Genomic DNA, 57,671 nt, shown 5'->3' on the forward strand with positions numbered 1-57,671 from the left:
ATTGATCTGCCCAAATCGGTGGAAGGGTATTATCAGGAAACCGGGCGGGCAGGGCGCGATGGGGAAGCGGCAACCGCCTGGCTGGCGTATGGCCTGCAAGACGTGGTGCAACTGCATCGCATGATCAACCAGTCACAGGGCGATGCAGCCCACCGCCGCCAGCAAGGGCAGGCGCTCGATGCCATGCTCGGTCTGTGCGAAACCATTTCCTGCCGCCGCCAGCGCTTACTGGCTTATTTTGATCAGCACATCGAGCCTTGCGGCAATTGCGACACATGCCTGGAAGCGCCGCAGGCCTGGGACGGCACCGTGGCGGCTCAGAAAATGTTGTCCACGATCTACAGGCTGTGGCGCGAGCGAGGTCAGCGTTTCGGCGCAGGGCATTTGATCGATATTTTGCTGGGCAAGCTGACCGATCGGGTCAAGGAGCACGAGCATGACAAGCTGACGGTCTTCGGGGTGGGCAAAGACCTGACCGATCAGGCCTGGCGAGGCGTGTTGCGTCAGCTGCTGGCCCACAGTCTGGTCACGGTTGATCCGGAAGGTTATGGCACTTTGCTGCTGACCGAAGCCAGCCGCGAGGTGCTCAAGGGGGAACGCACCCTGATGCTGCGGCGCGAAACCGTAACACGGGGACCGGCGGCGCATCGAGTCAAGGGCCAGGCACCTGCCGGTCCGGCGCTGGACCCGGATCAACAAAGGCGTTTCGAGGCTTTGCGTACCTGGCGGGCTGCCATCGCGCGCGAGCATGGGGTGCCGGCTTACGTTATTTTCCACGATGCGACCTTGCGAGAGGTGGCGATCCGCTGCCCAGGCTCAGAAGCTGATCTGGAGCCGATTACAGGCATCGGGGTGCGCAAAAGAGAGGCCTATGGCGAGGCCTTGCTGCGCTGCGTCCAAGAGTTCCAAACGCAGTAAAATTTGTTAATCGCGCAAAGTTTGGTTGCATGTTCCTGCCCCAAAATCTGCCGTGCGATGATAAAACCACTATTCGCTCAATCCGCTATATGTAGTAGAATGGCGGCAATATCACACTATATATGGTGTGCATCACATGACGCTGGCGGCTGCAAAAGCCGCGTCTTGCGTCACTCACCATCGATTTTCGAGACTGAAATGCAATCAACCGAACAGTTAATGGTCACCAAGCGAGATGGCCGTACCGAACCTATTAACCTCGACAAGATTCACCGGGTGGTTGATTGGGCCGCTGAAGGTTTGAACAATGTGTCAGTCTCTCAAGTGGAACTACGTTCCCATATCCAGTTCTACAATGGTATTCGCACCAGCGATATCCACGAAACCATCATCAAGTCGGCTGCGGATCTGATTTCTGAAGAAACGCCCGACTATCAGTACCTGGCTGCGCGCCTGGCGATCTTTCACCTGCGCAAGATCGCTTTTGGCCAGTTCGAGCCACCAAGCCTGTTTGATCACGTCACCCTTCAAACCAAGGAAGGTCGCTACGATCCGCATCTGCTGCAAGATTACACGCGTGCCGAATTCGACGAGCTGGACGCTCATCTGGATCACTGGCGTGACATGAATTTCTCGTACGGTGCCGTCAAGCAACTGGAAGGCAAGTACCTGATCCAGAACCGCGTGACCAAGCGCATCTACGAAAGCCCCCAGTTTCTTTACATGCTGGTGGCCATGTGCCTGTTTGCCCGCTATCCCGCTGAAACCCGCCTGAGCTATATCAAGCGTTTTTACGATGCGGTATCGCAGTTCAAAATTTCCCTGCCCACGCCCATTATGGCGGGGGTGCGCACCCCCACCCGTCAGTTCAGCTCCTGCGTGCTGATCGAGTGTGATGACAGTCTGGACAGCATCAATGCCACGACCAGCGCCATTGTGCGCTACGTTTCCCAGCGTGCCGGCATTGGTATCAACGGCGGCCGCATTCGTGCCGTAGGCAGTGAGATTCGGGGGGGCGAAGCCCAGCACACGGGCTGCCTGCCTTTCTTCAAAATGTTCCAGGCTGCCGTGAAGTCCTGCTCGCAGGGCGGCGTGCGTGGTGGCGCGGCAACCTTGTTCTACCCCATGTGGCACCTGGAAGTGGAAACCCTGCTGGTCCTGAAGAACAACCGGGGTGTGGAAGAAAATCGCATCCGCCATCTGGATTACGGCGTGCAGATCAACCGTCTGCTGTATCAGCGCCTGATCAAGGGCAGCCACATTACGCTGTTCTCGCCTCATGATGTTCCCGGGCTGTATGACGCCTTTTTTGCCGATCAGGACGAGTTCGAGCGTCTGTACGAAAAGTACGAGCAGGACCCCGCCATCCGTAAGCGCAGTTTACCGGCCATCGAGTTGTTCTCCCTGCTGATGCAAGAGCGGGCCAGCACCGGCCGCATCTACATTCAGAACGTAGACCACTGCAATACCCACAGCCCGTTCCAGGCAGATCGCGCACCGGTGCGCCAGTCCAACCTGTGCATGGAAATCGCGCTGCCGACCAAGCCCTTGAACGATCTGAACGATCCCGAGGGTGAGATCGCGCTGTGTACCCTGTCTGCGTTTAACCTGGGCGCCCTGGAGTCGCTGGACGAGCTCGATGGTCTGTCCGAGCTGATCGTGCGCGCGCTCGATGCGCTGCTGGACTACCAGGATTACCCGGTCAAGGCAGCCCTCAATGCGACCAACAAGCGCCGCTCCCTGGGAGTTGGCGTGATCAACTACGCCTACTACCTGGCCAAGAACGGGACTCGCTATTCTGATCCCGCCGCGCTGGGTCTGACCCATCGCACTTTCGAAGCCATCCAGTACTACCTGTTGAAGGCTTCGGTACAGTTGTCGCGTGAGTATGGTCCTTGCGCGGCCTTTGATGAAACGACGTACGCCGCCGGTTTGCTGCCAACCGATACCTACAAGAAAGATGTGGATGGTATCTGCAACGAGCCGCTGCACTTGGATTGGGAAGCCTTGCGTGCGGACATCGTCAAGCATGGCCTGCGCAACTCGACCCTGACCGCCTTGATGCCGTCGGAAACTTCCAGCCAGATTGCCAATGCCACCAACGGTATTGAGCCTCCACGTGGTCTGGTCTCGGTCAAGCAGTCCAAGGACGGGATCTTGCGCCAGGTCGTGCCCGAGTTTGAAAAATATAAGGATCAGTATGAGTTGCTGTGGCAAATGCCCGGTAACGAGGACTATCTGAAGTTGGTTGGCGTGATGCAGAAGTTTGTCGACCAGTCGATCTCTGCGAACACCAACTATGACCCACAGCGGTTCGAGGGTGGCCGTGTGCCGATGAAGCAACTGCTCAAGGACTTGCTGCTGGCCTACAAATATGGTGTGAAGACCTTGTACTACCACAACACGCGCGACGGTGCCGATGATTCGCATGGCGAAGTCGAGGACGACGGTTGCGCAGGTGGTGCGTGCAAGATCTAAGCAAGGGTAAAGAGCATCATGACTACCTATAGTACTTTTTCGAAAACGGATAACGATCAGCTCAAGGAACCCATGTTCTTTGGGCAGCCGGTGAACGTGGCTCGCTACGACCAGCAAAAGTATCCGATTTTTGAAAAGCTGATTGAAAAACAGCTGTCCTTCTTCTGGCGTCCAGAGGAAGTGGACATCACTCAGGACCGGATCGACTACCAGAACCTGCCCGACCACGAAAAGCACATTTTCATCAGCAATCTGAAGTACCAGACCTTGCTGGACTCCATCCAGGGCCGCAGTCCCAACGTGGCGTTTCTGCCGCTGGTCTCGATTCCTGAGCTGGAAACCTGGATTGAAACCTGGGCTTTTTCCGAGACCATCCACTCGCGCTCGTACACGCACATCATTCGCAATATTGCCAATGACCCGTCTGTTATTTTTGATGACATCGTGCGCAACGAGAACATTCAGCTGCGTGCCGCCGATATTTCCTCGTACTACGACGATTTGATCAGCGACACCATGCTGTATGCCCAGTTGGGTGAGGGTGAACACCAGATTAACGGTCAAACCCGCAAGCTGAGCGTTTACGAGCTGAAGAAGAAGCTGTATCTGTGCATGATGAGCGTCAATATTCTTGAGGCCATCCGTTTTTACGTCAGCTTTGCCTGCTCATTTGCTTTTGCCGAGCGCAAGCTGATGGAAGGCAATGCCAAGATCATTCGTCTGATTGCGCGTGATGAAGCGCTGCACCTGACAGGTACACAGCACATCATCAATATCATGCGTTCGGGCAGTGATGATCCTGAGTTTGCGCAGATCGCCCGTGAGCTGGAGCCAGTTTGCTTTGCCATGTTCAAGGATGCGGCCGAGCAAGAGAAGCAGTGGGCGGACTATCTGTTTCGCGACGGCTCCATGATTGGCCTGAACAAGGATATTTTGGGGCAGTACGTGGAGTACATCACCAATATCCGCATGGGTGCAGTGGGCCTGAAGCCTGCGTTTGAGTCCGTCAAGCACAACCCCATTCCATGGATCAACACCTGGCTGTCCTCGGACACCGTGCAGGTGGCACCTCAAGAGGTGGAATTGAGCTCGTACCTGGTCGGCCAGATCGATTCGGCCGTGTCGGCTGGCGATTTCGACGGTATCGAGTTATGAGTCAAGTCCGGACAACTGATCATGACTTTCAGTTGCGGGACGGCGAAACTTTGTTGGAAGGTTTGGAACGAACCGGCCATCAGGTTGAGTACCAATGCAGGAGCGGCTATTGCGGCTCCTGCCGTATTCCTCTTGTGTATGGAAAGGTTGCTTATAAAGAGCAGCCCTTGGCGTATGTCGGCCCAGGCGAGGTTCTGCCGTGTTGTTGCACGGTACTTGAACCGATCATGGTCGACTGTCAGCGCATTGCCCGGGTTGAGGAGGAACCAGAAGATCAGTTCGGTTTTACCGGGCTGAATCCCTGATTCCACTGTCTCCCTTTAGCTGGCCAAGCGCTTTTCTTCCAGCTTTTCCCAACGCTCAAATAACTGCTCCAGGTCAGTGTTGAGCTGATCCAGTTGCTGGTTGATCTCGTCGGCTCGGGCAGAGCCATCTTTATACAGATCCGGTGCGCTCAGTTGCTCCGCTAGTTCGGCTTGCTGGCTTTCTATAGCCGCAATCTTCTCGGGCAAAGCTTCCAGTTCCTTTTCTTCCCATGGGGCCAGACGGCCAGGCTTGTTAGCCTTGTTGTTGCGCTCAGCAGCAGGCTTTTCTGCAGCGGCAGGAGTTGACGCGCTGGCTGCGGGTGTTTCGGCTTTGGCTTGCGGACGTTGTGCCAGCCACTCGTCGTAACCACCCACATACTCGCCCCAATGGCCGTCGCCTTCGGCCGCAATCACCTGGGTGACCACGTTGTCCAGAAAGGTACGGTCGTGGCTGACCAGCAGCACGGTGCCCGTGTAATCCTGAATCAGGTCTTCCAGCAGCTCCAGGGTTTCGATGTCCAGATCGTTGGTCGGTTCGTCCAGTACTAATACATTAGTAGGCTGGGCAAACATGCGGGCCAAAGCCAGGCGGGCGCGCTCGCCACCGGACAGGCTGCGCACGGGGGAGTGCGCGCGGGCAGCCGGGAACAGGAAATCTTCCAGATAGCTCATGATGTGCTTGCGCTGATTGCCGATTTCCACCCATTCACTGCCTGGGCTGATGGTATCGGCCAGCGTGGCATTTTCGTCCAGGTTGCTGCGCATCTGATCGAAATAGCCGATATTGAGCTTGGTGCCGTGGCGCACGGTGCCCGAATTGGGCTCTTGCAGCCCCAGCATGATGCGTAGCAAGGTGGTTTTTCCCGCGCCATTGTGGCCGATCAGGCCTATGCGGTCACCGCGCATCAGTACGGTCGAGAAGTTCTTGATCAGGATGCGGTCATCGTAGCCGTGTGTGACGTCCTGCAACTCGGCAACCAGCTTGCCCGAGCGCTGGCCTTCAGATATGGCGAACTTGACGTCTCCCGAGCGCTCACGTCGCTCGGCCCGGTCGCGACGCAGTTGTTCCAGGCGTCGTACCCGGCCTTCGTCGCGGGTGCGGCGTGCTTGCACACCTTTGCGTATCCAGACTTCTTCCTGAGCCAGAAATTTGTCGAACTTGGCATTTTGTTGCTTTTCTGCTTCCAGGTACTCGGCCTTGCGTTCCTGCCATTGGCTGAAGTTACCGGGAAAGCTAAACAGCTTGCCACGATCCAGTTCGACAATACGTGTCGCCACCACGTCCAGAAAACGACGATCGTGGGTAATGATGACGGCGCTGCCGCGAAAGTCCAGCAGCAGTTGTTCCAGCCAAAGAATGCCGTCAAAGTCCAGATGGTTGGTGGGTTCGTCCAGCAAGAGCAGATCGGGTTCATTGACCAAAGCATTGGCCAGGGCCACGCGTTTGCGCTGCCCGCCCGACAGGCTGCCGGCGAGCGCATCCGGGTTCAAGCCCAGCTTGTCGATCAGGGCGTTGACACGCGCCGGGCGTTGCCAGTCCTCGGTTTCGGTGAAATCTCCGCACAGTAAATCGTAAATGCTGAGAGTGGGGTCCAGCTCGGGCTCTTGCTCGACTGTTGCCACTTTCAAACCGCCCAGGCGTTTGACTTGCCCATCATCGGGAGCCTGACGTTGGTCCAGAATTTTCAACAGCGATGATTTGCCAGCACCATTGCGTCCGATCAGGCCGATACGTTCGTTGCTTTGAATGACCAGATCGGCGTGGTCCAGCAAAGCATGGTGGCCGAATGCCAGCTGGGCATCGGTCAGGGAAATCAGATTGGTGGACATGAGACTCCAGATAAAACAGCGCGTCCTGCGAATTTCTCTATTGTCGCAGGTTACAATGCATCTGTGAGGCAGGCTGGGCAGTCGCGGTGCGCAAGCATCGAGGAAGGTCCGGACTCCATAGAGCAGGGTAGCGGCTAACAGCCGTCCGGCAAGTGTGGCGCCACGCCAGATGAGCCGAGGAACAGGGCCACAGAGACGAGACCACAGCAAGGGCTTGCGCAAGCAGGCACAGATACGGCGACTTCCGTGTTTTCTTGCACTCCGGTGCAAAGTGCTGTGGGGTGAAACGCGGTAACCTCTACCCGGAGCAATACCAAATAGGCATACGCAGGCTTTTAGCCCGAGAGGCGGCTCGTCTCAGTATGCGGGTAGGTAGCTAGAACCGGCCAGCAATGGTCGGTCCAGAGGAATGATTGCCGGCCAGTGGAATCCCGCTGGCATACAGAATCCGGCCTATAGGCCTGTCTCACACTTCTTACGGCCTGCGCTGCCAATTGCTCCGATTTCGCACATTTGAAAGCAATTGTTAAGGACGATGAATCCTTGGCAAGAGTCGCTCGTGCGCGTTTTTATAACAATTCACTTTTAATGCGCCCTGCAATTTCTTGATTTCACTCAGTATTTTTTTTTAGCCACTTCTTGGATAGTGCGCTAAGTGCTTGTTGTGATTGAAAAAATTGCAACCACTGCCTTGACCGCAAAGGCTTTCCCCCGTAGAGTGGGGAAAAGTAGGAAATAGTGTAAAAAAGTGGGGGGAAAAAGTGTTCCAAGGCAGCAGCGCACTCACACTGGATGCAAAGGGGCGGATGTCTATTCCGACCCGGCACCGTGACGCGCTTTTGCAGCAGGAACAAGGCCGCTTGACCCTCACTCGCCATCCCGACGGCTGTTTGCTGGTGTATCCGCGCAGTGTGTGGGAAGAAAAGCGCGAACAGATTGCCCGCTTTCCCATGAGTGCCCGTTTCTTGCAACGCCTGCTGCTGGGCAGTGCTCAGGACGTTGATCTGGACTCCGCTGGTCGGATATTGATCGCTCCCGAACTGCGCGCGGCAGTTGGTCTGGAGCGCGACGCCATGTTGCTGGGTATGGCCACCCATTTTGAGTTGTGGAATGCGCAGGAACTGGAACGCCGACAGGCCCAGGATCTGGCAGAGAACTCCACAGACGTATTCGACACTTTTTCTTTCTGAGTAAGTCATGACGCTGGTACATCGATCCGTGCTGCTGGAGCCTACGGTGGCGGCCCTCGTGGATCCGTCCTTTGAGGCTCGGCGCTGGGCGCAGAACCCCATACTGCACGGGCAGGTCGATGGTGTGTACGTAGATTGCACGTTTGGTCGGGGTGGGCACAGCCGCTTGTTGCTGTCGCACCTAAGTCCTCAGGGGCGCCTGATTGTGATCGACAAGGACCCGCAGGCCATTGCCGTGGCCCAGGAGCTGGCCGCACAAGATAGCCGCGTGACGGTGGTGCATAGTGGTTTTGGTGATCTGGCCCAGGCGCTGGATGAACTGGATGCAGGTCCATTGCAGGGCGTCATGATGGATCTGGGCATTTCATCGCCTCAGATCGATGACGCGCAACGAGGTTTTTCTTTCATGCGTGAAGGTCCTTTGGACATGCGCATGGATACCAGCGGCGGTTTGACCGCTGAACAGTGGCTGGCCGACGTCAGCGTGGAAGATTTAAAGGAGGTCATTGCAGAATATGGCGAAGAACGGTTTGCTTTCCAGATTGCAAAGGCGATTGTTGATCGCCGCCAATCCCGCCCGCTACATACAACGCGTGATCTCGCCGAGCTCGTCGCCAGTGTCGTCCGCACGCGCGAAAAGGGTCAACATCCGGCAACCAGGACCTTCCAGGCTATACGGATTTACCTCAATCGTGAGCTCGAAGAGCTCGCGCACGCGCTTCCGTCAATTCTGAGTCGATTGGCGACGGGTGGCAGGCTTGCGGTGATTGCATTTCATTCGCTGGAGGACCGTATGGTCAAACAGTTCATGAACGCGGCTGCGCGCCCTGCGCAGGAACAGTCACGTCTACCCATTCTTGAAAAAGACTTGCCCCAACCGTTGGTGCAGTCGCTGGGCAGAATCCTGCCCACGGATGAGGAGTCCAGCGACAATCCCCGAGCCCGCTCGGCGGTACTACGCGTGGTGCAACGCACCGCTACCCCCATTCCCCAGGACTGGATGCGCAGCGCCAGTGATCGTCTGCTGCAACAGGCCGCCTACCGCCGTCAGCCTGCTGGCAAGCGAGGCCGCCGATGATGCGCCTGGTCATCACCCTTTCTTTGGTGTTGATGCTGTCGGCCATCTCCCTGGTGACGGCGCGCTATCAGGCGCGCGAGCTGTTCGTGCAAACCGATCGTTTGGTCACCAAGGCCCGTGAGCTCGATACGGATTGGCGTCGCTTGCAATTGGAGCGTGCCGAACTGGCGCGTAACGCCAGGGTGGATGACATCGGCCGCAACGAGCTGGGTCTGGTGCTTAGCTCCCCGGAGCGTACGCTTTACTTGCAAGGCGGTGAGTTGAGTTCGAATCAGGCGCAGCCCGGGGGGCGCCCATGAGACGATTCGGCTATCACGACAATCCCGTCCTGAGCGTGCAGATTCCGTTCTGGCGCTCACGTTTGGTGCTGGTTCTTTTATTTCTGGGCTTTGGGGCATTGATCGTCAAAGCCCTGTACTTACAGGGCCTGTCCACCGAATTTTTGCAGCAGCAGGGTGAGCGCCGTTATGAGCGCACCCAGGTGCTGCCGCCCATGCGTGGCAAGGTTTTTGACCGTAGCGGGTCTGTTGTGCTGGCCTCCAGTGTGCCGGTCAAGGCTATTTGGGCCATTCCCGATGATGCCCGCAATGCCAAGCCCGAGCAGATCGGTCAACTGGCCAAGCTGCTGGGTATGGGCCAGTCCGATATCGAGCGCCGTTTGTCTGTTGAGGACCGCAATTTCGTCTATATCAAGCGGCAAGTGGACGTGGACGTTGCCGCCCAGATTGCGGAACTGAAAATACCGGGCATCCACCAGCAGGAAGAAATGCGGCGCTTCTATCCCGAAGGGGATGTGATGGCGCACATTGTGGGCTTTACCAATATTGAGGACCAAGGCATTGAAGGTATTGAGCTGGCCTTCAACTCCGCCTTGTCGGGCACACCGGGTTCGCGCCGTGTGATTCGGGATCGTCTGGGTCGTGTCGTCGAAGACGTTCGCGCCATCATTCCGCCTACTCACGGCCAGGACCTGCATTTGTCGATTGATGCTGGCCTGCAGTTTGATGCCTACACCGCACTGAAAAAAGGGATGGAGGACGTCAAGGCCAATGCCGCGGCTGCCGTGGTCATGGACGTCAAAACCGGGGAAATTCTGGCCCTGGTGAATCTGCCTACCTACAACCCCAACGACAGGGATGACCGCAAGGGTCCGGCCCTGCGTAACCGTGCCCTGACTGACACCTTTGAGCCCGGCTCGATCATGAAGCCGTTCACCGTCGCCTTGGCGCTGGACATCAACCGCATCACGACCTCCACCCAGTTCAATACAGGCAATGGCCAGTATCGGTATCAGGGCAGCGTGATCAGCGACGTCAGCCGCAATAACGGCATGCTGGATGCGGCCGGCATTTTGCGTCGTTCCAGCAATATTGGCATGACCATGATTTCCGAGCGGCTGACCTCGCAGGAAATGTGGAACAAGTTTACCGAGCTGGGCTTTGGCCGTTCTCCTCAGGCCGATTTTCCGGGCATTGCCAGTGGGCGGCTGCGTCCCTGGGAGCGCTGGCGTCCGATTGAACGCGCCACCATGTCGTATGGCTATGGCCTGTCTGTTTCCCTGCTGCAGATTGCCCACGCCTACACGGCGTTTGCGCGTAATGGCGACATGGTCTCCATGACTTTGCTCAAGCGTGAAGGCAAACCGGCCAGTGTTCAGGTCTACACTCCCAAAGTCGCTGCGGAAGTGCGTGCCATGCTGGAGGCTGCGGCCGGCCCGGCAGGCGCCCGTCTGGCTCAGGTTCAGGGGTATCGCGTAGCCGGCAAGAGCGGTACAGCGCGCAAGATTGTGGACGGACGCTACAGCAAGTCCTTGTATCGCGGCTCTTTTGTCGGTTTTGCGCCTGTCTCCGATCCTCGTATTGTCGTGGCCGTCACCATTGACGAGCCCCATAGTTCCAACTACTACGGCGGGCGTATTGCCGCGCCTGTTTTTTCAGAAATTGTGGCCCGGAGCTTGCGACGCCTAGGTGTCCAGCCTGATGCGCCCATAGATTCGCTGGTGGCTGTTGGCCCCGGTACGGAGAATGTACGATGAACGCCGCAGCAATATTGGAGTGGCTGGCGCAGCATGTCGCGCCCACGGCCAATCTGTGTTTGGATTCCCGCCAGATCAAGGCGGGTGACGCGTTTTTTGCTTGCCGTGGCTACCATGGGGATGGTCGTGAATATGAAGTTCAGGCTGTGCAGCAGGGGGCCGTCGCCATTGTGCGCGAGCAGGGCGATCAGGCTGTCGATCCTGGCGTGCCTGTGTTGCAGGTCCCCAACCTGAGCGCCTTGCTCGGTGAAGTGGCCCACCAATGGTGGGGACGTCCTTCCGAGGCCATGACTGTGGTGGCTGTGACCGGCACCAATGGCAAAACATCGACCGTGCAGTGGGTGGCTTCCGCCCTGAATCACTCTCAAGTGCCTTGCGGCACTATTGGTACGTTGGGCGTGACCTTGCCCGATGGCTCCAATCTGGGGGGTGTCCTGACTACTCCGGATGTATTGACCGTGCACCGTAGCCTGGCCGCTATTCGTGCCCAAGGCGGCAATGCCGTTGCGCTGGAAGCTTCGTCCATCGGTCTGGAGCAGGGTCGTCTGGATGGTGTCCGTATTGATATTGCCGGGTTTACCAACCTGACCCACGATCATCTGGACTATCACCACAGCATGGAAGCCTACAAGCAGGCCAAATTGCGTCTGTTCAGCTGGCCCGGTTTGCGCAGCGCTGTGGTAAATGCTGATGATGCAATGGGCCGTGAGTTGATGCAGGCCGGTCTGGCTGCGCGTGTGATTTCTTACTCCATGAGCCAGCCCGATGTGGATTTGCTGGCACAGGACGTGCATACCGGTGCTGATGGCCAGGTATTCAATCTGGTTACTACTCATGGCACCGCCCAGATTCTCACCCATCTGCTCGGTGAGCATAACGTGGCCAACCTCTTGCTGGTGGCCGGTGTGCTGCAGGAAGTGGGCTGGCCTGTGTCCAAGATCGCTCGTATCATGGACAAGCTGGAGTCGGTTCCCGGCCGCTTGCAGATCGTGACACCCAAGAGCACGGCGGGTCGTTCGCCCTTGCCGCTGGTTGTGGTGGACTATGCCCACACGGCCGATGCCTTGGAGCGCGCCCTGCAAGCCCTGCGCGATGTCGCCCGTGTGCGCGGCGGCAAGCTGATTTGTGTCTTTGGTTGTGGCGGTAATCGCGACACCACTAAGCGTCCCATCATGGGCGAGGTGGCAGCCCGTCTGGCCGACAGCGTGCTGGTGACCACAGACAACCCCCGTTTTGAAGACCCCGCCGAGATCATTCGCCAGATTGTGGCCGGCATGCCAGAGGCGCCAGCGGTACAAATGGATCGCGCCCGTGCCATTCTGTCCTCCATCTGGGCGGCCAGCCCGGAAGATATCGTATTGCTGGCCGGCAAAGGCCATGAAACCTATCAGGAAGTACAAGGCGAGCGCTCGGTGTTTGATGACACCGACTGGGCGAAAGCCGCCTTGCTGTGGTTGCGTGGCGTACGCTTGAGCACGGATTCGCGCAGCCTGAGCAAAGGCGAGGTGTTTCTGGCCCTGAGTGGTGAGCAGTTTGATGGTCACCGCTATCTGGAAAAAGCCAAGGAGCAGGGTGCCGTTGCGGCGATTGTGGCGCAGCGTGATCCTGGTGTGGACCTGCCGCAAATTGTGCTGGGCGATACCCGTCGTGCCTTGATGAGTCTGGCCACCGAGTGGCGTTCGCGTTTTGACATTCCCATGATCGGCGTGACCGGCAGCAATGGCAAGACAACGACCAAGGAAATGATTGCTGCGATTTTGCGTGCCTGGCTGGGCGAGTCGGAAAGCCTGGCCACCCGCGGCAACCTGAATAATGATCTGGGCGTTCCCCTGTCCATCCTGCGCCTGAGTGCCGAGCATAAAGCCGCGGTACTTGAAATGGGCATGAACCACCCCGGTGAGATCGCCGTGCTGGCCGCGATGGTACGGCCCACGATCGCTCTGATTAATAATGCCCAGCGCGAACACCAGGAGTTCATGCACAGCGTGGAAGCGGTGGCGCGTGAAAATGGCGCTGTCATTGATGCGCTGCCTCAGGATGGTGCCTTGGTCATTCCGGATGACGATGCGTTTAGCGCCATGTGGGCTGAACGGGCAGGGGCGCGCGCTGTATTGCGTTTTGGTCTCAGCGGCCAGGAAACCGTTTTTGCGGCGGACATGTTCGTCGAACCTGCTCAAACCCGCTTTGTGCTGCACGTGGCCGGCCAGTCTACGGCCCTGACCCTGCACAGCCCTGGTATTCATAATCTGCGTAATGCCTTGGCCGCAGCGGCATGTGCACATGCCGCCGGTGCTCCCTTGACTGCGATTGTGCAAGGCTTGGAGAGCTTCCGTCCTGTAACGGGCCGCATGCAGCCCAAGCAACTGTCCTCCGGTTATCAACTGATTGACGATACCTACAACGCCAACCCGGATTCGGTACGTGCCGCCATTGATGTGCTGGCCCAACTGAAAGGACGCAAGGTGCTGGTGCTGGGCAATATGGCCGAGATCGGTGACAACAGCTCCGAACTGCATGCCGAAGTGGGTGCCTATGCCAAAGAGCGGGGCATGGATGAGTTGCTGACCCTGGGAGGCGATGCGAGTCATGCCGCCCAAGCCTTTGGCGCGCGTGCGCATCAGTTCGAAACTCTGGAAGACATGGTGTCTTACCTGCTGGCCCTGGAGCCGTCCCATGTGCTGATCAAGGGGTCGCGCAGCGCCCGCATGGAGCGCGTGGTGGCTGCGCTGGAGAGCCACTTCTCCCGTAACGAGGGGGCTACCCATGCTTCTTGAACTGGCACGCTGGCTCTCGGACGATCATATTCGCGCCTTCGCGGTGTTTGAGTACATCACCCTGCGTGCTATTTTGGCCAGCGCAACCGCCCTGGCCATTGGCTTGTTGGCGGGTCCCTGGGTTATTCGCAAGCTGACTGAGCTGAAAATTGGTCAGGCTGTGCGTGCCTATGGCCCCGAGTCGCATTTGCAAAAGAACGGCACCCCCACCATGGGCGGTGTGCTCATTCTCATCTCCATCGGTATCAGCACCCTGTTGTGGGCAGACTGGACCAATCGTTTTGTATGGGTCGTTTTGCTGGTGACCTTTGGTTTTGGCTGGATTGGCTGGGCAGACGACTACAAGAAAGTGGTGAACCGTGACCCCGAGGGCATGTCCTCTCGGCAAAAGTTTTTCTGGCAAGCCTTGATCGGCATGATCGCGGCTGTGTACCTGAGCTTTGCCGTGTCCGTGCCTGCCAACACCGAATTGTGGCCTTTGTTCAAAGAATGGGTCTTGAGCGGTTTCACCATGTCCCTGCCGGCTCAGGCTGACCTGATCGTGCCCTTTTTCAAGTCTGTGAGTTACCCGCTGGGTGTGCTCGGTTTTGTGGTCTTGACCTGGGCGGTGATTGTGGGCTCGAGCAACGCTGTCAATCTGACCGATGGTCTGGATGGGCTGGCCATCATGCCCACCGTGCTGGTGGGTTCCGCCCTGGGTATTTTTGCCTACGTTGTCGGTCGGGTGGACTACTCCAAATATCTGTTGTTTCCCTATATACCCGGCGCGGGCGAACTGCTGGTGATCTGCGCGGCCATCGCTGGTGCGGGTCTGGCTTTTCTGTGGTTCAACGCCTATCCCGCGCAAGTGTTCATGGGTGACGTAGGGGCACTGGCCCTGGGCGGGGCGCTGGGCACGATTGCCGTGATCGTACGCCAGGAAATTGTGCTGTTCATTATGGGTGGCGTGTTTGTGGTCGAAACCTTGTCGGTCATGCTGCAGGTGACCTGGTTCAAATACACCAAGAAGCGCTACGGGCAGGGAAGGCGAATATTCCGGATGGCACCGCTGCATCATCACTTTGAAGTCAGCGGTTGGAAAGAAACCCAGGTGGTGGTCCGCTTCTGGATCATCACCATGATGCTGGTCATGATTGGTCTGTCTACATTGAAATTGCGATGAATGCCCTGAGTTTTCCTTCGATCCGCAAAGACGGTCTCATGCTTATCCTCGGGTTAGGCGAGACCGGCTTTGCTGCGGCTCGCTGGTGCTTGGCCCAGGGAGCCGGTGTCCGTTTGGCGGATACGCGTGAAACGGTGCAGGGTCTGGACATGCTCCAGGCGCTGAGCCGCGAGCCGCTGGATGTGCGTCTGGGCACGCAGGCCTTGCAAACCGAAAGCCTGAAGGATGTACACACGCTGGTGCTCAGTCCCGGTCTGTCGCCGCTGGAGCCCACCCTGGCCGCCTTTTTGGCTCAGGCTCGGGAGCGTGGCATCGAGATCATCGGCGAGATCGAGCTGTTTGCTCGGGCCTTGAAGGACCTGGCCGATCAAGGGCAGGAAAGCCGCGTGCTCGCCGTGACCGGCACCAACGGTAAAACCACCGTTACAGCCATGACACGCCACTTGCTGGAGCAAGCCGGTATCTCTGCGCGGGCCGTGGGCAATATCAGCCCTGCTGCCTTGACTGCCTTGTGCGATGCTCTGGAAAGTCAGGCTTTGCCCCAAGTGTGGGTGCTTGAGTTGTCCAGCTTCCAGCTCGATAGCACGTTCAGTCTGCGGGCCGATGCGGCGGTCGTGTTGAATATTTCCCAGGATCACCTGGATTGGCATGGCGGCATGGACGCCTACGTTCAGTCCAAACAGCGTTTGTATGGCATGTGCGATGTGGCTCTGGTCAACCGTGACGATCCTGTCGTCATGGCGATGATTCCCGATGCCAGTCAGGAATCCGTGCGCAGCTTTGGGCTGGACAAGCCCGTGTTGCTGGGTGATCTGGGCTTGCAGACCGATGGTGGCATGCAATGGCTGGTGGCCAACGAGCCTACCGATTTTGAGCTGCCCGCCACCGGCCTGAAAAAACGTCACGCAGCCGCGGCAGGAACTGTTCGTGGCAAAGGGGGCCTGAAGCGGCTGATGCCGGTTGAGGCCTTGCAGATCAAGGGTCGTCATAACGCCTTGAATGCACAAGCCGCCCTTTTGCTGGCCCGCTGCCTGGGGCTGGGTTGGGCCGAGCTGCTCAATGGCCTGCGCACCTATCAAGGCGAACCTCATCGTGTGGAGCTGGTACGTGTGCTCGATGGCGTTCAGTATCTGGACGACAGCAAAGGCACGAATGTGGGCGCTACTGTTGCTGCCCTGTGTGGCTTTGATCAGCGTGTCTGGCTGATTGCGGGAGGTTTGGGCAAGGGTCAGGACTTTGAACCTTTGGCGATGGCCGCCAAGCATAGCGTGGCAGAGGTGTTCTTGATCGGCCAGGATGCCAGATTGATCGCTGCTGTTTTGCAGGCCCACGATATTCCTCATCGTTTTTGCGAGGGCTTGGAAGCGGCCGTGCAGGCTGCCGCCGGGCAAGCGCGTTCGGGTGATGTGGTGTTGCTGTCGCCTGCCTGCGCCAGCATGGATATGTTCAAGAGCTATCACCATCGTGGTCTGTGCTTTGTGGCGGCAGTCACTGAAATGGCTCTGGATAGAGGAGAGCTGGCATGAGTCTGTTTGCTGAGCTGACCTCGGGTGTCAATGCCGTTCGCCCTGGACGTACGGCATTACCCGTGTTTGATCGCCCCTTGTTGGCGGCCACGCTGATGCTGACCCTGTTCGGGCTGCTGATGGTGTACTCGGCCTCGATCGCTCTGGCAGACGGACCACGCTATGAAAGCTACGGCCGCTACTATTTTGTCATTCGCCACGCTCTGTTCATTGTGGTTGGGGTGGTGCTGGCCATGTTCACGGCCACCGTACCCATGCGGGTCTGGCAGAAGCTGGCCGTCCCCCTGTTTGCATTTTCCATTTTTCTTTTGCTGGTGGTTCTGATTCCCGGCATTGGTCGTGAGGTGAACGGGGCGCGCCGTTGGTTGCCCCTGGGCATCATCAACTTCCAGCCCTCGGAACTGATGAAGGTAGCCATGGTGCTGTACGCCGCCGATTACACGGTGCGCAAGCAGCAGCATTTGCAAACCTTTGTGCGGGGCTTTTTGCCTATGGCTGTGGCCTTGGGCCTGGTGGGGGTTCTGTTGCTGATGGAGCCCGATCTGGGCGCCTTCATGGTGATTGTGGCCATTGCCGTGGGCATTTTGTTTATCGGCGGAATCAATGGCAAGTTGTTCTCGGCGTTGCTGGGCATACTGGTCAGCAGTTTTCTTTTGCTGATCTGGCTCTCTCCCTGGCGTCGGGAGCGGCTTTTCGTTTATCTGGACCCCTGGAATCCTGATAACGCCTATGGCAGTGCTTATCAGCTGTCGCATTCGCTCATTGCGCTGGGTCGTGGCGAATGGTTTGGGGTGGGCCTGGGTTCCAGCGTGGAAAAGCTGCATTACCTGCCTGAAGCGCATACCGACTTTATCGTTGCCGTGATAGGCGAGGAACTGGGTTTTGTGGGTGTTTCCGCCCTGATCCTGACCTTTGGCTTTCTGGTCTGGCGCAGCTTCAATATCGGCCGCCAGGCCAGTGCAATGGATCGTCTTTTTAGCGGCATCGTTGCCCAAGGCGTGGCTTTGTGGTTTGGCGTGCAGGCTTTCATCAACATTGGCGTGGTGCTGGGTCTGTTGCCGACCAAAGGGCTGACCTTGCCTTTGGTCAGTTATGGCGGCTCGGGGATTGTGATGAATCTGATGGCCTTTGCCTTGTTGCTGCGGGTGGATTTTGAGAACCGGCAAATGATGCGAGGTAAGCGCACATGAGCACGCCAACCATTCTGATCATGGCAGGCGGCACGGGCGGGCATATCATGCCTGGTCTGGCCGTGGCACAGGCCATGCAGCAGCGCGGCTGGAACGTGCTGTGGCTGGGGCATCCAGAGCGTATGGAAGGTAGCCTGGTTCCTCAGCATGGGATTAAAATGCTGCCTCTGCGATTTTCCGGATTACGAGGCAAAGGCGTGAAAGCGTTGCTCTCCTTACCCTTTACCTTGCTCAGTGCCTGCTGGCAGGCGCATCGCTGTCTGCAGCAAGCCAAACCGGATGTCGTGCTGGGCATGGGCGGCTATGTCGCCTTTCCGGGGGGGCTGATGTCCTTTGTGTCGCGTCGCCCGCTGGTGGTGCATGAGCAAAATGCGGTGGCGGGAACGGCTAACCGCTATCTGGCCAAAATGGCGACCCGCGTGCTGACCGGTTTTCCCGGCGCCTTGCCCGGTGCGGTGACAGTCGGCAACCCGGTGCGGGACGCCTTCGTGGGTCAAGGCCCTGCCGCTGAACGCTATGCCAAACGTAGCGGTCCCTTGCGCCTGTTGGTGGTGGGTGGCAGCCTGGGGGCCGCCGCGCTGAACCAGGTGGTACCCGAGGCCTTGGCCTTGATCCCGCCCGAGCAGCGCCCGCAGATCACGCATCAGTCCGGCCAGCAGCATCTGGACAGCTTGCAACAACGCTATGCACAGCATCAGGTGCAGGCCGAGTGCACTGCCTTTATTGGTGACATGGCGCAGGCCATGAAAGAGGCTGATGTGCTGATTTGCCGAGCTGGCGCCATGACGGTGGCCGAAGTTGCCGCCATTGGGGTGGCCGCCCTGTTTGTGCCGCTACGTCATGCCATTGACGACCACCAGACAGCCAACGCCCGTTATCTGAGCGACTGTTCGGGCGCGTGGCTCAAGAAACAATCGGAGTTGACGGCCCAGTGGCTTGCACAGTGGTTGCAAGGGCTGGATCGTGAAGAGTTAAGTCGTGTGGCCAGCCACGCGCAAGAACATGCACAGTTGAATGCCACGCAGCAAATTGCCGAAGCATGTCAGCAGGCGGCAAGGAGGGTGAGATGAAACACCGCATTCAACGTATTCATTTTGTAGGGATTGGCGGTTCGGGCATGAGCGGCATTGCCGAGGTCATGCTGAACCTGGGCTTTGCCATCAGTGGGTCCGATATTCAGGAAACGGCGGTCACTCGTCGCCTGGAGCAGCTTGGCGCCCGTATTGTTATCGGCCACAAGGCGGAAAACGTCGCCGGCATGGGCGCGATCGTCACATCGACCGCGATTGCCGGCGATAACCCCGAAGTGCTGGCTGCTCGTGCTGCGCGCATTCCTGTGGTGCCTCGCGCCCTGATGCTGGCTGAACTGATGCGCCTGAAGCGCGGCATTGCGGTGGCCGGTACTCACGGCAAGACCACCACCACCAGTCTGGTGGCCAGTTTGCTGGGGGCCGCCGATCTGGACCCGACTTTTGTGATTGGCGGGCGCCTGAATTCAGCCGGTGCCAACGCCCGACTCGGGCAGGGCGATTACATCGTGGTGGAAGCTGACGAATCCGACGCTTCGTTCCTGAACCTGTTGCCGGTGATGGCCATCATCACCAATATCGACGTGGACCATATGGATACCTATGGTCATGATGTGGCCCGACTGAAAAGCGCCTTTATCGATTTCACACACCGTCTGCCGTTCTACGGTAGTGCCATCGTCTGTAACGACGATGCCAATGTACGCGAAATCATTCCTTTTGTATCGCGCCCTGTCACCACGTATGGCATTGATACGGAGGCTCAGGTACGTGCAGTCAACATTGAAAGCCGTGGTACCACCATGTGTTTTGATGTGCAGCGCAAGGGGGCGAGCGGCGACCTTCCCTTGTTGTCCGTGTGCCTGAACCTGCCCGGAAAACACAATGTACTCAATGCCTTGGCGGCTATCGCCGTGGCCACGGAACTGGGCGTGAGCGACGAGGTCATTGCCCGCGGTCTGAAAGAGTTTACCGGTGTGGGCCGTCGTTTCTCCCTGGTGGGCGACTTCCCGGTTCCCCAGTCGCAAGGCGGCGGCACGTTTACCGTTGTTGACGATTATGGTCACCATCCTGTCGAAATGGCTGCTACCTTGGCGGCCGCACGGGGTGCTTGGCCAGATCGCCGGATCGTGTTGGCGTTCCAGCCGCACCGCTATACGCGTACCCGTGATTGCTTTGAAGATTTCGTGCAGGTGCTCAGCCAGGCCGATGCGGTTCTTCTCGGAGAAGTGTATCCCGCTGGCGAGGCCCCCCTTGTGGCCGCCGATGGCCGAGCCTTGAGTCGCGCAGTGCGTGTGCTCGGCAAGGTCGAACCCATTTTCGTGGCCGAAATCAGCGATATGGCACAAGCCGTACTGGACTTTGTCCGTGACGGCGATGTGGTGTTGGTAATGGGTGCAGGGTCCATCAGCCGGATTCCTGCTCAACTGGGAGAAATGGCATGACTGCGGATTTTGGTCGGGTCGGCGTGTTGTACGGCGGCAAGTCCGCCGAACGGGAAGTGTCCTTGATGTCCGGTCAAGGTGTGCATGAAGCCCTGCGTAGCATGGGTGTGGACGCGCATTTGTTCGATATGGGCGAGAAAGGATTGACCGAACTGGCGCAGGCTGGCTTTGATCGTGTGTTTATCGCTTTGCATGGTCGTTACGGCGAAGATGGCACGTTGCAGGGAGCCTTGGAATGGTTGGGCATCCCTTACACCGGCAGCGGTGTGATGGCCTCCAGCCTGGCCATGGACAAGATCATGACCAAGCATGTGTGGCAGCACCTGGGTCTGCCAACCCCCGGCTTTGCGCAGCTGGATCATGTCAGCCAGGTTGCTGGGGCAGTGGAGCGTCTGGGCGTACCGCTGATCATGAAGCCGCCCCACGAAGGTTCTACGGTCGGTGTCGTGCGTGTGGACCGTGCCGATCAGGCGGTCGCCGCCTTTGAAACCGCCATGCATTACGACACGGTTGTGCTGGCTGAGCAATTCATTCGTGGTCGCGAGCTGACGGTGCCCATTATCGGCCAGGGTGAGCAGGCACGCGCCTTGCCCGTCATCGATATTGTGGCGCCCCAGGGTAACTACGACTTCGAGCACAAGTACTACTCGGACGAAACCCAATACTTCTGCCCGGCGGATTTGTCGCCTGAATTGACGGCCCACATCCAGGATTTGTCGGTCCGCGCCTTTAATGCGCTGGGCTGTGAAGGCTGGGGCCGTGCCGACTTTATGCTGGACGAGCAAAATCGTCCCTGGTTGCTGGAGATGAACACCTCTCCTGGCATGACCAGCCACTCGCTGGTGCCGATGGCAGCCAAAGCGGAGGGCATCAGCTATGCCCAGTTGTGCGTGAACATTTTGGCAACAGCCCGCTGCAAAGTGCAGGCTATTGCCCGCAGCCTATAGAACGGGGAGCCTGATTCATGTTTTCCGATGCACGTCTGACCAACCTGATCGCCAATACGCTGGCTCTGCTAGCAGTATCGGCATTGGTGATCGGTGTTGTGATTTGGGCTGTGCGTCGTCCGTACTTCAATATCGAGCGCATTCAGATCGAGTCCACGCAAGGCGAGCCGCTGGCCTACGTCACGGCAGAAGGGGTGAAAGCCACTATCGCCGGTCGCCTGCAAGGCAACTTCTTCACCGTCGATCTGGACCAATCCCGCGCCTTGATTGAAACGGCCCCCTGGGTACGACGCGCGCAGATCCGGCGCGTCTGGCCCAACAGCCTGTCAGTACGGATTGAAGAGCAGCAGCCGCTGGCCTATTGGAATGAAGACGAAATGATCAACACCTGGGGTGAATCGTTTTCTGCCAATAAGGCCGTGGTGCCCGATGAAATGGATTTGCCCCAGTTAAGCGGCCCTCCGAACTCGGAGCGTCTGGTGGTGCAACGGTATGCCGAGCTGGCTCGCTGGTTCGGACCTCTGGACGTGCAGGTCAGTGAAGTGACCCTGAGCCCGCGCTATGCCTGGGATGTGGTGTTGTCCAACGGAATGCAGCTGAGCCTGGGCCGCGACCCGGCAGCGGATATTGCAGACCCCCACGGTCGTAAAGGGGCTTTGCCCTTTGCGGTTCGTGTTGAACGATTTGTGCAGGCATGGCCTGCCTTGATGCAGCGGCTTGGCGACCGTGCTTTGCAAAGTGCCGACTTACGTTACCCGAATGGCTTTGCGATAACGCTGGCTCCGGTTTCATCTACCCCTGTGAAGTAAAGAACATATGACTCGTGACATCAAAGACCTGATCGTTGCATTGGATATCGGCACCAGCAAAGTGGTTGCGGTGGTAGCCGAAGTGCTGCCGGAAGGCCGGTTTGAAGTGCTTGGTCTGGGCCAGCATGAATCCCAGGGCATGCGCAAAGGGGTAGTCGTCAATATCGAGACGACGGTCAATTCCATTCAGCGTGCGCTGGAAGAGGCCGAGCTGATGGCTGACTGCAAGATCCGCGAAGTCTATACCGGAATTGCGGGCAGCCACATCACCAGCTTCAACTCCAGTGGCATGGTGGCGGTAAAGGATAAGGAAGTGACCGCCACGGATGTGGCGCGTGTGATCGAAACGGCCAAGGCCGTAAATATCCCTACCGATCAGCAGGTGCTGCATGTGCTGACGCAGGAATTCATCGTGGACTCGCAAGAGGACATCCGCGAGCCTATCGGCATGAGCGGGCTGCGTCTGGAAGTGCGGGTACACATTGTGACTGGTGCCGTCAGTGCCGCCCAGAACATTGTCAAGTGCGTGCGCCGTTGCGGCCTGGAAGTGCAGGATCTGATCTTGCAGCCTTTGGCCTCCAGCCTGTCCTGCCTGACGGCCGATGAGAAAGAGCTGGGCGTAGTGCTGGTGGATATTGGCGGCGGTACGACCGATATTGCCATTTACACCGGCGGTGCCATCCGTCACACCGATGTGATCCCGATTGCCGGCGACCAGATCACCAGCGATATCGCTGCCATGCTGCGCACGCCGACGCCAGATGCGGAAGAAATCAAGTTGCGCTTTGGGGTTGCCAAGCAATCGCTGGCTCATCCCGAGGAAATGATCGAAGTGCCCGGTTTGGGCGATCGTCCCAACCGTCAGGTCAAGCGCCAGGCTTTAGGTGCCGTGATTGAGCCACGCGTCGAGGAGTTGTTCACGTTTGTGCAACAAAGCCTGCGCGAGTCGGGCTACGAAGATCTGCTGTCGTCGGGCGTGGTGCTGACTGGTGGCACGGCCATGTTGCCGGGCATTGTGGAACTGGCCGAGGACGTATTCCTGAAACCGGTGCGTATTGCGGTGCCCAGCTACGAAGGCAGCCTGGCGGATGTGATGCGCAACCCGCGCTTTTCGACGGTGATGGGCCTGTTGACTGAAGCCCGCCTGCAAAGTGCGCGTGGTCGCAAGGTGGCACAGCAAAAAGGCAGTGTCAAAGGTCTGGTGGCCCGCATGAAAGAATGGTTTATGAATTAAGGGCGTTGCAAGACGCTCAGGTCGGGCCGCCTGAAAGGGCGGTCCGGGAGGCAGTTCAAACCGGGTGCGAACCCCCTGGTTGGCAGATGTTTTGAGCTGATTCCAAATTTTGGTTGTATCGGGGAAGTACGTAGAAACTTGACTAATTAGTGTTTGAGTGGGAGTCAATCATGATGAACTTTGAAATGTTAGATACCAGCAGCAGCGGCACGGTCATCAAGGTCGTGGGCGTGGGCGGCGCAGGCGGCAACGCAGTGACGCATATGATCAAGTCGGGCGTGCAGGGCGTGGATTTCATTTGCGCCAATACCGACTCGCAAGCGCTGGCCAGCAGCGATGCTCCTATCCAGATCCGTCTGGGACGCAGTGGCCTGGGTGCTGGCGCCAAGCCCGATCAGGGCCGTGCGGCTGCTGAAACCGCTCGTGAAGAAATCCGTGCCGCCCTGAACGGTGCCAACATGGTGTTTATTACGGCCGGTATGGGTGGTGGTACCGGTACCGGTGCCAGCCCCGTTGTGGCTGAAGTGGCCAAGGAGCTGGGCATTTTGACCGTGGGCGTGGTCACCAAGCCTTTCTCTTTTGAAGGCAACCGCCGTCTGCGCATGGCCGAAGAAGGAATCGAGGAGCTGAGCAAGCACGTTCACTCCCTGATCGTGGTACTGAATGAAAACCTGTACGACTTGATGGACGAGGATGCGACTCAGGCCGATTGCTTCAAGGCGGCGGACGACGTGCTGCACAATGCCTGCGCCGGTATTGCCGAGATCATCAATGTTGAAGGGAATGTGAACGTTGACTTTGAAGACGTGAAAACCATCATGGGTGAGCAAGGTCAAGCCATGATGGGTACGGCGGTGGCCTCCGGCTCGAACCGTGCCCGCGAAGCGGCTGAACGTGCAATTGCCTGCCCATTGCTGGAAGGGGTGGACCTGCACGGTGCTCGCGGCATGCTGGTGAACATCACTTCCTCGTCCTCGCTGAAGATGCGCGAAACCCGCGAAATCATGGACACCATCCGTGGTTACGCCGCAGAAGATGCAACCGTCATCTTCGGTACGGCTTACGATGAGTCCATGGGTGACAGCCTGCGCGTGACGGTCGTGGCTACGGGTCTGGGTCGCAAGCAAGCACGTCCACAGTTGGTACAAAACAACGAGGAAGTGTTACGTACTGGTACGGACAATATGCCCGTGATTGGTGCTGATTACGCCAATGCGGATGTGCCTGCGGTTATCCGCAATCCACGCAGCCAGGCCTCGGCTCAGGTGCGTGCTCTGGAGACGGCCGGTATGGATCATTTCGATATTCCGGCGTTCTTGCGCAAGCAGGCTGATTAAAAATCAAGTTCGGCGATTACCCGAGTCGTCAATTTGATTTCTCCCACGACTCCCCCTGAGCGTTCGCGTTCAGGGGGCGTAAGTGTTTCGTAGTGTCGCTATGTTTGACGCTTGACAATTGCGTATGTTTTTAGAAAGCGTATAGTGGATAACCCGTATTACGGTTACAATAGTCTTTGCGAACAACACTTTACAAATACAAGAATAGCCATGCTCCGTCAGCGCACCATCAAAAATGTCATCAGTACCAAAGGGGTTGGCCTGCACTCCGGTCGTCGTGTCGAGCTGACATTACGCCCCGCCGCGCCTGACACCGGTATTGTGTTTCACCGTATTGATCTGCCGGAGATTGTGGATCTGCCTGCGCAGGCCGACAAGGTCGGTGGCACGCGCATGGCCTCGGTGCTCATCAAGGACAATGTTCGTGTCTCAACGGTTGAGCACCTGATGTCTGCCATTGCGGGTTTGGGTATTGATAATCTGCATGTGGACCTGACTGCTGAAGAAGTGCCCATCATGGATGGCAGCGCAGGCACGTTCGTGTATTTGTTGCGCTCGGCCGGCTTGCAAGAGCAGGAAGCGCCCAAGAAATTTTTGCGTGTCCTCAAGCCCGTTGAAGTCTCTGAAGGCGAGGGAAAGGACATTAAATGGGCCCGTCTGGAGCCCTATGAAGGCTTTGCCCTTCAGTTTTCGATTGATTTTCATCACCCGGCAATTGATGCAACGGCCAATTTTGCCGAGGTGGATTTTGCGCATGACTCGTATGTGAAGACGATCTCACGTGCGCGCACCTTTGGCTTTGCCAGCGAGGTCGAGGCGTTGCGTGCGGCCGGTCTGGCCCGTGGTGGCAGTCTGGACAATGCCATCGTCATGGACGAATACCGCGTCCTGAACAGCGACGGTCTGCGTTACGAGGATGAGTTCGTCAAGCACAAAATTCTGGATGCGATTGGCGACTTGTACCTGATTGGCCACCCCTTGATTGCCCGTTATGTAGCGTGCAAATCCGGCCACGGCCTGAACAACCAGTTGGCGCGTGCCCTGCTCGCCGCCCAGGACAGTTGGGAATTGGTCACGTTCGAGTCTGCGGCTAGCGCGCCTCATGCGTTTTCCAGCGAGTGGAAATTCGCTTGATACGTGTGTAAGGGCGCTATCTGCGCGCCCGGTTTAACTGCGATGATGACGCAACAGGCGTTCGATGGCTTGGGCCAGAGGACCTTGCGGTAATGAGTCATGCAGCTTTTCAAATGATTCCAGGGCCCGCTCGTCCAGGACTTGTACCTGGCGTGCGGGCTTTTCTGTCACAGCTGCAAACAAATGGGCTTGCACGTGAACCAGCGTCTCGCTAATGTTCCAGCCAGCGGCATTCATCTGTCGGGTGACGGTGGGCAAAAGCTGACGCAGCTTGGCCGCATGCGCTGCGCTGGGAACTGCCAGCGTCAATTGCTGTCTGTCTATACGTGCAACTTTACAGGCCTTGCCCAAAGCAGGGGGCAGGGCTTTGCTTACATGGGTCTGGGCTGCCATCAGCTGCCGGGCCATTTCCAGTACCTGGGAACCTTGCTGGTCCTTGGCCAGCCAACCCAAAGCGTGGCTTTGCCCGCTACTGCGTTTTGGCGCGGATGAGGAAAAAGGGGGCTTCCAGGTCATGTTCGAGGTTATACAAGAGTGGATCAACATAAAGACTATACGTCCTTAGATGTTAAAGCCAAAGGGGTGCGCCGCACGGTGATCGCCGTGGTGGCCTTGGTATCGCTGGGCGTTTCTGCTGCGGCGGGCGCTCTGGTGCAGTCGCACTGGAGTGAGCGCAACGGCGTTTCGCTGGATACGGAGATGGCCCAGAGCCAGGCCGCCGCGATGCAGGACAACGTCACCCGCCTGGCTGAAAAAGTGGGCGGTTTGCAGGCCAAGCTGATCGAAATGGACGGTGTCAGCAAGCGCGTTGCCAAGGCGGCGGGCATCGAGTACACCGATCCGGAGCTGGCCGGTTCCATGCCGGTTCAGGATCTGGCCGTGATGGACAGCATGGATGGCGCCGACCTGGTGTGGAACGCCGATCGTCTGGGCGAGCAACTGGACAATCTGGCCAAACAGATGTCCGAGCAGCAAGACTGGTTTCAGATGCTAGACAGCGTGCTGACCGAGCGCACCGGCAACGAGGCCCGCCTGCCCAATTATCGCCCGGTGGATTACGATGAGGTCGCGTCTTCCTTTGGCTGGCGGCGTCACCCGATTTCGGGTCGCCATGCTTTGCACGAAGGCCTGGATTTTCCTGCTCCCAAGGGTACGCCCATCTATGCCGCCTCCGGCGGCGTGGTGTCCGAGGCGCGTTACATGACAGGGTATGGCAAGCTGGTGGAAATCAACCATGGCAATGGCATGAGCACGCGATATGCCCATGCTTCCTCGATCGTTGTTAAATTAGGCGACGTAGTGGAAAAAGGGCAGTTGATTGCCCGAGTCGGCTCCACCGGGCAGTCCACAGGTTCGCACCTGCATTTTGAAGTGCGCATGGCCGGACACGCCCTGGACCCCAAGCTTTTTCTGCCGGCGCGTGAGTACGTAGAGCAGCAGATCGCGCAATTGGATTCGGACAAGTAGTTCCGTCTTGCAGCATGTGCGTTAAACTGATCGTTTGCTTGCGCATCCCTTTTAACCAGAGATAGGCTCGAGGCACAGATTCAAGCCCTTGCGGCCTCGCCTACATTGACGACACAAGAATGGTTTCATTGCTGAAAAAGCTTATTGGCAGTCGTAACGACCGACTGCTCAAACAGTACCGTAAGCAGGTCGCCCAGATTAATGCTCTTGAGCCTGCCATGCAGGGACTCAGTGACGAGGCCTTGGCAGCCAAGACGCAGGAGCTGCGCCAGCGTGTTCAGGATGGCGCCTCGCTTAACTCGCTCCTGCCCGAGGCCTTTGCCGTGGTGCGCGAAGCGGGTGTCCGTGTGTTTGGCATGCGTCACTTTGACGTGCAGATGCTCGGCGCCATTGCCTTGCACAATGGCAAGATTGCAGAAATGCGTACGGGCGAAGGCAAGACGCTGACCGCTACCTTGGCCGTGTATTTGAATGCGCTCTCGGGTAAGGGCGTGCATGTGGTGACGGTGAACGATTACCTGGCTCGACGGGATGCCGCCTGGATGGGCCGTCTGTACAACTTCCTGGGTATGAGCGTGGGTGTGGTGGTTCCCCAGCAAGACAACGCTGAGAAGATTGCCGCCTATCAGGCGGACATCACCTACGGTACCAATAACGAATTCGGTTTTGACTACCTGCGCGACAATATGGAATACCGCGCCGAGGATCGCCGCCAGCGCGGCCTGTCCTACGCAATTGTCGACGAAGTTGACTCCATCCTGATCGATGAAGCCCGTACACCGCTGATCATCTCCGGCCAGGCCGAAGACAATACCGAGCTGTACGTGCGCATGAACGTGGTTCCGCCCATGCTGACCCGCATGACGCAAGAGCCTCGTCCACACGAGCCCGAGCCTGAAGGCGACTTCTGGGTCGACGAGAAAGGTCAGCAGGTCCATATTTCCGAAGCCGGTCACGAACGTGCCGAGCAGATTCTGACGGAAATCGGTCTGTTGCCCGAAGGCGAGTCGTTGTACGAGCCACGCCATATTTCCCTGATGCACCACCTGATGGTCGCCTTGCGCGCCCACAACCTGTTCTTCCGCGATCAGCAATACGTGGTTCAGGATGGTGAAGTGGTGATTGTGGATGAATTTACCGGTCGTTTGATGGCGGGTCGCCGCTGGTCCGATGGCTTGCATCAGGCGGTGGAAGCAAAAGAAGGCGTACGCATTCAGAACGAGAATCAGACGCTGGCCTCGATTACTTTCCAGAACTACTTCCGCATGTACGACAAGCTGGCCGGCATGACCGGTACGGCCGATACGGAAGCCTACGAGTTCCAGGAAATCTACAGCCTTGAAACCGTCATCATCCCGCCTAACCGTCCTTTGGCGCGTAAAGATCAGAACGATCAGGTTTTCAAAACCGATGACGAGAAGTTCAATGCCATTCTGAAAGATATTCAGGACTGTCACGAACGCGGTCAGCCTGTACTGGTGGGAACCACCAGCATCGAGAACTCCGAGCTGATTTCCACGCGCCTGAACGCTGCCGGCGTCAAGCACGAGGTTCTGAACGCCAAGCAACATGCTCGCGAGGCCGATATCGTGGCTGAGGCTGGCAAGCCGGGTCACGTCACGATCGCCACCAATATGGCCGGTCGTGGTACCGACATTGTGCTGGGTGGCAGCATCGAGCGTGCCATTTCCGCCGTGCGTGAAGATCAGTCGCTGAGTGCCGAGCAGAAAGAGGCTCGCATTCAGGCTATCCGTGCCGAATGGGAGCCGCTGAACCAGCAGGTTAAACAGGCTGGCGGTTTGCGCATTATTGGCACCGAGCGCCACGAGTCCCGACGTATCGACAATCAGTTGCGTGGTCGTGCCGGTCGTCAGGGCGACCCAGGTTCGTCGCGTTTTTACCTGTCGCTGGAAGATTCCTTGATGCGTATCTTCGCTGGCGATCGCGTCCGCGCCATCATGGAGCGCCTGCGTCTGCCAGAAGGCGAGCCTATCGAAGCCCGCATGGTGACGCGCTCCATCGAGTCGGCCCAGCGCAAGGTCGAGGCGCGTAACTTCGATATTCGTAAACAGCTGCTGCAGTACGATGACGTGGCCAACGATCAGCGCAAGGTGATCTACGCCCAGCGTAATGAGGTGCTGGAGTCGGGCGATATTACGGAAACGATCAGCAGTTTGCGTGAAGCGGCCGTCAGCCGCCTGTTCCGTGAGTACGTGCCGCAAGACACGATGGAAGAGCAATGGGATATTCCGGGCCTGACCACCGCCTTGCAAAGCACTTTCCAGATTGATCTGCCTCTGGCCGAAATGCTGGAGAAAGAATCCAACCTGACAGACGACGATTTGCACGATCGTGTTATCGAGGAATCCCAACGTCTGTTGCAGGCCAAGATCGATCAGGTCGGTCAGCCCAACTGGGGTAATTTCGAGCGTGCAGTACTGTTGCAATCGATCGATACACAGTGGCGCGGGCACCTGCAGGCACTGGATCATCTGCGTCAGGGCATTCATCTGCGTGGCTATGCCCAAAAAGATCCTAAACAGGAATACAAGCGCGAAGCCTTCGAGCTGTTTTCCGATATGTTGGATCGGGTGCGTGACGAAGTGGTCAAGGTGCTGATGACGGTACGTATCCAGACGCCGGAGCAGGTTGAGGAAGCCGCTGCTGAAGTTCCCGCCAACTCCAATGTCCGTTTCCATCATTCTGACTACGATGCTGCCCTGAGCGGTGAGGATCCCGGTCTGGATGAAGTGGCCAAAGGCGAAGTGCCACGTGTGGGCCGTAACGATCCTTGCCCATGCGGCAGTGGCAAGAAATACAAGCAGTGTCATGGCCGATTGAACTGATCCCGGTTCAGATCGTCCTGCACGCTGGCAGCAACCCCATGAATCTTCGGTTCATGGGGTTTTTTTTCGGGTAAAGGCAGCGATCCGGGCGGCGACGTTGCGTTTGAATGTCTCTTGGCCCTCAGGGAAGTTTTACCGTTAAGCTACAGCCTGCAGCCGACTAAAGACGGCTGTCACTTCTCGTTTTCTCCGTGTGTTTTCTATGACAACAACTCCCTTATTGCATCGTGTCGCCCTGGTCGGGGCGGGTGAGGTGGCGCATTTTTATGGCGCAGCCCTGACGTCGGCTGGCGTACAGGTTCCGTTTATCTTGGTGCGCCGCGAAAGTGCAGTTGCCCGTGAGCTGGCCGAGCAATTGGGTGCGCAGCTGTGCCGGCAGGCAGATGCGCGCTGGCGGGATTTGGACGGGGTGTTGTCAGCCGTTACAGGGACGCAGGCTGGCGCCGTTGCCCGCGCGGTCATGCCCTGCTTGACGACCGGTGCCTTGTATATGGATTTGTGTACTGCTGAACCTGAGGACATGGAAGGCATGGCTGTCCTGGCGCAGCAGTACGGTGTTGAGTTGGCTGATCTGGCGATTATGGGCTCAGTGCCCGCTACAGGCGCTCAGACGGCGTTGCTGGCCGCCGGGCAGGGGGCTGGCAGGGCTGCGGCTTTCTGGCGGGCTCAGGGCGCTCCTGTGCGTGTTTTGCCGGGACAGGCCGGAGATGCGATGCGCCTTAAGTTACTGCGTAGCCTCATGACCAAGGGCTTGGAAGCCTTGGGGATTGAAAGTCTGATGCTGGCCGAACGCATGGGTTTGCGAGCCGAGCTGTACGAAGTGCTGGAGGATTTGAACCAGCGTGGCTTGCAGGACTTTATGGAGTCTTGCTTGCGCAGCCACCTGGTGCATGGTGTGCGCCGTCGTGATGAGGTTCTGCAAGTACGTCGTCAATTGGAACTGGCTGGCATTGCGCCACGGGTGACCAATGGCGTATTGGATTTCTTTGAGCACACAGCGCAGACAGCGTCTTTGCAAAGAGATCAGGCCGTAGGGACGGAGGAGAGTCTGGAGGTGTTTCTGGAAGAGGCTCTTTGCTCGTCTCCCCGGTCGTCGTTGCTTGGAAAACCTGTTTAGCGCTCCTGTCGGATGCGTCGCCTCTGGGTTTGAGACACTTTATGGGATTGGTCATCAAGGCTTGCACCGGAAGGGTAGAGAGCTTGTATCTAAGGAAATGAAGTAAACATACTGGAAGCTGACACGCCGACGCCCCGATAATCGGGCATACCAGTGTTTGGATGTTCAGATTTCCCTGGACCAAACGATTAAAAGACGTGATTGATTTCCTTTGATGCCGATATAAAGAAACCGGCCAGAAGCCGGTTTCTTTAATCGTGCCTGCTGGCGATTTATAGCAAGAATACCGTTGCCAATCCCAGGAACAGCAGGAAACCCAGCGAGTCCGTTGCGAAGGTTAGCAGTACCGAGGAACCCACGGCGGGATCATTGCCGAAGCGATCACGCAGAATCGGGATCATCACGCCCAGTGCTGCGCCGATCAGCATATTGCCGATCATGGCGGCCATCATCACCGCGGCAATCGCAATCGAGCCGGAGATAAACCAGGCAAAAAAGGCCGTTACCGCACTGCCACAGACGCCGACCAGAAAGGTCACCAGCAACTCACGCTTGATCAGCGGCAGGACGTTGGAACCGGTGACACGGCCCGTCGCAATGGCACGAATAATCATCGTCATGGTCTGGTTGCCGGAGTTGCCGCCAATCCCGGCCACAATCGACATCAGGAAAGCCAGGATCACGATGTGGCTGACGGTGTCCTCAAAGCGCGACGCAATGAAAGAGGCAGTGGCCGCCGTACAGAGATTGATCAGCAGCCAGGGGGCCCGGTTGCGGATGGCGGTACGGATGGGCGAGAAGATGTCATCCTCTTGCAGACCTGCACGCGACAAGGCTTGCTCTTCGGAGTCTTCTTGCAGCACGTCCACCACTTCGTCAATGGTGACTCGGCCTATCAGTCGGCCCATATCGTCGACGACCGGGGCCGAGACCAGGTCATAGCGCTCGAAAGCCCCGGCCGCATCCGAGTCCGAGTCCAGGGGATTGAGAGTCAGATAATCGGTGGACATGACCGAGGACACCAGCGTTTCGGGTTCACTGACCAGCATGCGGGTCAGGGACAGGGTGCCCTGCAATTTATCGGCGCGGTCCACCACAAAAATCTGGTCAGTGTGGTCTGGCAGCTCTTGTAGACGGCGCAGGTAGCGCAGGACCACCTCCAGGGTGACATCCTCACGCACACGCACCATGTCAAAGTCCATGATGGCGCCCACCGTGTCCTCGGGGTAGCCCATGGCTTCAATCAGCTGCGCACGCTCTTCATCCGTCAGGCCGCGTTGCACGGCAGCCACCACATCGGGCGGCAGGTCGGGCACCAGATCAGCAATCTCGTCGGCATCCATATTGCCGGCGGCAGCGATCAGGTCTGCGGTATCCATGGAGCGAATCAGCGATTCGCGTGCCCAATCCGCCACTTCCAGCAGCACGTCCGCATCGTGTTCGGCGTCCACCAACTGCCAGATGGCCTGTCGTTCCAGCTCGGGCAAGGACTCCAGGATAAAAGCGATGTCGGCCGGGTGCAGATCATTGAGGATGGCCTTGATCTCGCTTTCATGCTGGCGATGGATCAGACCCTCAAGCAGGTTGGAGCGGTCGTCGTCCTCGAACTGACGCTGGGCCAGTGATTCGACGACCTCCTGGCGCTTCAGGATGTTCTTTAGGCGATACAGCGCCTGTTGCGCATCCTCGGGCTCCAGGCGGCGCGGTTTGGGGGTGTCGCTGGGCGAAGTGGGGGGTACCAGGTTTTCCTGCATAGGCCTGCCTGTTACGAATACTTAGAGAGGGGGCAGCGGACGGCTGCGGCGCTCGTCATCGGTGGCCACGTAGGTCAGTGTGGCTTCCGTTACTTTGACCGTTTCCAGTTGCAGGCGTTTGCGCTCCGCGTACACTTCCACCGAAACCGTGATGGAAGTGCGGCCGGTTTTGATGATTTCCGTGTAAAAGCTGAGCAAATCACCCACAAACACGGGTTGCTTGAAGGTAAACGCATTCACCGAGATGGTGGCAACCCGGCCTTGAGCGCGTCGTGTTGCAGGAATCGCGCCGGCAATGTCCACTTGGGACATGATCCAGCCACCGAATACGTCACCGTGAATATTGGCGTCTGTAGGCATGGGCATGACGCGCAAGGTGGGGGCTCCGTCCGGAAGCGAAGAAAGGTTGCTTGATGTAGTCACAAAGACTCCCGTAGTGGAAGAAAGGGTGGGGCACTGATGCCCGTCGCGCGGGGTGGCTGCCCTCAGCAATAGAGCCTGCCATTGTAACGGCAAGCTTTAGGCCCGCTATGAAACATTTGTTAAAGCGTCAACGGTGTTGGGCCAGCCAGTCCAGAGCCAGTTTGACCCAGTAACTGGCGCCGACCGGAATCAGGGCATCGTTAAAGTCGTAGCTGCCGTTGTGCAGCATGCACGGGCCGATGCCGTGACCCGGGCTGCGGTGTTCGCCCTCGCCATTGCCCAGCCAGACATAGCAGCCTGGGACTTCCTGCAACATGAAGGAGAAGTCTTCGGCCCCCATGGAGGGACGAATGTCCTGGCGCAGCTTGTCGGGGCCGACCAGTTCCCGGATGACTTGCGCGCAAAAGGCCGCTTGTTCGGGATCATTGATGGTGGGTGGGTAGCGGCGGTCAAAGTCAAACTCGGCCTTGCAACCCTGAGCGGCGCAGAGTTGTTCACACAGTTCGCGCATGCGGGTCTCGACCAGATCCAGCGCTTCGTTGGAAAAGGTGCGTACGGTGCCGCGCATGACAGCGTCGTTGGGGATGACGTTGTCGGCAGAGCCAGCATGAATCTGGGTAATGCTCAGCACCACGGGCTCGAGTGGGTCCACATTGCGGCTGACGATGGTTTGCAGGCTTTGCGCCAGTTGCACGGCCGCCATGATGGGGTCCACGCCCAGGTGGGGCATCCCACCGTGGGCCCCTTTGCCTTCAATACGAATTTCAAAGGTATTGCTCGAGGCCATCATGCCGCCTGGCAAAACCCCGAAGCTGCCTGCTGGCATGCCGGGCCAGTTATGCAGGCCAAAGACGGCCTGCATGGGGAACAGCTTGAACAAGCCGTCCTTGATCATTTCCCGTGCGCCGCCAAAGCCTTCCTCTGCCGGCTGGAAAATAAGGTAGATGGTGCCCGCGAAATCGCGGTGCTCAGCCAGATAACGAGCTGCGCCCAGCAGCATGGCGGTATGCCCATCGTGCCCACAGGCGTGCATCTTGCCATCGTGGCGGCTTTTGTGTTCAAACTCGTTCAGTTCCTGCATGGGCAAGGCGTCCATATCGGCACGCAGTCCCACGGACGGGCCCTGGCCGCCTGTGCCTTCCAGAATTCCCACTACGCCTGTGACGCCCAGGCCCCGATGCACCGGAATGCCCCATTTCTCCAGCCAGGATGCGACCTGATCGGCCGTCCGGTTTTCCTCGAAAGCCAGCTCGGGATGGGCGTGCAGATCACGCCGTATGGCTGCAATTTCATGGGACCAGGTGGAAATGGGTTCAAACAGCTTCATGATGCGGGCTTGTCCTTGGGCTTGAACAATAAAGTAGAGTAGAGTTAACCATAAATAAACACGTATTAGGTGACAAGCCCTTGGATACTCAGCAAAAACCTTGGCTCGAGCATTATCCGGCCTCCGTGCCCCACGACATTCAGCTGGGGGCCGGGCAGACCCTGATCGATTGTCTGGATGCTGCGATTAAAAAGCATAAGGACAGGACGGCGCTGACCTTTATGGGGCACGATATTTCCTACGACGAACTGGACCGCCGGGCCGATGCCTTTGCCGCCTGGTTGCAGGCACAAGGTCTGGAGCGCGGCAGCCGCATCATGTTGATGCTGCCCAATGGTTTGCCTTTTCTGATTTGTTTGCTGGGAACCCTGCGGGCAGGCATGGTGGGCGTGAACACCAACCCCCAATACACCGAACGCGAGCTGGAGTTCCAACTGGCCGACAGTCAGGCTCAGGTCATCGTGATCCTGGAAACCTTTGCGCATGTGCTCGAACAGGTTCCGGCCAAACTCAGACCGGCCCATGTTGTGCTCAGTACCGTGGGCGATCTGATGGGGTTCAAAGGTAGTGTGGTGAATTTTGCCGTGCGCTATCTGAAACGCATGGTACCCCCTTATTCCTTGCCGGGGGCGCAGCGCCTGCAGGCCGTGCTTGAGCAGGGCGGGCAAGCGAGCCTGTACCGGCAAGCAGCCAAGCCTGACGATCTGGCGCTGTTGCAATACACGGGGGGCACCACCGGGCGCCCCAAAGGCGCCATGCTCAGTCAACGCAATCTGATGGCTAACGTTTTACAGGTCGAGGCGGTCGGCTTTCCCGCGTTGGGCGATTTTAAAGGTCCTGCTTACACCATGATGGTGGCCCTGCCGCTCTATCATATTTTTGCGCTGACGGTATGCGGGCTGTTTGCCGTGTATGCGGGTATGCACATGGTGCTGGTGATGAATCCGCGTGATCTCAATTCCGTGTTCAAGGCCTGGAAGCGCAATCCACCTGAAGTTGTTCCCGCAGTGAACACCCTGTTTAACGCCCTGGCCAATCATGAGAAGTTTCGCAGCCTTCCTTTTGATCAGCTCAAGCTGTGCCTGGCCGGAGGGGCTGCGCTGCAAAAGACGGTGGCCGAGCGCTGGCTGGCGGTGACAGGCTGCCCTTTGATCGAAGGTTATGGTTTGTCGGAAACCTCGCCGGTGGTGGCGGTGAACTCCACGGATTCGCGTGACTTCAGCGGAACCATCGGTTTCCCCGTGCCTTCTACCGATGTATTGCTGCTCGATGAACAGGGCCAGCCTGTGGCGATGGGCGAGCAGGGGGAGGTGGCCGTCAAAGGGCCGCAAGTGATGTCCGCCTACTGGAATCAGCCCGAAGAAACAGCGAATGTCTTTACGCCCAATGGATTTCTGAAAACCGGAGATATTGGCGTGATGGACCAGCAAGGGCGCATTCGCCTGGTGGACCGCAAGAAAGACATGATTCTGGTGTCAGGTTTCAATGTCTACCCCAATGAGATTGAGGAAGTGGTCGCCGCTCATCCGGATGTGCTGGAAGTGGCCGCTGTGGGGGTGCCCAGTGAGCACAGTGGCGAGAGCATCAAGCTTTTCGTGGTAAAGCGCAATCCGTCCCTGACAGAAGCGGATATCAAACAGTGGTGCAAAGAACGGCTGACGGCCTACAAGCGTCCCCGGATTATCGAGTTCCGGAACGAATTGCCCAAGAGCAATGTGGGCAAGATCTTGCGACGTGTTCTGAGAGATGAAGAGATCAAGCCCAACACGCAAGCCTGACATGGCAGGTTCGTGATGGGTGTCCGCCGTGCAGCGTGGGGACAGCCTACCCCTAGAGGAAAAACAGCGGTCCATTTCAAATGGGGCCGCTGTTTTTTAATGTGATCCGTCCCGCTCACGAGGGGGCACGGTGCCTGCGCAGCTTAAGGGGCAGGTTTGACGGGACGCTGCGTCAGCGAAGGGCTCACCATGGCCAGCAACTCATCAGCTATATGGGCGTTACCCGCGTAGACGTGACCACTGACGGGCCAGGGCTCTTCCTGATACAAATCCTGGCATACGCCCTTGGCTTCGCGTACCAGCAGTGTGCCAGCGGCAACATCCCAGGGCGCCAGGCCCATCTCCCAGTAGCCGTCGTACCGGCCGCAGGCAACCCAGGCTAGATCCAGGGCGGCTGCCCCCATGCGGCGTACCCCGCGGCTGCCCGTGATGGCGGCGTTCAGGCCGGGCATGTATTGGTCGGAAAAAGAGAAGTCGCGAAAGGGGAAGCCGGTGGCCAGGACCGAGTCGGCCAGCTTTTGCGAGGATGACGTCTGAATGCGGCTGCCGTTCAGCCAGGCACCCACCCCGTACATGGCAGTAAACAGTTCTTCGCGGTTGGGGTCGTAGACCACGGCAATGACCGGAGTGTCCTGCGCCAGAATGCCGTTATCCATGGGCGTGCCGGCAGGTGCAATCAGGGCGACCGATACGGCGTAGTGGGGGATACCATGCAGAAAGTTGGTCGTGCCGTCGAGCGGGTCGATATACCAGGTGGGGCGTCCCGTATTCACCCCGCCGCTTTCCTCGGCCACGATATCAATGTCCGGGGTGCGCTCCATCAGTACACTGATGCAGGCCTGTTCCGCTTCGTGATCCGCTTGCGACACCAGGTCGTTGTGCATTTTGCTGCTGATCACCAAAGCGCTACGGTCCGACGCATAGGCTTGTAAAATGGCGGCGGCGGCATGGGCTGCGGTAACGGCAGCGTCCAGGCAGGCGCTGAGCGGTAAACGTGACAATGGCATGGCAATCCGGTTCTAAAAAAGAAAAGTCAGAAGCAAAGACTTTTTATTGTACGTGTTTGTTGGTGTCAGTTTGATTAAGGCCAGTTTAAGGGGTTCGAGCGTGTATGAGTGTTGTGAAGGGCGGGGAAATTAATGGCTGCCTCTGCGTTTGAGCCCTTGTTGCCTGCCGTCCTTGCGTTCAACGAGCAGGGCGTACCCGTCAGCGCGGTCTATCAGGACACGTATCATCCGGCCGATGGCCCGCTGGGGCAGGCGCGGCGGGTGTTTCTGCAAGGTAATGGCCTGCCTGAACGGTGGCGGGGGCGAGCCCAGTTTACGATTTGTGAAACCGGCTTTGGACTGGGGGCCAGCTTTCTGGCGACCTGGCAGGCGTGGCGGCAGGACCCGCAGCGAAGCCACAGACTGCACTTTGTATCGGTAGAGGCGCATCCTTTTCACCGCTCTGATTTGGCTCTTTTATACGAGCGCTTGCCCCAGGAGCTGCAGGCGCTGGCTCAGGAGCTCTTGGCTTCCTGGCCCATTTTGGTGCCGGGGATACACCGTCTGGAGCTGGATCAGGGACAAGTCACCCTGACCTTGGCGTTCGGGCAGGCGCACACCATGATGCGTGAGCTGCAGTGCCATGCGGATGCGTTTTATCTGGATGGCTTCGCGCCTCGCGGCAATCCGTCCATGTGGTCACGTACGGTTCTCGGACAACTGGTCCGTCTGGCGGCGCCGGGAGCCACGGCGGCCTCCTGGTGCTGTGCCGGGCAGGTACGCCGGGACTTGGCCTCAGTTGGTTTCGAGGTGGAGAAGGTGCCGGGAGCAGGTGGGAAATGGTGCACGATACGCGCCCGTCTGCGTTCACATCTGGGGCGCCGCCGTCCCGTGCCAAGTGCGCAGGGGCGAGTGCTTGTGGTGGGGGCCGGTTTGGCGGGGGCCGCCTGCGCCTGGGAAATGGCCCGCAAAGGGGTGCCCGTTCTGGTGTGTGACCCCGTGTTGAGCAAGGGGCTGGATGCCAGTCACCATGGTCACCGTCTGGCCGCGATCTCGCCGGTCTTTGCGCTGGATGACGCGCCGTTGGCCCGGTTGAGCCGCAATGCCGTGCTGCGTGTCTGGCAGGGTTGGAAAACACTGCCGCAGGCTGCCCGGCCCCGTCGGGTCGGCACGCTGGTATTTGGGCAGGCGGGCAACGGCGATGCCGAGATTCAGCAAGCCTTGGCCCGTTTGGCTTTGGACCCGGACTGGGTGCATTGGCAGGATCGTGAGCAGGCTTCCGCACTGGCTGGCGTGCCCTTGCAGCGTGGCGGCCTGTATTTTCCGCAGGGTATGGTGCTTGACCCCGGGGCACTGGTCGCTCATTTGCTCGATCATCCCTTGATTGAGTGCTTGCCAGAGCGGGTCTTTTTGCGTGCCGGACACGAACCCGGTGTCTGGCAAGTATGCAATCAGCACGGGGACTGCCTGGAAAGCAGCAATCGGGTGGTGGTGGCGGCAGCGGCGCAAAGCCTGAGCGTGTTGCCAGCCGAACTGTTGACCGAGTGCCTCATGCCCAGGCTCATGGCCATGCAGCGTCTGGCCGGACAGGTCAGCTATCTGCCTCCTGGGCAGTCCTTGACCCGTGGGGAGGTGACTTTAAGCGGCCAGGGCTATATCCTGCCGGTTGATTCTTACGGCCAGGTTATCGGCAGCACGTACGAGCGTTCTGGTGACGCTGCTCAGATCAGTCGCCTGGGGCATGCGCAAAATATAGAAAAAGTGTCTGCCATGTTGGCCAATCCCGCGGTTGGGGGGGATTTGCCCGAGCAGGGTTGGGCTGGCTGGCGCTGTGCATTAAGTGATCATTTGCCTGTGATGGGTTTTGTGCCGGGGCAGCCCGGTTTGTTTATGGCTGCGGCTTACGGCTCGCGTGGTTTGAGCTGGAGCCTGCTGGCAGCCAGTTTGTTTGCCGCCTATTGTCTAGAGGAACCCGTTCCTTTGGAGCGGCGTTTGGAGCAAGCCCTCCTACCTCGCTAAGGTCAGTCTTTCGATTTATTTCGACGAATTTTGAAGCAACATTTTCCTTTGTAGCGCAAATACGTCAAAATAGTGACCTTGTTAAGTAATCTTGAGCGTGACCCTGCGATCAGCATCGTGCCGTTCGCTCCACTCTGACGACGTGACACAATTGTTTAATCATCTGAGTTTGTTGACGACGAAACCGGCCCTGGCCGATTTCGCTTTTGTCGAAACCGATTTTGCGCTGCGTATCGAAGCTCATGCGCCGGGTGTTTTTCGTTTCCGCTGTATGCCACTGGCCCGGCTGGATAACGAAAAGCTCAGTGCTCGTGCCAAAGCTTTGGGCGACATGCTGCTGGCCCGCCACGAGGCGGTCAGCGAGTTTCAACTGGAAGCTGCCGATTCGGGGTGGCGGATTGAGCAAGGCGAAGTGGCCTTGCATATTCAGTCCAACCCCTGGCGCTTTGAGGTCCGGCGGGGCGAGCAACTGCTGTTGAGCAGTGCGGCGCAACCGCTGACCTTTGTCCAAGAGCCCAGCCCATGCTGGCAACTGGATCTGGCCCTGGCCGAGGAAGACGCCCTGTATGGTCTGGGCGAAACCCTCGGTGAGCTGGACCGGCGCGAGGAAACGGTTGACTCCGATCGTCCGGAAGATCGCAGCCTGCCTTTGCTCTGGAGCACTCAGGGCTGGGGGCTGTACATCAATACGTTCGAGCGGGTTGAACACGATCTGGGGCAGCACGATCTGGATGCGTATCGTGCTCGTGTCCATGCCGCCGACCTGGATTTTTTCCTGTTTTTGGGCGATCCCAGCGAAATCATCAATCAGTATTCGGCCCTGACGGGACGAGCCGGCCAGCCGGGTGTCACGCCGATGGGGTTGTGGCTGGATGGCGCCCAGGCTCGGGACGTGACCTCCTTGCGTGAGCTGGCCAGTCAGTGTCGCGAACAGGGCATTGCCCTGGATGTGGCTGTCCTGCCGCCACCGGAGCCCTACGATTTTCAACAGGACAAGCCCACATTGGAATGGGACGCGGCACGCATGGCCGATCCCCGTGAGTCCTTCTCGGCCTTGCAAAACGACCAGTTGCAACTGGCTGCCTGGACGCGCCCTTGTGTGCTGGCCGGCACCAGCTTGTTTGAAGAGTGGGAAGACCGCGGCTGGTTGCTCATCAATGATGATGACGGTTGCGCCCATGTGTTCCCCGGTGACGAGCTGAGCGGTGGCCGTGACTACGGCTTGCTGGACCTGACTCACAAGGACGTGTTCCGCATGTGGGCCGAGCGTCAGCGTCAGATGGTCGATGATGGCCTGGGGGCGGTGTTGTGCAATGCCCGCTTTGAGATTCCTGATGCCATCACCAGCCGTGGTGGCGAGTCCGGCGCTTTGTTGCGTGCGATTTACCCTGTGCTGGCCCGTCAGGCTTTGTTTGACGCGGTTGCCGGTCACAAGACGCCGCAAGAAGGAGTCGTAGCCAGCCGCGACCTGAGTCCGTCCTCCCAACGCTTTGCCTGGCAGTTGGGGCCTCAGGTCGATAACACCTGGGCCGGGTTGACCCAGTCGTTGAAGTCGGCTCTGGCCACCGGTAATAGTGGCGTGCCCATCCAGATTCATGGCTGGGGCAATGCGGCAGCGCCCACCGATGCCATGACGCCTGAGCTGTACCTGCGGTGGTTGGCGATGTCGGTCTTTTCAGCCAATTTCAGCCTGCAAGGGGTCCCTGCGCTGCGTCCAGATGCATTTGACCAGGAAACGCAGGCGCTGGTTGCGCATTGGCTGGAGTGGCGTTTCCGTCTGGTGCCTTATGTGCTGGGCATTATTGAGGACGCCGTGCGTACCGGTCTGCCGGTGCAACGTTCCATGGCTCAAAGTTTCCCCGCCGATGCTCAGGCCCGCTTGTGGGATACCCAGTATTTGTTGGGGCCGGCCTTGCTGGTGGCACCTGTTTTGCAGCCTGGTCAGGATATTGAGGTCTATTTGCCTGCAGGCGATGCCTGGTGGGATCTGAGCACGGGTTGGCGTTACGAAGGTGGCACGACCCTGAAAATGACGGTGGGTCTGGATCGCTTGCCGGTCTTTGGCCGCGAAGGCCATATGTTGTGTCTGGGGCCGGTGGTCAAGCACACCTCCGAGTTCAACTCGGCGCGTTTGCTCGACGAGGTCTGGATGTTTGGCATGCCCGAGCACAGCCCGGTTGTGATGCGCAACAAGATTCGCGTCATGCAGATGCAGGGGTCCAGCTATATCAAGGGGCTGGAAGGGTTGAAGATCCTGCCGTCTGAGGGCTTGGAAGTCAAACGCCGTGGCGCCGAGGTTCGTATTTCTCGCGCCCGTTAAGCGCTAGACGAATCTGAATCGTCTTGGAATGCCTCCCGGCATTGAGGTCTGACCTCAGTATCGGGAGGCATTTTTTATGGCTGAGTGGTAGCTCATGTTCAGATTTTGTTTCTGCGGCAGGCAAAAGTGGGGTGGGAAAGGGCCTCGCGGCCTTCATTTTCAGGTCGTTTTAAAAAAAATCACCTTTTTGCGCATTATTTTGCATTTAGTGCTTGACGAGAGTTCGGAATCAGGACATAATTTCATCTTTCAGTAGGGGGTCGTTAGCTCAGTCGGTAGAGCAGCGGACTTTTAATCCGTTGGTCGCGCGTTCGAGTCGCGCACGACCCACCACTACACTGAAACGTAGAAACAAGGCCGCGCTTAGCGGCCTTTTTCTTTGGGCGCTTGCCTTGCACAGCCAAGGTCACATCCGCGCGCATTGGCCGGTCGGAAATCTTGCTATACAGTGCAGCCCTCAGTATGGTTTCAATATTTCCATGGGTTATATCTATCTGGTCATCGCCAAATTTGCTTTATGGTAAATTTCGCTTACAGCTCAGGCTTTTATAACTCGACTGACTAACTAGGCTGAGTTCATTTTGATTCGTCTTGAACACATCTCAAAAACCTATTCCCTGGCAGGCAAGACCGTTCACGCCTTGAACGACGTTTCCTTGCAGATTCACCAAGGAGAGGTCTTCGGTATTATTGGTCGCTCGGGTGCCGGGAAAAGTACGCTGATCCGCATGTTGAATCTGCTTGAGCAACCCAGCTCGGGCCAGGTCTGGGTGCAGGACCAGGACATCACGCGTTTTTCGGGCGCACAGTTGCGCGCCTTCCGGCAAGGCGTGGGGATGGTATTTCAGCATTTCAATCTGCTTCATTCCCGTACCGTTCTCGATAATGTTTGTTTTCCCTTGCGTTTGGCCGGGGTGGGGCGTGCCCAACGCCAACAGCGCGCTCTGGAAGTCCTGGAGCTGGTGGGCTTGAAGGACCACGCCAACAAATACCCGCGTCAGTTATCGGGCGGGCAGCAGCAACGTGTCGGTATTGCGCGTGCCCTGGCCAATCGTCCACAGCTTTTGTTGTGTGACGAGGCCACCTCGGCACTGGACCCGGAAACCACCCAGTCCATCCTGCGTTTGCTGCGCCAGATCAACCAAGAGCTGGGACTGACGATCGTTCTTATTACTCATGGCATGGATGTGATTCGTTCGGTTTGCGACCGGGTGGCCGTGATTGATGCTGGCAAGATTGTGGAATGTGGCGAAGTGCTGGATGTGTTCTTGCACCCGCATCATCCCACCACCCAGTCCTTGCTCAGTGAAAGTGGAGTGAATATCGACGACTGGCTTGCCTTGGCAGAAGGTGTACCTGGCAGTGTCATGCGCCTGAGTGTGCGTGGGGTGGCCACTACCGAGCCATTGATCAGCCGTATTACCAGCCAGTTGGGCCTGAATGTCAGTATCTTGCAAGGCGCCATTGGCCGTATCAAAACCGAGCCTTATGGGCAGTTGGTCGTGGCGGTGCAAGGGGATGCTCAGGCCAAAGCAGGGCTGGATGCCTTGCTGGATGAATTGAATGTGCAGTTTGAGGTATTGCGACCATGAACTTTAGCAATTTGGATTGGGCGCTGATTGGTGAAGCCACCATCGATACCTTGTTGATGACGGGTATCTCGCTGGGCTTTACCGCCATTATTGGTTTGCCCCTTGGCGTGCTGTTGTTTCTGACCAGTCGCAAGCAGATGCTGGACAACGCCTGGGTGTACCAGACTTTGTCGTTGATTGTGAACATTTTACGGTCGGTGCCGTTTCTGATTCTCTTGATCGTCATTATCCCTTTGACCCGCATTCTGGCCGGTACGTCTTTAGGGGTGCAGGGGGCGATCCCGCCGCTGGTCTTAAGTGCTGCGCCGTTTTTTGCCCGTCTGGTGGAAAACGTCCTGCGTGAGCTGGACCCCGGCGTCAATGAAGCCTGTCGCGCCATGGGAGCCAACTCCCGTCAGACGGTTTTGCTGGCCTTGCTGCCGGAGGCGACCACGGGGATTGTGGCGGCCTTGATCGTGACTGCCATTGCCCTGGTGGGCTATTCAGCCATGTCTGGTGTGATTGGGGGCGGCGGTCTGGGTGACCTGGCGCTGCGCTTTGGTTATCAACGTTATCAAACGGATGTCATGGTGGTTACCGTGGCTATCCTGGTGGTGCTGGTGCAACTCCTGCAAGTGTTTGGAGACGCCATGGTGGCTCGTTTGAGCCGAAAATAAGTCCCGGCAGTGGTGGTTATCGTCCTGCCTTTCTGAAACTGGAGTCGCTCATGTCTTTGAAGAAATTTGTTCCCGTTCTGGCCTTGTCCGTGTCGGCTCTGCTGGCCAGCGTGGCCCAAGCTGCCGAGACCCTGTCGGTCGCTGCTACCCCTGTACCGCACGCCGAACTGCTGGAGTTTGTAAAGCCTGCTTTGGCCAAAGAAGGCGTGAACCTGGATATCAAGGTGTTCACCGATTATGTGCAGCCCAACCAGCAAGTGGCTGACGGTCATATCGATGCCAACTTCTTCCAGCACAAACCTTACCTGGATACCTTCAATAAAGAGCACAAAACCGATCTGGTGTCGGTGGCCCTTGTTCACGTTGAACCCTTTGGTGCTTATTCCACCAAGATCAAGAGTCTGGACGAGTTGAAAGAAGGCGCGCTGGTGGCGATCCCCAATGATCCTTCCAATGGTGCGCGTGCCTTGCTGCTCTTGCAAAAGGCGGGTGTGCTGACGCTGAAAGATCCTAGCAACATCTTGGCGACCTCGCGTGATGTGGATCAGAACCCCAAAAAGCTGAAGTTCAAGGAGCTGGAAGCCGCGACGCTGCCTCGCGTTCTGGCTGACGTGGATATTGCCCTGATCAATACCAATTACGCCCTGGAAGCCGGCCTCAATCCCACCAAGGATGCGCTGGTGATTGAAGGCGCTGATTCGCCGTACGCCAACCTGATCGCCGTGGCTGCCAAGTCCAAGGACGATCCACGGGTGGCCAAGCTGATCCAGGCATTGCACAGCGAGGACGTGAAAAAGTTCATCGCCGACAAATATAAAGGTTCGATTGTTCCTGCGTTCTAAGCCGGGTTTTGGCAGGACTGTCTGGACAAAAAACCTCGGGATTTCCCGAGGTTTTTCTTTTTTTAAAACACATAAAGCCAAAGAAGCAGTCCGCTTCGGGTAGCATAGATCAACGCTGGGGCAGGTCATGAGCCTGTGCCAGACTTGGGTAAACATCGAACTGGCTGATTGTGGGTCAGTCCCTACAGAGGAGTAACGGATGTTCAATAAAAAAATGAAAACCCTGATGGCCGGCTTGGCCTTGGCGTTGGCTTTGCCCGCGGGGCAGGCCCTGGCGCAACAAGGCAAAGAGCTGGTGGTCGCAACCGATACGGCGTTTGTGCCTTTTGAGTTCAAGCAAAACGGTAAGTACACCGGCTTTGACATCGACTTGTGGGATGCCATCGCGAAAAAAGCCAATCTGAATTACCGGTTTCAGCCCATGGACTTCAACGGCATTATCCCAGGTTTGCAAACCCGTAATCTGGATGCGGCGCTGGCAGGGATAACCATCCGGGACGATCGCAAGCAAGTCATTGATTTCTCCGATCCTTACTACGAGAGCGGTCTGGCCATTTTGGTGAACACGGATAACTCCGCCATCAAGTCCGCCTCCGATCTGGAAGGCAAGACGGTTGCGGTGAAGATTGGGACTGCCACCGTAGACTTCATGCAGCGTTCGGTGCCAACTGCCAAGCTCAAGCTGTTCCCCAATATCGATAATGCCTTCCTGGAACTGGCCACAGGTCGGGTGGATGCCGTGGTGCATGACACACCAAACGTGCAGTATTACGCTCAGACCGGCGGCAAGGATCGTGTGAAAGTTACCGGCGCGGTGAAAAGTGGCGACTTCTATGGTATTGCGTTTCCCAAAGACAGCGAACTGGTTCCTGTTGTAAACCAGGCATTGAAAGATATTCGGGCCGACGGCACTTACGACAAAATCTACCAGAAATGGTTTGGCAAGCAGCCTGATTAAACAGGCCTAGAGCCAAACGCATGCCAGGCGGTGATCGCGTGTCGTAACGGGATCACCGCTTTATTTTTTGACGCTCTGTTGTGGGCGTTTATTCAAAGACAAAGGTAGCACGGTGACTTTTGAATGGGACGCTATCTGGGGGGCCTTACCCAGCCTTCTGGAAGGAACAAAGATGACGCTGCTCATCACCCTGTCGGGTTTGGTGGGCGGCGCCATATTGGGTTTTTTGACCGGGGTGATTACCACCTATGTGCGGGTGCCGGTCACCTGGCGCCGGGCCGCCTGGTTTGTGCTGGGGCTGCTTGTGCTCGGCTTTTTGCTCAAGGGCCTGTCCTGGCTGATGGATAACGGGTTGAGTTTTGTGCCCGCCTGGGTCTGGACCTCGCTGCAAGTGGTACTTGCCGTGTCGCTATTGGGCTTTTTCAGGCGTTATCTGCTGTTGACGCTCTCTATCCTGTGTCAGCTGTATGTGCTGATTATTCGAGGCACCCCGATTGTCGTACAGGTGATGTTCATCTATTTTGCCCTGCCCATGCTGGCCAATATTCGTATTGATGGCCTGACGGCAGCGATCTTTACCCTGATGATCAATTCGGGAGCTTATATTGCCGAGATTGTGCGTGGGGCCTTGCAGTCCGTGCCCAAGGGGCTGAAAGAGGCCGGTGAGGCAATGGGGCTGCCGTTTCACAAAATTTTGCGCCATATCATTGGGCCGGTGGCATTTCGCCGCATGATTCCGGCCATGGGCAACCAATGCATTATCAGCTTGAAGGACTCCTCGCTGTTTATTGTGATTGGGGTGGCCGAGCTGACTCGTCAAGGCCAGGAGATTATTGCCAACAACTTTCGTTCTGTGGAAATTTGGGGAGCGGTTGCCGTGATCTATCTGATCCTGACTGGCTTGATTGCCCTGACCTTGAAGTTGATTGAACACCGCATGAGGATCGTATGAGTATTGTCGAGTTCAAGGAAGTAACCAAGCGCTTTGGAGACAATATCGTGCTCGACAATATCAGTCTGCAGATTGATAAAGGCGAGGTGGTTGTCGTGGTCGGCCCCTCCGGGTCGGGGAAGTCGACTTTTTTACGCTGCATCAACAAGCTGGAAGATATCCAGGCCGGTGATATTGTCGTCAATGGTTTGAGTGTCAACGGGACGGCGGCCCAGGTGCGCGAACTGCGCCGGGAAGCGGGCATGGTGTTTCAGCAGTTCAATCTGTTCCCGCAGATGAGCGCTCTGGAGAACGTCATGTTCGGCCCGGTTCATACGCGAGGAACGAGTCGAGCCCAGGCACGTCAGGAAGCCCTGGATCTGTTGGCCAAAGTGGGGCTGGCTGAGCGGGTCAATCATTATCCCAACGAGTTGTCCGGTGGCCAGCAGCAGCGGGTGGCCATCGCCCGCGCCCTGGCCATCAAGCCCAAACTCATGCTGTTTGATGAGCCGACGTCCGCGCTGGACCCGGAGTTGCGCCAGGAAGTGCTCAAAGTCATGCAATTGCTGGCTGAGGAAGGCATGACCATGGTGGTGGTGACTCATGAGATGGATTTTGCACGTCGTGTCGGCAGCCGCCTGATCTTTATTGATCAGGGACGGGTGGCCCATGACGGCCCCCCGGCCGAGCTGCTCAGCCATCCTCCCAGCCAGCGTTTGAAGGACTTCCTGCAACACGTGGCCTAAAGCCCCGCGCAGGATGGCCGCAAAAAAGCCCTTCGGCATATTGGCAGTTGAGCCAGATGCCCGAAGGGCTTTTTGGTGACGGTGCAGCCTGCACGCGTCAAGCTGAGCCTATGCTCAGCGAGAAGGCGTCACGTAGATCGTACGCGTGGCAACCACGCGGTTCGCACCGTCGGGTTTGATGCGGATGGTGACCTGGCGGGGCGTAAAGCCCGCGGGCAGCTCTGCAGTACCGTTGATGTAGGCATAGCGGCCCACGCTGACCGTCTGGCTGGGCAGGTCCACATTGCCGGAGCGGCCATTGCTGTACCGGCCGGCGGCGACAAACTCCATGGTGCCCTTGAATTCGGTCTCTTTGCCCTTGTCCTGCATCAGCAGTACAAAATGATTCAACTGGCCGTCCTGGACGGTGAACTCGGCAGCGCGAATGCCGGGTGAGGTGCCCCGTGGGTCGGGCGGCATGGCATCGGCAAACAAGGCAATGTCTTTTTCCAGCTTGGCGACCATAGCCTGCAGCTCGCTGGTCTGTTTATCCAGCCTGTCCTCTTTCTGGCTGACGTCCTCCAGTTCACGACTGGTCTGGTTCAACTGAGCTTGCAGACGCTGCTTTTCAGCATTGGCGCTGTTCAGATCATAGTGCAGCTGTTCCGACTGCTCCACGGTCAGACGTGTGGGGCCATAACTTTGTTGCAAGAACAGCAGGCCGCCGGCGCCCAGGGCGATACCGGTCAGCAGCAGGACAAACCAGCGTGGGATGCGGCGTTTTCGACGGCTGGAGCCGTAGGCGGTGGGCTTGAATACGGTGCGTTTGGAGGAACCAAGCATGAGAACAGACGTTCCTGTCAGACAAGGGACTCAAGACAGCTCAAGTCCTGATTACAAAACCCATTAGCATAGACGTCATTGGGGCGAGGAAGGCGCGGTTAGCTGGCTTTGTTGCCCTTTGTTGTGCTTGGAAACGTCTGCCAGCTAGCCGGGAAATCTCAGTTTACTGTGAGGGTGCCCGCGATTCCAAGTATTGGTTTAACTGTGCAAGGCGCTCGGGGGTGCCAATATCCATCCAGAAGCCTGCATGCAGAGTACCCAATACCTGTTTTCGTGCGATGGCCGCATGCAACAGCGGAGCTGCTTTGGCTGGCTGGCCTTTGGGCAACTGCGCAAAGAGCTCGGGCTTGTAGACCCCGATGCCGCTGAGTGTGGCACTCTGGGCGTTTGCGCAGGTTTTGGCGCATAGGTGCGCTTGACCATCCAGCATGCCAAAGTCCCCATCGGGATGGTGGGGCGGGTTCGGGGCCAGAACCAGCCAGGCCAGTTCCGGGCCTGTGTGCAGGCGCTCGGCCATGGCAAAAGCCTGCGCCGGGTTCCAGTCTGACCAGATATCCCCATTCATCAGCAAGAAAGGCTGACCCTGGAAAAAATCAAGCGCCTTGGCAATACCACCGGCTGTCTCCAGAGCCGATGGCTCAGGGGAGTAGCTCAGGTGCAGTCCCCATTGGCTGCCATCGCCCAGGGTGGATTCAATCTGCTCACCCAGCCAGGCGTGGTTGATGATGACCTCACGAAAACCGGCTTTGGCCAGAGCCCGCAAATGCCAGACGATCAAGGGCTGGCCACCTGCCGGAATCAGGGGTTTGGGGCAGGTATCGGTCAAGGGCCGCATGCGCTCACCGCGACCGGCTGCCAGAATCATGGCACGCATTAGACGGTCATGCCCAAAACGGTCTGGCGTCCTTCCAGACGGTTGAGCAGGCGCAGCAGGCCGTTGAAGCTTTCGTAGCGGCTGGCAACCTGATGAACGTAGCCCAGCAGGCGTGGCATGTGGTCCAGATAGTGATGCTTCCCGTCACGCAGGGACAGGCGGGCGAATACGCCCAAAATACGTAGATTGCGTTGCAGGCTCATCCACTCGTATTGCTGGTGGAACACGGCAAAGTCAGCAGGGACGTCCAGGCCCGCTTCCATGGCCGCCTGCCAGTAGCGAATTGCCCAGTCCAACTGCTGTTCCTCGGTCCAGGTGACGCGTGCGTCCATGACCAACGAAGCAATGTCATAGGTGATGGGGCCAGCCAGCGCATCCTGGTAATCGATGACGCCCGGCTCAGTCTGGCCGGGTAGGGGCATCATCAGATTGGGGCTGTGAAAATCCCGGTGTACGAGTACAGTAGCGCTTTGTACATTGGCCTGAACCAGCTCTGCAAAGGTTTTGCGCAGCATGTTATGGTCTTTTTCGCTCAGTTCGAACTGGCGATGCTTTTGTACGTACCATTCGGGAAAGACTTGCAGCTCCTCGAGCAGGCGCTGTTCGTTGTAGGGCGGCAGGCCGGTGGTGTCGGCTTGTTGCAGTTTCACCAGGGTCAACAGCGTACTGCGGTACAGTTTGTCCAGCTCGCTTTGGGGCATGGGGGTTTTCAGCGCGGTCTGGAAGTTGTCCTGGCCCAGATCACTGAGCAACAAAAAGCCTTGTTCGGTATCGGCGGCCAGGATGTCAGGGACATGGATGCCCGTCGGGGCCAGCAATTGGGTGACCTGTACAAAGGGCTTGCAGTCTTCGGTTGCAGGGGGCGCGTCCATCAGAATCAGGCTGCGGTTCTGGGCTTGCAAACGAAAGTAGCGGCGAAAGCTGGCGTCGCTGGAGGCCGCTTGCAGGCTGTCCAGATCCAGCCCGAATTGGGTTTTCAGGGTGTTGAGCCAGGTGATCGCTTGCTGCAAACGAGGATCGGCAGCGGCAGAAATAGAAGCAGACATAAATAAAAGGAAGCAGAAGAACGTAACGGATTAGTGTTTAGCAGTGCCGCTAAACGGCAGGCTTAACTATAATACCGGGTCGCCAGGGTTTTTCACCTGGTACGAGCAAATGCAGGACACAACTGGAGGCGCGGTCTTAGTGCGAGTTGCGACGTTGTATACCGTCTTGATGATGACAGGCATGGGGCTTGCCCAGGCCGAGTCATCCGTGCGTCCGTCTTTAAAGACGTCCCCCAGTTTGCAGGTGCGCAATCTTCAGGAAGAAGACATGGCCGTCTATCTGATAGGCGACCAGATGAAAACCCTGGAGGACGGCACCTTGCGTCTGGAAGGCGGCGCGCAGGTGCGTCGTATTGATTCTGTCGTCAAAGGCGACCGCATCGACTACCAGGAAAAAACCGGCCAGGTGCAGGTGCGTGGCAATGGCCTGATCATGCGTGACGGTGCCCTGGTGCGCAGTCCTGAGTTTGATTACAACCTGGATGCAGACACCGGGCGCATGTCCTCTCCGGAGTTCTGGCTGGGGGCAAGCGGCGGCAGTGGAACGGCGACCCAGGCGGACATTCTCAACTCCAACCATATGCGGCTGGCCGATGTGAATTACTCCGGCTGCCCGTGTCCCGACCCTGCCTGGTACATCCGCTCCCCCAAGGTGGATCTGTATTCCAAAGAAAACGAAGGGGTGGCGCGCAATGGTGTGCTCTACTTTAAAGGCGTGCCGCTCCTGTATTCGCCCTACCTGACCTTTCCGCTGCGCAAGGAGCGTAAATCGGGTTTTCTGCTGCCCACTTATGGCATGACGACGCGGGGCGGTCTGGACCTGACGGTACCGTATTACCTGAATCTGGCCCCCAATTACGATGCCACCCTGGCCCCTCGTTTGATGAGCAAGCGTGGCGCCATGTTGGGCAGCGAGTTCCGGTATCTGGGTGACAGTTTCTCGGGGGAGCTGACCGGCAATTATTTGCCTGATGACAAGGAGCTGGGCTACAAGCGCTGGCTGTTCATGGGACAGTATCGCCAGAGTCTGCCTGCCAGTTTCTACCTGAATGCCGACATCCGCCGCGTCTCGGATGATGATTATTTCCGCGACTTCAGCAGCTTTGGCCTGAACGACTCCACGATCCAGGATCTGGCCAGCACGGTCACCCTGGGTTGGGCAGGTTCCAAATATTTTCGCGCTCACGTTAGTGGGACCCGCTATCAAACCCTGCAGGACGCCACCAGCAACTACCGTCAGCCGCAATACGACAAGTTGCCGGAATGGTATCTGGGCGCCTCTCGCTATAACTGGGGCGGCTTTGATGTGGTCAGCGATAACTACGCGACTCGTTTCCGCTTGCCGTTCTACAGTGGCAATCTGAGCGAATTTGACGATATGCGCAGTACCCGTCTGGCGCCAGATGGTACGCGTTTATCGTCCTATACGACGGTCGCTTACCCTATCATCCGCCCGGGTTGGTACATCACGCCCAAAGCTGGCTTGCACATGAGTCAATACCAGACCGACTGGTATGTGGGTGATCCTAGCCCTTACATGGCCAAGTACGCTGGGCGTTCCCGCACGCAGAGCCGTGTGTTGCCCATCCTGTCCCTGGACTCGGGCATGACCTTCGAGCGCAATACCACCTTGTTTGGCAACGACTCCATTCAGACCCTGGAGCCGCGTGTGTACTACCTGTACGTGCCCTATCGCGATCAGTCCACGCTGCCCGTGTACGACACCAGTCTGGCCAGCTTCAACTTTGCCCAGGCATTTAGCGAAAATATCTTCTCGGGTGGCTGGGACCGGATTTCCAATGCCAATCAGGTGACGGTCGGTTTGACCTCCCGCTGGCTGGATGCCGATACCGGGTATGAGCGTCTGGTCTTGCAAGCGGCACAGCGCCTGTATTTTGACAAGCAAACGGTCACCCTGAGTGACGAAAAGGCGCGTACCAGTACGCGTTCGGACTATCTGGTGGGGGCCAGCGCGGCCTTGACCAACACGTTTTCGGTCAACTTTGATGCCCAGTTCAATCCGGATGAGAGTCGTCGCAACCGCCTGACGTCCGGCATTCGCTGGCGGCCCAAGCGTCTTGCCACGCTGGGGGTGAACTACCGCTACGAACGTGATCCGCGTCAGGTTGTCGATCCGACCTTTACGCCGCTTGAAGAAGATCAGCGTGGCAAAGAATATGTTTCCATGACAGGCCAATGGCCCCTGAGCAACAGACTGTATGCAGTAGGACGTTACGACTATTCCATTCAGGAAAGTCGTGGTACACAAACTGTGTTGGGCCTGGAGTACAAAGGCGACTGCTGCTGGGCGGCGCGCGTGGTTCTGCAACGCTATGCGGTTTCGGCCAGGGAAACCAATAAAGCCATGTTCTTCCAGCTGGAGTTGTCCGGTCTGGGTGGCATTGGCAACGACCCCATCAAATTGCTGCGTGATCGCGTGATCGGCTATGAACCCATCTCGGACCCCGTACAGGAAAAAATGATTCATGAGAGGTATGAATAATATGCGTTTCAGCTTGAAAAACCGCACCCTGTCATTGGCCCTGATGGCCGTCATGGGTCTGGGTACGACCCAAATGGCACAGGCGCAGTCCAAGCCCGCCGCATCCAACAAGACGTCCACGGCCGCGCCCCAGTTTGTGGATGGCATCGCTGCCGTCGTCAATGACGAGGTGATTACCCTGCGTCAAGTGGACCAGGAGGCAGCGCAGGTGCTGGCGCAGTTAAAACAGCAGAAAATTCCTGCCCCGGATCAGGAGATATTGCGCAAACAGGTTCTCCAGCGTCTTATCAATGAACGCCTGGAGCAGCAGGAAGCGCGTGCCATGGGGATTTCTGTCGGCCCCCAGCAGGTGGAAGAGGGCGTGCGCATGATTGCCTCGCGCAACAATATGACGGAAGCCCAGTTGCGTGCCGAAATCGAAAAAAATGGTATTAGCTGGGAGCAGTACCGCGCCAATCTGAAACAGGAAATTTTGCTGGACCAATTGCGCATGCGCGCTGTCGACAGCAGCATCAATATTACGGATGCCGATATTGACATTTATCTGCGCTCTCAAGGCGGCGCCGGTTTAGGCAATCTGGGGCAGTCTGCGGCACAAAGTCAGGATGCGCCGGTGAGCCTGGCACAAATTCTGGTGCGGGTGCCTGAAAGTGCCAATTCCAGCGAAGAAGCCCGTTTGCGTACCAAGGCCGAGGGCTTGTTGGCTCAGGCCCGTTCAGGGGCGGATTTTGCCGGTCTGGCTGCTTCCAGTTCGGATGGGCAGGAGGCGCTGAGTGGCGGCGTCATGGGCACCCGTCCCTTGTCGGAATGGCCGGACCTGTTCGCGCAGGCGGTGCAGGATCTGGCCCCTGGGCAGGTGTCCAATCTGATTCGCAGTGGACAAGGCTTTCATATTCTGAAGGTGCTTGAACGTGGCGGCAGTGCTCCCGCCAATACCTCACCCGTACAGGGTGCGGCGGCGGTTCAATCTGGCCCCATGATGGTGACTCAGACTCATGCTCGTCATATTCTGGTCAAACTCTCCAAGGTCATGACCTCGGAGCAGGCTCGTCAGCGTATTGAGCAACTGCAAGAACGACTACGTAATGGCGAATCTTTCCAGGATCTGGCCAAGCGCTACTCGGAAGACAGCAGCGCACCACAAGGTGGCGATCTGGGCTGGCTCTCGCCAGGGGAAACCGTGCCTCCGTTTGAGCAGGCCATGAACAAGCTGCAGCCCGGCAATGATACGGCAGTCGTGGAATCCCAGTTTGGCTGGCACCTGATCCAGGTTATTGAGCGTCGCACGCGCAATATGGAAGATGAGTACAAACGCATGCAAGCCCGTCAGGCACTGTTCCAGCAGCGTGCCGAGCCTGCGTTTGAGGATTGGCTGAACAGCCTGCGCGGCCGTGCCTATATTGATAACCGTCTGGACCCCGAGTCCAGCACCCGCCGTCGCTAAGGACAAGTATGGCCCAGCATCAGGCGCGCAAGCGCTTTGGACAGAATTTTCTGGAAGATGAGGCCGTCATCGACCAGATCATCCGTGCGATTGGCCCTCGGCCCGTCGATAATATGGTGGAAATCGGTCCGGGCCTCTCCGCCCTGACCCGGCCGCTGACGCAAGCGCTGGAGCGCCTGCGGGTGGTCGAGATTGACCGTGATCTGGCCGCGCGGCTGCGCAATCACTACTCGCCCAGCAAGCTGGAGATCATCGAGGCCGACGCGCTCAGTGTGGATTTTGGTGCATTAGGGCCGAATCTGCGCATTGTCGGCAATTTGCCCTATAACATTTCCAGCCCATTGCTGTTTCATTTGCTGGAATACGCGGATGCAGTGGTGGATCAGCATTTCATGCTGCAACGCGAAGTGATCGACCGCATGGTTGCCCAGCCCGGCTCGTCGGATTACAGCCGTCTGTCGGTAATGCTGCAGTCGCGCTACCGCATGGTCAAACTGTTTGAAGTGCCCCCCGAAGCCTTCAATCCACCGCCACGCGTGGTATCTGCCGTGGTGCGTATGGTGCCGTTGCCTGCGGATCGGCTTCAGGCGCGCGATGCGGGTGTATTCAGTCGGGTTGTGGCTAGGGCCTTTGCGCAAAAGCGCAAGATGTTGCGGGGTGGCCTGGGAGACTGGACGCCGCATATCGATTGGGATGGCCTGGGTATCGCACCCACCAGCCGCCCTGCTGATTTGTCTTTGGCGGACTATATAGCCTTGGCAGATCATCTGATGGATAAAGGCGTCGTGCAAGTTGCCTGATAATAAAAAAGCCCCGCGAGGGGCTTTTTTATTTGTCCCCGCCTAGCCGAAGAACCAATAACAAACGGCGATGGCGGCCAGCACGCCAGCCAGATCAGCCAGCAAGGCGCAGGAGACCGCATGGCGAGCGCGTTGGATGCCCACCGCTCCAAAATACACGGCCAATACATAAAAGGTTGTTTCCGTGCTGCCTTGTACCGTAGCCCCCAGGAGTGCGGGGAAGCTGTCTACCCCATGATGCTGCATGGTTTCGATCAGCAGGGCGCGGGCTGCCCCAGCCGAGAAAGGTTTGACCAGAGCCGTCGGCAAGGCATCGATGAAACGAGTGTCCAGACCGGTCAGGTTGACCAGCCAGCGGATCATGTCCAGGACGATATCCAGCGCGCCTGAGCTTCTGAGCACGCCGACGGCACACAGCATCGCAACCAGATAGGGCAGCAAGTCCCTGGCAACGGCAAAGCCTTCTTTGGCGCCCTCCACGAAGGTTTCATACAAGGGGATGTTGCGACGCCACCCTATCAGCAGGAACAGCCAGATAATGGACAGCAAGGTCAGGTTGCCCAGCAGGGAAGACAGCGACTGAATGGCGGCCGCGCTCAGGGTGGCCAGCAAGGCCATGAACGAACCCAGAATAAGCGCAAACACCCCGAACCACAGCATCAGCACCGGATCAAACAGACGCAGGCGCTGTACCAACGCGACGCTGAGCAGTCCTGCCAGCGAGGAGGCGGTGGTGGCCAACAGAATGGGCAGAAACACCATGGTCGGGTCAGGCGCGCCCTGTTGAGCCCGATACATGAAGATGCTGATGGGGATCAGTGTCAGTGACGAGGCATTGAGCACCAGAAAAAGGATCTGGGCATTGGTGGCCGTGTCAGGATGCGGGTTCAGTGTTTGCAGCGACTTCATGGCACGCAGACCGATGGGAGTCGCCGCATTGTCCAGACCCAGACCGTTGGCGGCGAAGTTCAGGGTGATCAGACCCAGGGCCGGGTGACCGGCGGGCACGCCAGGCATGAGGCGGCTAAACAGCGGGCCCAGCCAGCGTGCCAGCGTATCGATCAGCCCGGCTTTCTCGGCGATCTTCAAAAACCCCAGCCACAGGGTCAGCGTGCCAAAAAGCAGCAGCATGAGTTGGACGGACAGGGCAGCCATATCGAACAGGCTACGCACCATCTGCGCAAAAATTTCGCTATTTCCCCCTACCAGCCATTGGTAAAAACCGCTGACAGCGGCAATCAGGAAGAAAAACAGCCAAAGAGTATTGAGCATAGTGTTGGCAGTAAGCAGGGCAGGGAAAAGCCAGACTAGATTGTCGCAGAATCCAGCCCGGTTTTATCGGCTACGGTCTGTAAGGGTATTGGCACAAGCAGTCGCAAAACACGCATGGGAGTCAGAGCGCTGCCTGTTGGATGAGGTTTGCCTAAGGCACACAGCCCAAGGGCGCTCTTGATTCACAGGGAAAGAAGCGGTAGGTAACGGCTTATTGGTAAAACGGAGAGTGGACGACAGCAAGACGGCTCGGAAAGAGTGGCAAGCAGCAGGGGGGCGGGAACGTGGCGTGGAAGGCGGGACCGGCAAGGGGCGGTGTGAAAGAGACGTGGAAAGACAATGCGTCAGAAAGAGAGAGGAGGTACAAAGGATCGGGAGGAAAGGAAGGGGTGCAGCAGCCCGCGGGCAAGGCGTGTCATCACTGAGACGTTTTGACGGCCAGACAATCAAAAACCGGCCTCTCAAGGCCGGTTCCGTTGGCTTTAATCCACGCGCCCTTTGGCCTGGATCAGTTCAATTTTATAGCCGTCCGGATCTTCCACAAAAGCAATCACGGTCGTGCCGTGCTTCATGGGGCCGGCTTCGCGTACCACCTTGCCACCACGGGCCTTGATGTCCTCACAGGCTTTGTAGGCATCGGGCACTTCCAGTGCAATGTGGCCGTAGCCATTGCCCAGATCATAAGAAGGGGTGTCCCAGTTGTGGGTCAGTTCCAGCACAGCGGCTTCGGATTCGTCCTGATAGCCCACAAAAGCCAGTGTAAAGCGGCCGTCCGGGTAGTCGGACTGGCGCAGCAGCTTCATGCCCAAGACCTCGGTGTAAAAGGCCAGAGAACGGTCCAGATTGCCGACACGCAGCATGGTGTGCAGGATACGCATAAGGTAGAGCTCCTAGAGTTCAACCTGCCTTAAAGCAGGGGCAGGGTGCCTGGATCATACTGTCGTAGCTGATTGCGCGCATGGACAAAATCAGGATAGAGCGTTTCGACTAAAGCCCAGAAACGCGGACCGTGATTCATCTCTTGCAGATGCGCGACCTCGTGAGCGACGACGTAATCAATGATGGATGGGTGAAAGTGTATCAGGCGCCAGTTCAGCATAATCGTTCCGTCGCTATTGCAGGACCCCCAGCGTTTGGCGGGGGCGGCCAGACGTAATTTGCTGGCGCGCAGGCCTGACAGGTCCAGGTAGTGTTGCAGCCGCTGCTCAAACCACTGTTTGGCCTGTTTCTGCAGCCAGGCCTGAGTCAGCTCTTGAACGCGCAACGGCTCCGCATCGACTGGCAGGGGAAGCAATAGGCGCTGGCCCTGCCGGATCTGGCCCAGTATGCCCTCGAAATGAATCTGTTGAACCTGCGGGTCCAGGCCAAGACGGATCGGTGTTCCCATAAAAGGCAGGGTATCGCCATCGACCCACTGCAGGCTTTGCAACGCCAATTGTTCGCGACGCTGTTGGTACTCGCGCAGCTTGCGCAGTATCCAGGCGCTTTTGCTATGCAGAATTTGTTCGGCCTGGCTGAGTTTGACCCAGGAGGGCAGAGCGACGGTCAAGCCACTGTCATTGATAGTCAGGCC

General features: G+C 57.8%; 46 protein-coding genes, 1 tRNA gene and 1 other RNA gene (2 of these 48 cut by a window edge). 36 read left to right on the top strand and 12 right to left on the bottom strand.

The features are described from left to right. The 4 genes from recQ to yfaE all read left to right on the top strand — a co-directional run. Window positions 1-918 carry the 3' portion of a DNA helicase RecQ gene (gene recQ, locus ACOZ42_RS03425; protein ID WP_003803573.1) on the top strand. 909 nt of this gene lie to the left of the window's left edge, so only the last 918 of its 1,827 coding nucleotides appear in the window; the start codon falls outside the window, past its left edge; its stop codon occupies window positions 916-918. 198 nt (window positions 919-1,116) lie between these two features. Continuing rightward, entirely contained in the window at window positions 1,117-3,396 is a 2,280-nt protein-coding gene (nrdA, locus tag ACOZ42_RS03430; protein ID WP_003803571.1) for a class 1a ribonucleoside-diphosphate reductase subunit alpha, read from the top strand. 18 nt (window positions 3,397-3,414) lie between these two features. Next, entirely contained in the window at window positions 3,415-4,551 is a 1,137-nt protein-coding gene (nrdB, locus tag ACOZ42_RS03435; RefSeq protein ID WP_003803570.1) for a class Ia ribonucleoside-diphosphate reductase subunit beta, read from the top strand. After that, entirely contained in the window at window positions 4,548-4,856 is a 309-nt protein-coding gene (yfaE, locus tag ACOZ42_RS03440) for a class I ribonucleotide reductase maintenance protein YfaE (protein ID WP_003803568.1), read from the top strand. Before nrdB ends, yfaE begins: the two co-directional genes overlap by 4 nt. Before the next feature lie 15 nt (window positions 4,857-4,871). Here the strand turns inward: yfaE and ACOZ42_RS03445 are convergent, their stop codons facing one another. Then, window positions 4,872-6,686, bottom strand: a complete 1,815-nt coding sequence (locus ACOZ42_RS03445) for an ATP-binding cassette domain-containing protein (protein ID WP_131071318.1) — start codon at window positions 6,684-6,686, stop codon at window positions 4,872-4,874. Between the two features lie 65 nt (window positions 6,687-6,751). On the opposite strand from ACOZ42_RS03445, the gene rnpB reads away from it, so the two are divergent. The 16 genes from rnpB (at window position 6,752) to lpxC (ending at window position 25,575) form a co-directional block, all read left to right on the top strand. Further along, window positions 6,752-7,158, top strand: an RNA gene (rnpB, locus tag ACOZ42_RS03450) — RNase P RNA component class A. Between the two features lie 289 nt (window positions 7,159-7,447). Further along, window positions 7,448-7,876: a division/cell wall cluster transcriptional repressor MraZ gene (mraZ, locus tag ACOZ42_RS03455; protein ID WP_003803565.1), complete on the top strand. Its 429-nt coding sequence runs from the start codon at window positions 7,448-7,450 to the stop codon at window positions 7,874-7,876. 7 nt (window positions 7,877-7,883) lie between these two features. Next, complete coding sequence (gene rsmH / locus ACOZ42_RS03460; protein ID WP_426345549.1) at window positions 7,884-8,954, top strand: 16S rRNA (cytosine(1402)-N(4))-methyltransferase RsmH; 1,071 nt, start codon at window positions 7,884-7,886, stop codon at window positions 8,952-8,954. After that, window positions 8,951-9,253 carry a cell division protein FtsL gene (ftsL, locus tag ACOZ42_RS03465; RefSeq protein ID WP_003803561.1) on the top strand — a complete coding sequence of 101 codons (303 nt, stop codon included), beginning with the start codon at window positions 8,951-8,953 and terminating at the stop codon, window positions 9,251-9,253. The genes rsmH and ftsL overlap by 4 nt, the downstream gene beginning before the upstream one ends. Then, a complete protein-coding gene (locus tag ACOZ42_RS03470) occupies window positions 9,250-10,989 on the top strand; it encodes a peptidoglycan D,D-transpeptidase FtsI family protein (RefSeq protein ID WP_003803558.1) in 1,740 nt (579 codons plus the stop codon). The genes ftsL and ACOZ42_RS03470 overlap by 4 nt, the downstream gene beginning before the upstream one ends. Then, window positions 10,986-13,763 carry a bifunctional UDP-N-acetylmuramoyl-L-alanyl-D-glutamate--2,6-diaminopimelate ligase MurE/UDP-N-acetylmuramoyl-tripeptide--D-alanyl-D-alanine ligase MurF gene (gene murF / locus ACOZ42_RS03475; protein WP_059318687.1) on the top strand — a complete coding sequence of 926 codons (2,778 nt, stop codon included), beginning with the start codon at window positions 10,986-10,988 and terminating at the stop codon, window positions 13,761-13,763. The genes ACOZ42_RS03470 and murF overlap by 4 nt, the downstream gene beginning before the upstream one ends. Next, window positions 13,753-14,925, top strand: coding sequence for a phospho-N-acetylmuramoyl-pentapeptide-transferase (gene mraY / locus ACOZ42_RS03480; protein WP_003803555.1), 1,173 nt, complete (start codon window positions 13,753-13,755; stop codon window positions 14,923-14,925). The genes murF and mraY overlap by 11 nt, the downstream gene beginning before the upstream one ends. Then, complete coding sequence (gene murD / locus ACOZ42_RS03485; RefSeq protein ID WP_426345550.1) at window positions 14,922-16,451, top strand: UDP-N-acetylmuramoyl-L-alanine--D-glutamate ligase; 1,530 nt, start codon at window positions 14,922-14,924, stop codon at window positions 16,449-16,451. Before mraY ends, murD begins: the two co-directional genes overlap by 4 nt. Beyond that, window positions 16,448-17,641 carry a putative lipid II flippase FtsW gene (ftsW, locus tag ACOZ42_RS03490; RefSeq protein ID WP_003803551.1) on the top strand — a complete coding sequence of 398 codons (1,194 nt, stop codon included), beginning with the start codon at window positions 16,448-16,450 and terminating at the stop codon, window positions 17,639-17,641. The genes murD and ftsW overlap by 4 nt, the downstream gene beginning before the upstream one ends. Next, window positions 17,638-18,711 (top strand): undecaprenyldiphospho-muramoylpentapeptide beta-N-acetylglucosaminyltransferase, encoded by a 1,074-nt coding sequence (gene murG, locus ACOZ42_RS03495; RefSeq protein ID WP_426345551.1) that lies wholly within the window; start codon window positions 17,638-17,640, stop codon window positions 18,709-18,711. Before ftsW ends, murG begins: the two co-directional genes overlap by 4 nt. After that, window positions 18,708-20,114: a UDP-N-acetylmuramate--L-alanine ligase gene (gene murC, locus ACOZ42_RS03500; RefSeq protein ID WP_003803547.1), complete on the top strand. Its 1,407-nt coding sequence runs from the start codon at window positions 18,708-18,710 to the stop codon at window positions 20,112-20,114. Before murG ends, murC begins: the two co-directional genes overlap by 4 nt. Further along, a complete protein-coding gene (locus ACOZ42_RS03505) occupies window positions 20,111-21,061 on the top strand; it encodes a D-alanine--D-alanine ligase (RefSeq protein ID WP_003803545.1) in 951 nt (316 codons plus the stop codon). Before murC ends, ACOZ42_RS03505 begins: the two co-directional genes overlap by 4 nt. Before the next feature lie 17 nt (window positions 21,062-21,078). Continuing rightward, complete coding sequence (locus ACOZ42_RS03510) at window positions 21,079-21,870, top strand: cell division protein FtsQ/DivIB (RefSeq protein WP_003803543.1); 792 nt, start codon at window positions 21,079-21,081, stop codon at window positions 21,868-21,870. Between the two features lie 7 nt (window positions 21,871-21,877). After that, complete coding sequence (gene ftsA / locus ACOZ42_RS03515; protein WP_003803541.1) at window positions 21,878-23,104, top strand: cell division protein FtsA; 1,227 nt, start codon at window positions 21,878-21,880, stop codon at window positions 23,102-23,104. A gap of 170 nt (window positions 23,105-23,274) precedes the next feature. Continuing rightward, window positions 23,275-24,441: a cell division protein FtsZ gene (gene ftsZ / locus ACOZ42_RS03520; RefSeq protein WP_039943740.1), complete on the top strand. Its 1,167-nt coding sequence runs from the start codon at window positions 23,275-23,277 to the stop codon at window positions 24,439-24,441. A 210-nt stretch (window positions 24,442-24,651) separates the two neighbouring features. Beyond that, window positions 24,652-25,575 (top strand): UDP-3-O-acyl-N-acetylglucosamine deacetylase, encoded by a 924-nt coding sequence (gene lpxC / locus ACOZ42_RS03525; RefSeq protein WP_003803538.1) that lies wholly within the window; start codon window positions 24,652-24,654, stop codon window positions 25,573-25,575. A 33-nt stretch (window positions 25,576-25,608) separates the two neighbouring features. On the opposite strand, the gene ACOZ42_RS03530 is transcribed toward lpxC, so the two are convergent. After that, entirely contained in the window at window positions 25,609-26,091 is a 483-nt protein-coding gene (locus ACOZ42_RS03530) for a DciA family protein (RefSeq protein WP_003803536.1), read from the bottom strand. Between the two features lie 18 nt (window positions 26,092-26,109). Between ACOZ42_RS03530 and ACOZ42_RS03535 the strand changes: the two genes are divergently transcribed. From ACOZ42_RS03535 to ACOZ42_RS03545, 3 genes are all read left to right on the top strand, one after another. Beyond that, window positions 26,110-27,042, top strand: coding sequence for a M23 family metallopeptidase (locus ACOZ42_RS03535; RefSeq protein WP_003803534.1), 933 nt, complete (start codon window positions 26,110-26,112; stop codon window positions 27,040-27,042). 119 nt (window positions 27,043-27,161) lie between these two features. Continuing rightward, window positions 27,162-29,888, top strand: coding sequence for a preprotein translocase subunit SecA (gene secA / locus ACOZ42_RS03540; RefSeq protein WP_003803532.1), 2,727 nt, complete (start codon window positions 27,162-27,164; stop codon window positions 29,886-29,888). 202 nt (window positions 29,889-30,090) lie between these two features. Further along, a complete protein-coding gene (locus tag ACOZ42_RS03545; protein ID WP_426345552.1) occupies window positions 30,091-31,005 on the top strand; it encodes a DUF1932 domain-containing protein in 915 nt (304 codons plus the stop codon). Between the two features lie 272 nt (window positions 31,006-31,277). Here ACOZ42_RS03545 and mgtE read toward each other — a convergent pair whose 3' ends face one another. The 3 genes from mgtE to ACOZ42_RS03560 all read right to left on the bottom strand — a co-directional run bounded on the left by mgtE (window position 31,278) and on the right by ACOZ42_RS03560 (window position 34,509). Next, on the bottom strand, window positions 31,278-32,759 hold the full coding sequence (gene mgtE, locus ACOZ42_RS03550; RefSeq protein ID WP_003803528.1) for a magnesium transporter: 1,482 nt from the start codon (window positions 32,757-32,759) through the stop codon (window positions 31,278-31,280). Window positions 32,760-32,780: 21 nt separating this feature from the next. Then, on the bottom strand, window positions 32,781-33,125 hold the full coding sequence (locus tag ACOZ42_RS03555) for an acyl-CoA thioesterase (RefSeq protein ID WP_003803527.1): 345 nt from the start codon (window positions 33,123-33,125) through the stop codon (window positions 32,781-32,783). Between the two features lie 184 nt (window positions 33,126-33,309). Further along, complete coding sequence (locus tag ACOZ42_RS03560) at window positions 33,310-34,509, bottom strand: M20 aminoacylase family protein (protein ID WP_131071325.1); 1,200 nt, start codon at window positions 34,507-34,509, stop codon at window positions 33,310-33,312. An 80-nt stretch (window positions 34,510-34,589) separates the two neighbouring features. On the opposite strand from ACOZ42_RS03560, the gene ACOZ42_RS03565 reads away from it, so the two are divergent. Then, complete coding sequence (locus ACOZ42_RS03565) at window positions 34,590-36,287, top strand: AMP-binding protein (protein WP_131071326.1); 1,698 nt, start codon at window positions 34,590-34,592, stop codon at window positions 36,285-36,287. A 143-nt stretch (window positions 36,288-36,430) separates the two neighbouring features. On the opposite strand, the gene ACOZ42_RS03570 is transcribed toward ACOZ42_RS03565, so the two are convergent. Next, window positions 36,431-37,294 carry an inositol monophosphatase family protein gene (locus ACOZ42_RS03570; protein ID WP_426345553.1) on the bottom strand — a complete coding sequence of 288 codons (864 nt, stop codon included), beginning with the start codon at window positions 37,292-37,294 and terminating at the stop codon, window positions 36,431-36,433. Between the two features lie 132 nt (window positions 37,295-37,426). Here ACOZ42_RS03570 and mnmD point away from each other — a divergent pair, with 132 nt between their 5' ends. From mnmD to glnQ, 9 genes are all read left to right on the top strand, one after another. Next, on the top strand, window positions 37,427-39,292 hold the full coding sequence (gene mnmD, locus ACOZ42_RS03575; protein ID WP_426345554.1) for a tRNA (5-methylaminomethyl-2-thiouridine)(34)-methyltransferase MnmD: 1,866 nt from the start codon (window positions 37,427-37,429) through the stop codon (window positions 39,290-39,292). 151 nt (window positions 39,293-39,443) lie between these two features. After that, window positions 39,444-41,612: a glycoside hydrolase family 31 protein gene (locus ACOZ42_RS03580; protein ID WP_059318806.1), complete on the top strand. Its 2,169-nt coding sequence runs from the start codon at window positions 39,444-39,446 to the stop codon at window positions 41,610-41,612. A 257-nt stretch (window positions 41,613-41,869) separates the two neighbouring features. Continuing rightward, window positions 41,870-41,945, top strand: a tRNA-Lys gene (locus ACOZ42_RS03585). Between the two features lie 248 nt (window positions 41,946-42,193). Then, complete coding sequence (locus ACOZ42_RS03590; protein WP_003803516.1) at window positions 42,194-43,204, top strand: methionine ABC transporter ATP-binding protein; 1,011 nt, start codon at window positions 42,194-42,196, stop codon at window positions 43,202-43,204. After that, entirely contained in the window at window positions 43,201-43,860 is a 660-nt protein-coding gene (locus tag ACOZ42_RS03595; RefSeq protein ID WP_003803514.1) for a methionine ABC transporter permease, read from the top strand. The genes ACOZ42_RS03590 and ACOZ42_RS03595 overlap by 4 nt, the downstream gene beginning before the upstream one ends. Before the next feature lie 50 nt (window positions 43,861-43,910). Continuing rightward, window positions 43,911-44,702, top strand: a complete 792-nt coding sequence (locus ACOZ42_RS03600; protein WP_003803512.1) for a MetQ/NlpA family ABC transporter substrate-binding protein — start codon at window positions 43,911-43,913, stop codon at window positions 44,700-44,702. A gap of 226 nt (window positions 44,703-44,928) precedes the next feature. After that, window positions 44,929-45,660, top strand: coding sequence for a glutamine ABC transporter substrate-binding protein GlnH (gene glnH / locus ACOZ42_RS03605; RefSeq protein ID WP_407927744.1), 732 nt, complete (start codon window positions 44,929-44,931; stop codon window positions 45,658-45,660). Between the two features lie 172 nt (window positions 45,661-45,832). Then, on the top strand, window positions 45,833-46,612 hold the full coding sequence (locus ACOZ42_RS03610; protein ID WP_003803509.1) for an ABC transporter permease subunit: 780 nt from the start codon (window positions 45,833-45,835) through the stop codon (window positions 46,610-46,612). After that, window positions 46,609-47,337, top strand: a complete 729-nt coding sequence (glnQ, locus tag ACOZ42_RS03615) for a glutamine ABC transporter ATP-binding protein GlnQ (RefSeq protein ID WP_003803507.1) — start codon at window positions 46,609-46,611, stop codon at window positions 47,335-47,337. The genes ACOZ42_RS03610 and glnQ overlap by 4 nt, the downstream gene beginning before the upstream one ends. 114 nt (window positions 47,338-47,451) lie before the next feature. Here glnQ and ACOZ42_RS03620 read toward each other — a convergent pair whose 3' ends face one another. From ACOZ42_RS03620 to ACOZ42_RS03630, 3 genes are all read right to left on the bottom strand, one after another. Next, window positions 47,452-48,159 (bottom strand): DUF6776 family protein, encoded by a 708-nt coding sequence (locus ACOZ42_RS03620; protein ID WP_003803505.1) that lies wholly within the window; start codon window positions 48,157-48,159, stop codon window positions 47,452-47,454. 163 nt (window positions 48,160-48,322) lie between these two features. Further along, complete coding sequence (gene murU / locus ACOZ42_RS03625) at window positions 48,323-49,033, bottom strand: N-acetylmuramate alpha-1-phosphate uridylyltransferase MurU (protein ID WP_301606834.1); 711 nt, start codon at window positions 49,031-49,033, stop codon at window positions 48,323-48,325. Next, window positions 49,033-50,079, bottom strand: coding sequence for an aminoglycoside phosphotransferase family protein (locus tag ACOZ42_RS03630; protein ID WP_003803501.1), 1,047 nt, complete (start codon window positions 50,077-50,079; stop codon window positions 49,033-49,035). The genes murU and ACOZ42_RS03630 overlap by 1 nt, the downstream gene beginning before the upstream one ends. 139 nt (window positions 50,080-50,218) lie before the next feature. On the opposite strand from ACOZ42_RS03630, the gene ACOZ42_RS03635 reads away from it, so the two are divergent. From ACOZ42_RS03635 to rsmA, 3 genes are read left to right on the top strand one after another with little or no spacing between them, the layout of a single operon-like run. Beyond that, window positions 50,219-52,582 carry an LPS-assembly protein LptD gene (locus tag ACOZ42_RS03635; protein ID WP_301606835.1) on the top strand — a complete coding sequence of 788 codons (2,364 nt, stop codon included), beginning with the start codon at window positions 50,219-50,221 and terminating at the stop codon, window positions 52,580-52,582. Next, on the top strand, window positions 52,575-54,026 hold the full coding sequence (locus tag ACOZ42_RS03640; protein ID WP_426345831.1) for a peptidylprolyl isomerase: 1,452 nt from the start codon (window positions 52,575-52,577) through the stop codon (window positions 54,024-54,026). The genes ACOZ42_RS03635 and ACOZ42_RS03640 overlap by 8 nt, the downstream gene beginning before the upstream one ends. An 8-nt stretch (window positions 54,027-54,034) precedes the next feature. Further along, window positions 54,035-54,826 carry a 16S rRNA (adenine(1518)-N(6)/adenine(1519)-N(6))-dimethyltransferase RsmA gene (gene rsmA / locus ACOZ42_RS03645; protein WP_131071331.1) on the top strand — a complete coding sequence of 264 codons (792 nt, stop codon included), beginning with the start codon at window positions 54,035-54,037 and terminating at the stop codon, window positions 54,824-54,826. Between the two features lie 42 nt (window positions 54,827-54,868). On the opposite strand, the gene ACOZ42_RS03650 is transcribed toward rsmA, so the two are convergent. From ACOZ42_RS03650 to ACOZ42_RS03660, 3 genes are all read right to left on the bottom strand, one after another. Further along, window positions 54,869-56,098, bottom strand: a complete 1,230-nt coding sequence (locus tag ACOZ42_RS03650; protein ID WP_003803489.1) for a nucleoside recognition domain-containing protein — start codon at window positions 56,096-56,098, stop codon at window positions 54,869-54,871. Between the two features lie 482 nt (window positions 56,099-56,580). After that, on the bottom strand, window positions 56,581-56,976 hold the full coding sequence (gene gloA, locus ACOZ42_RS03655; protein WP_003803488.1) for a lactoylglutathione lyase: 396 nt from the start codon (window positions 56,974-56,976) through the stop codon (window positions 56,581-56,583). A gap of 29 nt (window positions 56,977-57,005) precedes the next feature. Further along, window positions 57,006-57,671, bottom strand: the 3' portion of a protein-coding gene (locus ACOZ42_RS03660; protein ID WP_003803486.1) for a M48 family metallopeptidase. 216 nt of this gene lie beyond the right edge of the window; 666 of the gene's 882 nt are visible here — the last part of the coding sequence; the start codon falls outside the window, past its right edge; the stop codon is at window positions 57,006-57,008.

It is taken from the genome of Alcaligenes sp. HNGD-HTN06, from assembly GCF_049932565.1.
GTDB lineage: Bacteria > Pseudomonadota > Gammaproteobacteria > Burkholderiales > Burkholderiaceae_B > Alcaligenes > Alcaligenes ammonioxydans.

Bases quoted from the DNA above. Each gene is read 5' to 3' on its own strand.
- nrdA (WP_003803571.1), top strand. From the start codon at position 1,117: ATGCAATCAACCGAACAGTTAATGGTCACCAAGCGAGATGGCCGTACC.
- nrdB (WP_003803570.1), top strand. From the start codon at position 3,415: ATGACTACCTATAGTACTTTTTCGAAAACGGATAACGATCAGCTCAAG.
- yfaE (WP_003803568.1), top strand. From the start codon at position 4,548: ATGAGTCAAGTCCGGACAACTGATCATGACTTTCAGTTGCGGGACGGC.
- ACOZ42_RS03445 (WP_131071318.1), bottom strand. From the start codon at position 6,686: ATGTCCACCAATCTGATTTCCCTGACCGATGCCCAGCTGGCATTCGGC.
- rsmH (WP_426345549.1), top strand. From the start codon at position 7,884: ATGACGCTGGTACATCGATCCGTGCTGCTGGAGCCTACGGTGGCGGCC.
- ftsL (WP_003803561.1), top strand. From the start codon at position 8,951: ATGATGCGCCTGGTCATCACCCTTTCTTTGGTGTTGATGCTGTCGGCC.
- ACOZ42_RS03470 (WP_003803558.1), top strand. From the start codon at position 9,250: ATGAGACGATTCGGCTATCACGACAATCCCGTCCTGAGCGTGCAGATT.
- murF (WP_059318687.1), top strand. From the start codon at position 10,986: ATGAACGCCGCAGCAATATTGGAGTGGCTGGCGCAGCATGTCGCGCCC.
- mraY (WP_003803555.1), top strand. From the start codon at position 13,753: ATGCTTCTTGAACTGGCACGCTGGCTCTCGGACGATCATATTCGCGCC.
- murD (WP_426345550.1), top strand. From the start codon at position 14,922: ATGAATGCCCTGAGTTTTCCTTCGATCCGCAAAGACGGTCTCATGCTT.
- ftsW (WP_003803551.1), top strand. From the start codon at position 16,448: ATGAGTCTGTTTGCTGAGCTGACCTCGGGTGTCAATGCCGTTCGCCCT.
- murG (WP_426345551.1), top strand. From the start codon at position 17,638: ATGAGCACGCCAACCATTCTGATCATGGCAGGCGGCACGGGCGGGCAT.
- murC (WP_003803547.1), top strand. From the start codon at position 18,708: ATGAAACACCGCATTCAACGTATTCATTTTGTAGGGATTGGCGGTTCG.
- ACOZ42_RS03505 (WP_003803545.1), top strand. From the start codon at position 20,111: ATGACTGCGGATTTTGGTCGGGTCGGCGTGTTGTACGGCGGCAAGTCC.
- ACOZ42_RS03510 (WP_003803543.1), top strand. From the start codon at position 21,079: ATGTTTTCCGATGCACGTCTGACCAACCTGATCGCCAATACGCTGGCT.
- ftsA (WP_003803541.1), top strand. From the start codon at position 21,878: ATGACTCGTGACATCAAAGACCTGATCGTTGCATTGGATATCGGCACC.
- ftsZ (WP_039943740.1), top strand. From the start codon at position 23,275: ATGATGAACTTTGAAATGTTAGATACCAGCAGCAGCGGCACGGTCATC.
- lpxC (WP_003803538.1), top strand. From the start codon at position 24,652: ATGCTCCGTCAGCGCACCATCAAAAATGTCATCAGTACCAAAGGGGTT.
- ACOZ42_RS03530 (WP_003803536.1), bottom strand. From the start codon at position 26,091: ATGACCTGGAAGCCCCCTTTTTCCTCATCCGCGCCAAAACGCAGTAGC.
- secA (WP_003803532.1), top strand. From the start codon at position 27,162: ATGGTTTCATTGCTGAAAAAGCTTATTGGCAGTCGTAACGACCGACTG.
- ACOZ42_RS03545 (WP_426345552.1), top strand. From the start codon at position 30,091: ATGACAACAACTCCCTTATTGCATCGTGTCGCCCTGGTCGGGGCGGGT.
- mgtE (WP_003803528.1), bottom strand. From the start codon at position 32,759: ATGCAGGAAAACCTGGTACCCCCCACTTCGCCCAGCGACACCCCCAAA.
- ACOZ42_RS03555 (WP_003803527.1), bottom strand. From the start codon at position 33,125: ATGCCCATGCCTACAGACGCCAATATTCACGGTGACGTATTCGGTGGC.
- ACOZ42_RS03560 (WP_131071325.1), bottom strand. From the start codon at position 34,509: ATGAAGCTGTTTGAACCCATTTCCACCTGGTCCCATGAAATTGCAGCC.
- ACOZ42_RS03570 (WP_426345553.1), bottom strand. From the start codon at position 37,294: ATGCCATTGTCACGTTTACCGCTCAGCGCCTGCCTGGACGCTGCCGTT.
- mnmD (WP_426345554.1), top strand. From the start codon at position 37,427: ATGGCTGCCTCTGCGTTTGAGCCCTTGTTGCCTGCCGTCCTTGCGTTC.
- ACOZ42_RS03595 (WP_003803514.1), top strand. From the start codon at position 43,201: ATGAACTTTAGCAATTTGGATTGGGCGCTGATTGGTGAAGCCACCATC.
- ACOZ42_RS03600 (WP_003803512.1), top strand. From the start codon at position 43,911: ATGTCTTTGAAGAAATTTGTTCCCGTTCTGGCCTTGTCCGTGTCGGCT.
- glnH (WP_407927744.1), top strand. From the start codon at position 44,929: ATGGCCGGCTTGGCCTTGGCGTTGGCTTTGCCCGCGGGGCAGGCCCTG.
- ACOZ42_RS03610 (WP_003803509.1), top strand. From the start codon at position 45,833: ATGACGCTGCTCATCACCCTGTCGGGTTTGGTGGGCGGCGCCATATTG.
- glnQ (WP_003803507.1), top strand. From the start codon at position 46,609: ATGAGTATTGTCGAGTTCAAGGAAGTAACCAAGCGCTTTGGAGACAAT.
- ACOZ42_RS03620 (WP_003803505.1), bottom strand. From the start codon at position 48,159: ATGCTTGGTTCCTCCAAACGCACCGTATTCAAGCCCACCGCCTACGGC.
- murU (WP_301606834.1), bottom strand. From the start codon at position 49,033: ATGCGTGCCATGATTCTGGCAGCCGGTCGCGGTGAGCGCATGCGGCCC.
- ACOZ42_RS03630 (WP_003803501.1), bottom strand. From the start codon at position 50,079: ATGTCTGCTTCTATTTCTGCCGCTGCCGATCCTCGTTTGCAGCAAGCG.
- ACOZ42_RS03640 (WP_426345831.1), top strand. From the start codon at position 52,575: ATGAATAATATGCGTTTCAGCTTGAAAAACCGCACCCTGTCATTGGCC.
- rsmA (WP_131071331.1), top strand. From the start codon at position 54,035: ATGGCCCAGCATCAGGCGCGCAAGCGCTTTGGACAGAATTTTCTGGAA.
- ACOZ42_RS03650 (WP_003803489.1), bottom strand. From the start codon at position 56,098: ATGCTCAATACTCTTTGGCTGTTTTTCTTCCTGATTGCCGCTGTCAGC.
- gloA (WP_003803488.1), bottom strand. From the start codon at position 56,976: ATGCGTATCCTGCACACCATGCTGCGTGTCGGCAATCTGGACCGTTCT.